Here is a 57,671-nt window from a genome sequence, read left to right as displayed (position 1 = left end):
TAGAAGTGCCATTTTTATTTGAGCCTTTAACGCGGTATCAGGATTTGATGGCGCTTGTGGAGATGTGGGGTGAGCATGAATAATATACTCACCAATAACAAACTTATCCTCGTCTGTGGCAGTGGCGGTGTGGGCAAAACCACCTTATCGGCAGCTTTAGCGGTAAAAGCGGCACATTCAGGATTAAAAACAGCCGTTATTACTATTGACCCTGCACGGCGCTTGGCCACAGCCATGGGGCTTAAAGAACTTTCTAGCGAGGCTAAAAAGATCGACCTCGGTAAAAACGTAGAAGGCAGCCTTCATGCCATGATGCTTGATACCAAAAAGACGTTTGATAAATTGGTAGAAACTTACGCCCCTAACGAAGAGTATAAACAGAAAATTTTAAACAATAGAATTTACATCAAGCTCTCCAGTATCATCGCAGGCTCGCAGGAATATATGGCCATGGAGCGGCTTTATGAGATTGTGAATGAGAACAAGTATGATCTCATCATTGTAGATACGCCTCCCACTACCCATGCTATCGACTTTTTAGAAGCGCCAGATAAGATGATTAACGCTATTTCCAACAGCATGATTCATCTGCTGATTAAACCGGCGCAAGCCGTGGGGAAAGGAGTTTTCAAGTTTTTTGCCAAGGGCACCGATTTTGTGCTGAAGGTTTTTGATCGTATTATTGGTTTTGCTTTTTTGCAGGAAATCTCTGAAATGCTGATGTCGTTTCAGGTTTTACTTGATGGATTCAAAAACAGAGCAGGAGAGGTGCGGGAGATTTTGGAGAAAAAGGATTCTACGTTTGTGATTGTTTGTACCACCGATAAGAACTCTCAAGAAGAAGCGCGGGTTTTTAGGGGTAAATTGGATGAATTAAAGCTTAGTTTAAGTGCTGTGCTGGTGAATCGCATCTATCCGCAGTTTAAAATAGCCGATCCCGAAGCCGCTTTGGGGGAATTAGAAGAAGAAGTGGGCAAAACCACGGCCGAGAAGATGAATAAGGTTTTTAACGATTATCTTAAGCTTGCTAAACGCGATAAAACCATCCTTAAAAAGCTGAAAGAAGATATGGGAGAGGGTTTGGAAGTTTCCGCTGTGCCCCTTTTTGAAGGGGATATTCACGATATTGAGGGATTATCGAGGCTTGCAGAGCTTCTTTAACTATTCTATGCGAAGGGTATATGGTGCGTGTGCCCTTATCGCAGATCCCCACTTTGGAAGGCCTTTTGGCTTATGCCGAAACTCACCCTTATTCTCTTTTTTTAGATAGCGCCGACACGCGCTCCGCCCGTTTTTCGTATTTTCTTTTTAATCCCCGTGAGCTTTTTGAAGGAGTGAATCCTTTTGAAGTGATCGAAAAATTTGAAAAAGATTTTCCACGGGAATCGACAGAATACTTCTGTGGGGGCTTGGCCGGATTTATCGGTTTTGAAGCCGCCCGGTATTTGCCTGATTTTGCCCATATTCCTTTTAAAAAGAATGCAAATCCTGACGTTGTGCTTGGTTTTTATCCTTTTGCCTTGGTGATTGATCATGCACAGAACCAAAGTTTTTTGGCTTCCAATTTTTTGACTCAACAAGAATTGGAAGAAGTCAAAAATCAATTCGAAGAGTCCAAAGGAGATTTTAGTTTTGGGCCTTTTAAGGCTCCGGATAAAAAAAGTTACGAAAAGAAAATTGCAACCATTCAGGCGTATTTAAAAGCCGGGGATGTTTACCAGATTAATTATACAGAGCGTTTTGAAACCTCGTTTAAAGGGCAGGCGAGAAGTATTTACCAGGCTATCCGCAAGAGTAATCCTGTGCCCTATGGGGCTTTTTACAATACCGGAAAAGGCCACATTCTTTCGTTTTCTCCGGAATGTTTTATGGAAACTAAAGGGCGGGAGATTGCTACCTATCCTATTAAAGGCACGGTTGGGCGATCTCACGAGAAAAATGAAGATGCTCTTTTGCAGGATAGGCTTAAAACCTCACAAAAAGATAAAGCGGAGCATGTGATGATTGTGGATTTGGAGCGCAACGATCTGGGGCGGATTTGCAAAGCCGGTAGTGTGAACGTATCGCCTCTGTTTGGAATTGAGAGTTTTTCGCATGTTCATCATCTGGTGTCACGCGTGAGCGGTATTTTAAAAGAAGGGATTGGGTTTAAAGAAATTTTGGAAGCGCTTTTCCCTGGCGGATCCATCACCGGTGCCCCTAAAAGACGGGCTGTAGAAATTATTGCCGAACTTGAAGAAAACCCCCGTTTTGTTTACACCGGAGCCCTTGGGTTTTGGGGGACGGGCGGGTTGTCGGTTCTCAACATCCCCATCCGTACCTTGTATGTGGAAGGGGAGATTGTTGCCGGTTATGCGGGAGGTGGAATTGTTGTGGATTCTACAGCCCAAAAAGAATATGAAGAAATGATTCTTAAAATAGAAAGTGTATTATGCATATCTCCATCAACGGAAAAATTGTAGATCCTAAAGATGCCACCATCTCGGTTTTGAACCGCGGTTTTTTATTTGGCGAAGGGCTTTTTGAAACCTTGCGTTCGTATAAAGGAAAAATTCCTTTTTTAGAAAAACATCTTAATCGTATGGAATGGGGTACAACGTTTATCGGGATTCCGTTTCCGCATGCCGCCGGTATTAGAAAATCCGTCGAAGATCTATTAAAGAAATCAGAACTCCAAGATGCCCGTATTAAAATTATTCTCTCGTCTGTGGGTGAAACTTTTACGGCTAGCCTTCCAACGGATGAATTAGAATCCAATCTCGTTATTTTTGTGGATGCTGTAAAACCACTTTCGCCCAGTGAATATAAAGATGGTGTGGAGCTTGTGTTTATTCATTCCGTGTTTAATGATTTACCCCCCGTTTCCAGCATGAAGAGTTTAAGTTGGGTATCTAAAATGGCTGCACGCCGTGAACTGCTTGAGCGCGATGCGTACGACGGCATCATGATGAATGAAAAAGGCCAAGTGTGCGAAACCACTATTGGGAATATTTTTTGGGTGAAGAAGGGTGTTTTGTTTACACCGCCCCAAGCCGTGGGATTATTGGGAGGCATCACGCGTCATGAAGTGATGGATATCGCCAAAAAAGAGGGGATTGAAGTGCGTGAAGGTATCATCACCGAGGCCGAACTTAAAACTGTAGACGAAGTTTTTATGACTAATTCCCTCATCGAGGTGTTGCCTGTTACTAAAATAGATGAAGAACCTATTGCTAGCGGTAAACCGGGAAAAATTACGAAAGAATTGATGGAAGGGTATAAGAAAAGGGTGGAAGCGGAGAGTTAAAAATCCCGCCCCATTACTGTTTTACGTCCGCTCGCTTTAGCTGTTTCAATAGCCTTTAAACATTCCTTTTTTACAATTTCAGTGAGTGCATCCACGGCACAGGCACTTGTATTATAATCACTCACATCTTTAATCAGTTTTTTAACTTTAGAAACAACCACTAAAACGTCCGTTTCAATATTATCGCCCGATACCGGAGTAGATGGCGCATCACGCACAATAATTTTTTTGGGTGTTTCGCTTGTCATAGTTTTTTCCTGTTCTCGCAAAAATTGTTCTTTAGTGGGTGCACGTTCTTCATCGGCCGACGATTCGCGGTGGTTTTCTACACCCAAATGCGCATCCCAACAGGCTACACTACAAAAGGCATAATCGGTTTTGCGGGCATTGCACGTGCTTACCGAGCAGCGTTGGTATTTAGCCCCAAAAGGAATTTCCTTTTTGCAGCTGCTGCATTTGCGCCAGTACGTTTGTTCGAGATTGAGTGTCATTTAAATCGCCTTTGCAATTTCCTCCAAGGCATCCAGATTATCAATGGAGGAGGTGTCGCCCAAATCTGTTCCTAAAAACTTCTTTTTAATGGTGCCGCGTACAATCTTGGCCGATCTTGTTTTAGGAAGTGCCTTGGCAAATTTAATCACGTCTGGCGTGAGTGTTTTTCCAAGTTTGGCTGAAACAGCATTTCTTAATTCGGCACGTAATTTGTCATCCGGAGTAAACCCATCTTTTAAAACTGCAAAGCAAACAATCGATTCCCCTTTTACTTCGTGCGGTACGCCAATGGCGGCGCATTCGGCAACAGAGGGGTGTGTCATCAACGCCGATTCAATTTCGGCGGGGCCGGTGCGGTGGCCCGATACTTTAATTACATCGTCCGCACGGCCGCGTAAGAACCAATAGCCGTCTTCGTCCACAATGGCCCAGTCGCCATGGTTCCAGGTTCTGGGCCATTTACTAAAGTAAGTATCGAGATAGCGTTGCTTGTCATTTAAAAAACCTTTGGTCATGCTGGGTGCCGGTTTCTTGCACACGAGGTAACCCACTTCATTTTTAAGTGAGTTGCCATTCTCATCCCATACGTCCACATCCATGCCCAGCCCGGGGCCACCCAGCGTACAAGGCTTTAGGGGGATGATAGGGAGAGGTGAAAGATGACAACCAATAATCTCTGTCCCTCCCGAAATATTAATAATGGGGCAACGTTTGCCTCCCACGTATTTAAAATACCAATCGTATGATTCCGGATCCCACGCTTCGCCGGTAGATCCTAAAATTCGCAAAGTAGAAAGATTATGCTGCGTGATATTTTCGAGTGGTGTCTTTTTAAGTAAACGAATAGCCGTGGGCGAAATTCCTAAAATCGTCACCTTATGCTTCTCAATAACCTCCCACAAACGATTGGGCTTGGGGTAATCCGGGGCGCCTTCAAAAATCACGAAAGTCGAAGCATTAAAGGTGCAACCAATCATTTCCCAAGGGCCCATCATCCAGCCGATGTCGGTTACCCAAAAGAAGGTGTCGTCTTTTTTACAGTCCATGTAATAAGAAACTTCTTTCGCAATCTGTAAGAGTGCGCCGGCGTGGGTGTGGACCGTGCCTTTGGGTTTACCGGTGGTGCCACTGGTGTAAATGATGAGGCTTGTGTCTTCGGCTTGCAGCACTTCGGTTTTGCAAGGGGAGTTGTCCTTTAACAAATCATCAAACCAGATATCGCGTTTGTTATTCCAGGGGATTTTTTCGTCAAACAGCCGTTTAGCCACAATTACTTTTTCAATACTGGGTGCCCCGGCCACAGCTAGGTCCGCCTGTTCTTTAATCTTGATGCTTTTCCCACGACGCAAACCACCATCGGCTGTAATCAAAATCTTTACTTTGGCATCACTCATGCGAATAGCCAATGGCTCCGGTCCAAAACCCGAAAAAACAGGGACAACAATAGCGCCCAGTTTTAACGTAGCAAAAAAGGCCACCATCATTTCAGAAATCATGGGCATGTAAATGCCGATGGCATCGCCTTTTTTAACACCTAAACTTTTTAATCCGTTGGCAAATGCATTGACCTGTTTATAAAGCTCCGCGTACGTTACTTTTTTTACAGCGCCGCAATCTCCCTCCCAGATAAAGGCTATCTTATTTGCTGTCGCAGGGTCTTTTTGATGACGGTCTAAACAATTATGAACGATATTGATTTCGCCACCTTTAAACCAGCTGGCAAAAGGCAGAAAACCATCTAAAAGCTCGTCGTACTTTTTGTACCATTCCACACCCAAATCATCGCCGGCTCTTTCCCAAAACCATTCGATATCGGTTTTGCAGGTTTCGATTAATTCGTTATACGAGCCAAGATCATTTTTCTTCATAAAGCGCGTGATATTGGCTTTATCAATAATTTCTTGGGTTGGTTTCCAAATATACATAGTGCATGGTGGATGGTGGATAGTGGATAGTAAGAGAAAGAAAAATCCTTCCATTCACTATCAACCATCTACTATCCACTTCTTCAGCTAACTTTTTTACCGTGCATTTTACTTTTAAGATTACGTAAAATTTCTACCGATACTTCCTCGCGGAATTTTTTGAAACGGTCAAGCGGTTCTTCTTTCATGAGAAATTGTGCAAAAATATCTAGCTTAGAGTTCCAATGTTGCGGCGGGAGGGCGTAAATACGGTCTAAAATTTGATATGCTAAATTTGTTTTAACGGCCATAGAATCTAAATTACGCTCCACCCAATCAAGTTTATCTTGAGTGAAGCGAAGCGTGCCTTGTAAATCGAGCAAATAACGATGTTTTAAGTTTTCATTAATATGCAGGCAATCGGCTAAGTGTTTATCTATACGATGATGGATGTGTTCCAATAATTCCAAATAACGTTCTTCCGATTGATTTTGCGGCTTGCCGTCCGGTTTTTGAATTTGTTCTCCTACAGAGGCATCAAAGGTGATGGGTTTTCCTACTTCATATTCTATATCTACTTCGGTTTGTAGTTTTAACGATTGTTTGGCCATCACAGTGGCCGTGCCCCTAATGCCAATAAAAACCAGATGCAATTTTTCATCGCGATTTCTTTTGGCTAATTCAATAAGAGTGTCGCAAGCTAAATAAGCCGTGCCTTTTTTTAGATGGCCATCATCGGCATGCATGGATGATCGTGAAAAGGTTGTGTAGTAGCCTGCATCACGGCGTTTGCCCGACCGGTCCACATTCCCTTCGGGGCGTGTTCCTTGTGGGTAAATTGCAATTTCAATATCCTTTTCGGCTAAAAACTGGGCTGCTTGTTGTAAATTTTTAATACTCTCTTTTTGTTTTTTCCGTTCGATAAATACCATGTCTACCGATTCAATGAGTCTCCCCACGCCAAGTGTATTGTAAACAAAGGGATTATCTACAAATTGATCTTTGGCTGTAATAAAACGGGGTCTAAAGTTACGTCCCGATAAACGCCGTACATGACTTAAACAAAAAAAAGTGAGAACAAAATCGAGTTGGCTTTTGTGATTAAAGATTAAAAGAATTTTACCGGGCAGGTCGGCCAATTGTTCGGCCCCCGTAGTGGTAAGGCTTGCAGAAAAAAGATCAAGAATGCGTTTGCCCCACATAGAAGCCATGCAGTCAAATACATCACGGGCAAAATCGCGGCCTACATGTTTAAGCGCTCTTAAACTGGTGTGAGCCAAAAAGCCAGTGTCTATGATAGTAGGAATAAGGAGGGTGTAGCTTTGTTGAGAGCGATCGTGCTTTTTAAAAGAAACGGAAGCCGGATTCACAAGCTCAATCTCGTTGGAGGAGGGCATGGGTAATTCAAACGGCCCTAGCTGTAAATGAGTCGTTTTAAAAAAAACAGAAGGATGAACATGTGGGTTTGTTCTTAAAAACTCTGCCATTTTAAGGCTTACCCCAATATGGCGGTTTTTAGAGTAGGCATTAAGCATTAAAAAGAAAATGCTGGCTAAAATGCAAAGAGGGCTTAGGGGTTTATGAAAAATGGCATTGTAACATTCAAGCGTAAGCAGAAAAAAAAAGAAAAGGCCAAAAAGAGGATTGCGCAGTGAAATAAGGTAATACTCAAAGCTGCCCAGTGTTTGGTTAGCCTTTAAAAAGATTAAAGAGGGGTTTTTTGAATCTTTTTTACGGATAATAACGTTGGCAATATTCTTAATAACGCGTGCACATTGGATTAAAAATGCAAAAAGAGGGGGAAGGTAAAAAAAGGCGCTTAACGCCAGGAAGACTTTCATAATATTTTTGAAAACGTAGTAAAAAATTTGCTTTGGGTCAACTATACTCTTTTAAATATTCATATTAAAAAGTATAAGTATTGACGCTTGGCTAAAGAACCATTTAGAATGAGCTCCTTCATGCAAAAAATTGTATTTATTTTGTTTTTGGTATTCTTAATAAACGGCACAACAGCTTGTAGTGTTTCGTCGCTTACGTATCAAAAAATTAAAGATAAAGCATTAAGCCTTGTGGGTTTGGGTGAAACAAAGCCCTCTAAAAAAACTACTGGCAAAAAGAAAGAGCCTTCTCCCAATAAAGAAGAGGTAGAACCCAACTTTCCTGAGGTTCCCCAGGAGGTCGGTGATTCGGAGCCTTCCCCAACGGATGATCCTGCACTTTCGATACCCAAGGTACCGGTACCTGATAAGATAGAGGCTAATTCAGAAAATCTGGAAGTCCCTATCAATCCTTCTAATGATGAACCCACTCCCCCCGTTCCAGATGGTGTGCCTACACCTAACCCAGCTAATCCTGCTTTATCGCCATCATTTATGCCTATTGCTCGTTTAGGAGGTACGCCCGATGGTATTTTTGCCCAAAAAGATTTTGTCTATGTTACCTATGGGGCATCCCTTAAGGTATTTGATAAAGATTTAAATTATAAAGCTCAGGCTATATTGGACGCGCCCGCTTTGCAGGTGGTAAGTTTTTCCGGAAAAATACCGCTTATTTTTGTGTTTGAACAAAATAATACCTTTGAGGTTTTTTCGTTTGCAGCTGGTACAACATTAGAGTCAGTAAAAAGTTTTGAAGTGGCTGGACCTGCTAAAATACAAATGGCAGGTACAAATCCCCGTTTAGTTGTGTTTTTTCCCGATCGTATTCAGGTGTTAGATTTGTCTGATCCCGCAACAAACATCCCTGTAGTGTTGGAGTGGCCCGAAAAAGTAGACGATGCCTATTTAGCCGGAGATTTGTTGTATTTGGCTGTTGGCCCCGATCTGAAAATAGTGCGTCTGTCCGATTTGTCGGTAGTGTCAAAATATACGGTAGGTACTTCTTTTAAAATAGCGGGGACTTCATTATCACGTCTTGTTGTTTTGCCGCAAGATCCAAGCCAATTGGCGGTTCAGCTGTTTGCGCTCAATCCTGATGGTACCTTAAATAAAGCCGGGGGTTTGTTGCATATGGCTTCCCCTATTAAAAAAGTAACGTCCCTTACTGATACAGGCTTATATTATGTAGACGATGTTTTGAAAGGGCATGTTTATAATTTTGAAACCAATTCCATGGAAGATGAAGGCTTACCTCTAGGTTTGCTAGCTGTTGACCAAACCGTGCTCTATGCGGCATCTCCTGGCGAATTGGCCGTGTATAAAACAGAGATGCCCGTAACCAATATCTCGCAAGGTTTGGTAAAGCCCAAGGGAAAAAGTTATGTGAAAGGTAAAACTCTTGTTTCTCCTTCTTCTATTGATGCTGTTGTACTTGGGGCCGCTCCTAAATTAAGTTTAATTTCATCTCAATTTTACTTGGCCGATCGTGGATTGGATGGAACTCCATTATATGCCCCATTGTCAACAACGGTATATAAACCGTCCCTTTTGCATCTTACCTCTCATGGCTATGTGTTTTTTGATGAGGCTAGCGGTAAATTGGCTACGCTTAAAATAGATTTATCGGGGCTTCAAACTTTTGAGATGGCCTCTCAAAATATAAAAGGCTTTGATACAATTAAAACGGCTACTTTAGATCGTGTTGTATATGCAGTAGCGAGTAAAGATGGTAAAGGAGAAGAGTCCTTAAATATTGCTCAAATGGTAGGTGGCAAGAGTTTAAAGGTAGAAACCAAAACCAAAATTACTCAGGCCGGAGGATTGCGCTTCTATGCCGGAGGGACCAAAGTTCTGATGGCGGGTGGTGCGGATGGTATTGTGAGCTATGATATTGCCGAAAAACCAAAAGCCATTACAAAAACAAAGGTTATTGTAAGCCGAATCCCGGGTGCTCGTGCGTTGGATGTGACTGTTGATTTTAACGAAAAATGGGCGTTAGTGTACCATGAGTCGGGAAACGGCAATTTTATTTCGGTTATTATGCTGGATTCACTTACCGAAGCATCCATCATTGGCGATCTTACTTTATCGGCTCGTCAATTTGCGGGTTTAAGTTTTACTGATGGTGGTAAAACTGTTATTTTCCCTCACGAAAAGGGTGTTACGTTTTACGATTTATCCAATCCCTCCAAACCTTCAAAAATTACCACCTGGGATACGGGTAACGCCTTGTTTGTGGATGTAACCAATAAAGGTAAAACCGTGTGTGCCGCTTTGGGGCCTCAGGGCTTAGTGTGTGGTAACCGTTAAACAAGAATTCCTGCTTTTTAATCAAGTGGAATAGTTATGCTTTCGGGCGGTACTTGAGGTTGATTGAGTGGTTCGTTTTCTCGAGGCGGAGCTTTGTCGGGGCCCTCGTATTTTTCCATAGCTTGTCTAAAACTTTCGGTATCGGGGTTTTTATCGCGCGGATCATCTATTTCTAAATTGTTTTCAACCGACATTAAAATAGAAAAAGTTTTTTTAATGCTAAACGATTTAAAGGAGAGTGCTTTAAAATTATTGAGACTCGTGTTTATTGGAAAAAATAGCGTGATTTTGGCCGATTTGTTGGGTTTTACAACTTGAGGGTATTCAAAGTTTTTTTGAAGGCCTTCTGGAAGCGAAACCCACAGTTTTTCAGAAGCAAGGCGTAAGTGATTAATGGCCGTTGATTTTTTACCCAAACTATCTTCCAGTTCCCATTTATCTTTTAATGGATCGAGCAAAATATTATTTTGATTATTGTTGGTAACCACCACATTTAAAATTTTATAACCTTTAACAAGATTATCTAAGCGGTCGTCATAGAGGGCATCAATAGCAATGCCCCAGCCTTGTATAATGAGGCCTGCTTCCGATTCAATAACTTTGGGCTCTTTAGTGCGTTTGGACGTTTTTTTTTCGAGCGCGTGTGCAAAAGGGTTTAAAAAAGTGGCAATTAGAAGGGTAAGCAACGCTAAGGGGATTTTTTTCATAAACTTAACTCCTTATAAAGCGAATTTCTATTAAGCAAAAGTGATTTTTCCGTAACGAATCCAAATCTATAATGGTTTTTACAAAAGTGATGATGGGGAAGGCGTGGTAGAGAATTACTGGTTTCCTACTGAAGCTTTTGGACTAGGCCGTAAAAACTTAGTAAATACCCTTGCTTTTTTTTAAACGAGTGTGTATTCAGGACCGCTTTTAAAATTTTAAGCCGTTCTGCCTTGCAGCAAAATAAGAATATCATGCGTGATATCCGCAACTTGGAAGGTGTTACGGAAAGTGTACGTTTAGTACTATTTAAGGAGAATTATGACGGAAGTTTCGATTAAAGAAATGATTGATGCCGGGAGCCACTTTGGCCACCAAACCAAACGTTGGAATCCCAAAATGAAGCCCTACCTTTACGGTGTTCGTTCGGGTATCCATATTATTGATTTGCAACAAACCTTAAGCATGGCCAAAAATGCTTTTAAAACGGTGGAAGATGTTGTGGCCTCCGGTAAAGGCGTTTTGTTTGTGGGCACTAAAGCTCAGGCGCAACCGGTTATTGAAGAACAGGCTAAACGTGCCGGTATGCCCTATATCACCCGCCGCTGGTTGGGTGGACTTCTCACCAACTTCTCCACAATTCGTAAAAGCGTAGACCGTTTAATTGAAATGGAAACCCGTCGCGAAAATAACGATTTTGCCGGTTACACCAAAAAAGAAATCTTAGATATCGACCGCGATATTACCAAAATGTTGGAATCTTTGGGCGGTATTAAAGGCATGAAGGGTTTGCCCGGAGCTATTTTTGTGGTTGATCCGCATATCGAAAAAATAGCCGTTCATGAAGCTAATTTGTTGGGTATCCCTGTCATGGCCATTGCCGACTCTAACTGCGATCCCGATCCCATCGATTACTTAATCCCTGCCAATGACGATGCTTTAAAGTCTATCGAAGTATTTGCTAAGCGCATTGCCGATGCTTGTTTGGCTGGTATTGAAAGACGTCAGGCCGAAATTAAAAAGGATGAAGAAGCCGATGCCGATCGTCCTAAAAAGCGCCCCTCGCGTAAGGCTCAAGCTGTAGAAGGCAAGGGCCGTGCTTATGTGGGTAAATTAAATGAGGTTGTTTCTGAAGACGTGACTGCTTTTGCCAAAGCTACTGTTCAGGCAGCCCCTAAAGAAGCCGCTATCACCACCGATGGTGGAGATGAAGAATAAAAGGAAATAAAAATGTCGATTACAGCTCAGATGGTAAAAGACCTGCGCGAAAAAACCGGTGCGGGTATGATGGAATGTAAAAAGGCCCTTAACGAAACGGGTGGTGACATGGAAGGCGCTATTGAATTTTTGCGTAAAGCAGGTCTTCAAGCTCTTTCTAAAAAAGCCTCGCGTGTTGCGGCCGATGGTATTGTGGTAACCGCCTTGTCGGCCGATAAGTTGGAAGCTGTTATTTTAGAACTGAACTGCGAAACAGATTTTGTGGCCAAAAACGACGATTTTGTAGCCTTTGCTAATCAAGCTGCAAGTCTTGCTTTAAGCCAAAAACCTGGTTCGGTGGATGAGCTCTTAACCTTAAAAGGTAAAGCTGGCTCTCAATTATCCGAAGAATTGAATACACTCGTTGCTAAAATTGGTGAAAAAATTTCCTTACGTCGCTTTATTGTGAAAAAAGCAGGTGCTAATGAAACCCTGGGTTCTTATATCCACATGGGTGCAAAAATTGGTGTTGTGGTGGTTTTAGGCGGCGTTAAAGCGGATGATGGTATTATTCGCGATGTGGCCATGCATGCGGCCGCTGCTTTCCCTCAGTATTTAAAGCGCGACGAAATACCCGCTGCTGTTATTGATAAAGAGCGTGAAATTTATAAAGAACAAATGAAGGATAGTGGCAAGCCAGCAGAGATGATGGATAAAATTTTGGATGGTAAAATTGCCAAGTTTGCCAAAGACGTGTGTTTGGTAGATCAAATTTTTATTAAAGATCCTACTGGAAAGAAAAGCGTTGCTCAGGTATTAAAAGAAGTGAATCCGGCGCTTTTTGTTTCTTCTTTTACCCGCTTTCAGGTGGGTGAAGGGATTGAAAAGAAGGAAGATAATTTTGCCGACGAAGTAGCCAAGATGGCTAAATAAAAGCAAAACAGCATGACATGCAGTTTTGAACTATGAGCAAACCCAAATATAAGCGCATTCTCTTAAAGCTAAGTGGGGAAACCCTATCGGGCCCCGAGGGTTACGGTATTTCTCTTGATCAAGCCCAAATTATTTCCAAAGAAATTAAAGACATTGTAGCCTTAGGCGTTGAAGTGGCTGTTGTTATTGGCGGCGGCAATATTTATCGCGGCTTATCCGGCTCCGAAAAAGGCATTGAACGTGCTACCGGCGATTATATGGGCATGCTGGCAACAGTTATTAATGCTATGGCCCTGCAAAGTTCGCTTGAACGTGAAGGTGTTTTTACCCGTGTACTTTCCGCTATTGAAATGCATCAATTGGTAGAGCCCTATATCCGTCGGCGCGCCATGCGTCACTTAGAAAAAGGCCGTGTAGTTATTTTTGCAGCTGGCACTGGAAATCCATTTTTTACCACCGATACCGCAGCCTCCTTGCGTGCTGTAGAAATTCATGCTGATGTTATTTTAAAAGCTACTAAAGTAGATGGTGTGTACGATAAAGATCCTAAAAAACATAAAGATGCAGTTCGTTTTGAAAAGCTTAACTTTATGGATGTATTAAACCGCGGGATCACCGTTATGGATTCTACTTCCATCACCATGTGCATGGATAACAAACTTCCGATTGTGGTTTTTGATTTCTTTTCGTCGGGTAATATTAAAAAAGTAGTGTTGGGCGAAAATATTGGTACTGTTGTTAGTTAACCACTCCTTCTTATCTAGAAAGGCTTTTTATGGATGCCATCACCCGTGACGCCACCCAAAAAATGGAAAAATCGCTTGAGGCGTTAAAAAACCAGTTTGGTAAACTTCGTACTGGTCGTGCCAGTCTAAATTTACTAGATGACATCCGTGTTGATTATTATGGCCAAATGGTTCCCCTTAATCAGGTAGCTACTTTAGGCATTCCCGAGCCACGTCTTATTACCATTGCTCCGTGGGAAGCGAGCATTATTCCGGCTATTGAAAAAGCGATAGATAAAGCCAATATTGGGCTTAATCCGGTAAGTGACGGCAAGCTCATCCGCTTACCAATACCGGCTTTATCCGAAGAGCGCCGTAAAGATTTGGTAAAATCGCTTAAAGGTCATGGCGAAGATGCTCGCGTTTCGGTACGTCACGCTAGGCGCGATGCTATGGATTTGGTAAAAAAGCAGGAGAAAGATTCGGCCTTGACCGAAGATGATGCTAAAAAAGCTGGAACCATTATTCAAAAACTTACCGATGATTTCATCGCTAAAATCGATGCCATGGTGCAAACCAAGGAAAAAGAAATCATGCAGGTATGAGCCTTGATTCATTCATTCAAAAAATTGATACAGCACGCCTGCCTCGCCATGTAGCTATTATTATGGATGGTAATGGGCGCTGGGCTACGTCTCAGGGGTTAAACCGTCTTGCTGGTCATCAAAAAGGAGTGGATCGCTCCGAAGAAATTATCGATATTGCCCAAGATATAGGTATTGGCCATTTAACACTGTACGCTTTTTCCAAGGAAAATTGGAATCGCCCACCAGAAGAAGTAAAAGCGCTCATGGAGTTATTAGCGGCCTTTTTGCAAAATAAAGAATCCAAAATGGTGAAAAATGGAATTCGCTTTCATACCATTGGGGACATGTTGCAATTGCCGGACAGCGTTCAAAAAATAATTGAACAGGTTAAACAAAATACCTCCGCCGGAAAAAAGATGGTACTGACCTTGGCTTTAAGCTATGGAGGACGTGACGAGTTATTAAGAGCTTTGCCCGGGTTAATAGATAAATTTCGTCAAAAAGGAAGTATATTAACCGAAGAAGATGTATCGGCAGCTTTAGATACAGCAGGCATGCCTGATCCCGATTTAATTATTCGCACCAGTGGAGAGCATAGAATTAGTAATTTTTTATTGTGGCAGGGTGCTTACGCCGAATATTTTTTTGATAACACCCTCTGGCCCGATTTTACGTCAGAACATTTTGTAAAAACTATACTCGATTATCAAAAACGTGAGCGGCGTTTTGGGAAAACTGGGGAACAGGTAAAAAACTAGTTTTATAAAAAAACATGCGTCAAAAAACTAAAAAATTAAAAGATGTTAAAAAGCCCGTTAAAAAAATAGCGTTGGTTGTAGCCCGTTATAACCAAGATATTTGTGATGCCATGCTTCATGGAGCTGTAAAATCATTAAAAGAAGCAGGAGTGCCTGAACAAAAAATAGATATTATTCGTGTGCCCGGTGCTTTTGAGTTGCCCTATGCCGTGCAGAAATTGGCGCTTACTAAAAAATACGGTGGTGTTGTGGCTTTGGGTGTGGTGATTCGTGGCGATACCCCGCATTTTGATTTTGTATGTCAGGGGGCTACCCAGGGACTTATGCAGGTCATGCTTGCTTGTAAAATTCCCGTTGGTTTTGGAGTGATTACCACCAATAATTTGGAACAGGCTCTTGCTCGCTCGCGCGATGATGAATATAATAAGGGCCGCGAGGCGGCTCTCACTGTTTTAGAAATGATGAGTTTATCCTAGGTTAGTAATTTATGGGTCACAGACGTCAATCACGAGAAATTGCACTTCAACTGTTGTATCAGTTGGAATTTGAATCTAAAAAGCCTAAAGAAGCTTTGGATGGTTATTGGACGCAACATGCCGAAACACCACATGATGTGCGTGAGTTTGCTGATATCTTGCTGGAAGGCACAACACGTAACTTAAAAGAGATTGATGGCTTTATTGAGGGAACTTCTACCAATTGGAAACTCTCGCGCATGGCCTCTGTTGACCGTAATATTTTAAGAATTGCCTCTTACGAACTTTTATTTCTTGAAGATATTCCCGCATCAGTTACTATCAATGAGGCCGTTGAGATTGCAAAAAAATTTGGGACCGAAGAAAGCTCTGGTTTTATCAACGGCATTTTAGATAAAATTGCCAAACATGCTCCACATTAAATTTACTTCTAAACCTTTTGATAAACTAACCTCGTCGAGTGCGGTGTTGACGCTTTTTTCCGATAAAAAGCCCCTGCCGGGTTGCGCGGCCCTTGTAGATTGGCGTTTAAATGGGCGTTTATCTAAAATGATTGTTAAAAACCGGTTTGTGGCCGAGCCAGGGGAAATCTTATTATTACCCACTGAAGGAAGGCTTAAGGCTAAAGAAATTATGGTTTTTGGCATGGGGCCGTCTTACGAGTTTAACGAATCACATATTTCACATTTTACACAGTTTTTACTGGGCACTTTGTCGCGTAAAAAAGTAAGCGATTTTATGGTGTCGTACTCCGATATGATTGTAGACCGTTTTGAATGGCGTAATAGCGTGCGCTTGCTGGTGTCTAAACTGCACGATTTTCCAGGTTTTGAAAGTGTGAATTTGTGTGAAAGTGAAGATTGTGTGCGCGATGCAAAAAAGCGTCATATGGATTTTGGAATGAACGTAGACGTTTCTTTTGACGCTGTTGTTTTGTAATAATGGAGTATCAAGTGAATCATGAACTATATTACCGCCAGCGACGAAGACTTGATGCTTGCCTACAAAAACGGCGAGGAAGCTGCTTTTAACTATTTGTTGGAGCGCCACAAAAAGGGTGTTTATAATTTTTTATACCGTTTTTTAGGTCAAAATGAAAATGTGGAAGAAGCTTTTCAGGATGTTTTTTTCCGCGTGATCCGTTCCTCCCAAGCCTACGAACCCCAGGCAAAATTTACCACTTTCCTTTATACCATTGCCCGTAACTATTGCATCGATATGTCACGTAAAAAAAAGACGCGTCCGGTGAGTGCATTGGAAGATAAAAAAGGAGCAGAAGACGAAGAAAGTCGTTGGGAAGAAAAGGTGGAGGGCAGCAATTTTACCCCCGAACAAGAGGTGTTGGCCCAAAATTTACACCAAAAACTTGAATGGATTTTATCGCAAATTAACCCCGACCAGCGTGAAGTGTTTTTATTACGTGAAAAGCAGGGCTTACCCTTTGAGGAAATTGCCACCATTGTTGGGGCTTCGGTTAATACAGTTAAAAGTCGGATGCGCTATGCGGTGGCTTCTTTGCAGGATTTTTTTAAAAAATTAGGAATTACAGATCTTTAGGGGCAGTTCTTCGTTTATACGGGAGCTTGTACAGCTCATCTGGCTGAGGAAACTATAAATATATGAAATGTAACGATTTTTCTGAAAGTATTTTAGATATTCATTACCATATTGCTAGTCCGGAAGTAGTTCAGGCCTTCCATCATCATTCTAAAGAATGTCCATCGTGCCAGGCCGAATTAAGCCGTTTACAAGAAATAAGCCTTGTTTTTAGTACTTTGCCTCAAAAAGAGCCTACTCAAGCTACCCTCAATGCTATTTTAGAAAAAAGCAAAAAAACTTCAGTTTGGTCTCTTATTTTATCTCCTTTTGAAAATGCCGGTCGTTTGCTGAATGCGGGTTTAAAAATGGCTCCTATAATGATGGGATTGTTTGTAGGTTTTGCTGCTTTACATGTTATCACTAACCGTTCATCTAATAACCCTGTGGTCGCTTCTAATATAGAACAATCGCAGGCTTTAAAAGATCGTTTGCTGAATGATCAATTTAATCTTTCTCAAAATTATCCAAATAACAGCTTTCAATTGCCCCAAGCTCCTATTACTAAAACTGCGTTTGATGACCAACCGGGGCTTTTTAATGATGATGTGAATCCTTTTGGTGTAGCGCAAGATCAGTTAAAGCAGCGTTTTGAGGAGCGTAAACAGCAGTTATTAGAAGCTGATGCCGATTCTCTCATGATGCGGGGGCGTCGTTTAAAGGCTATGGGCCGTATCGATTTGGCTCTGGCCGATTTCGAAACCATCTATCAATTTCATCCTACCTATACTTATATGAGTGATGTGCTCATGTATCGGGCTCAGTGCTATGCCATTCAGGGTCACTTAAAAGATGCTATCGATAGCTTAAATGAGATTATTGCTCGTTATCCTGATAAAAAAGATATGGTACTCCCTATGATAGATCAGTTGAAGAGTAGTCAGTAAGTTATTGTAATTAATAAGTTTTTATTGTTGTTTGTTTCTCCAAAAAAAGGCATCCCCTCTGGGATGCCTTTTTATTTAGGCTAATAAAACTCTTGATTCTCGCGTGAAGAACATATACAAGAAGCCTTCGTTATTTTTGTACTCACTTTTTATTGATTAATTTTTATGGCTTTATACGGACAACGCAAACAGGCAGTTATATCTAAATTTAAAACCCACGAAGGTGACACCGGCTCGCCGGAAGTGCAAATTGCACTTCTATCGGAACGTATTACCGATTTATCCAAACATTTTGAAGGACATGCCAAAGACCATTCCAGTCGTCGCGGCCTTTTAAAAATGGTGGGTCAACGTCGTCGTTTGCTTTCGTATTTGAAGGAAACCGATAAAAATAGGTACGCTAAAATCATCGGCGAATTGGGAATTAGAAAATAATTTTTTGTTTTAAGCGATACGGCACTGATAATTGAATTGGCACTTTGATTTCTCAAAGCCCCAGTTAGATTATCAGCGCACTTCATATCCCCGCATTTTCACTTTTCAATCCGCATTTACATTGGAGTAATATTTATGATGCAACCCACACGTGTATCCCAAAAATTGGGAAATACTGATGTTATTATTGAAACAGGCAAATTAGCCAAACAAGCCGGAGGTTCTGTAGTAGTACGTGCCGGTGATACCATGGTACTGGTTACCGCAGGTGTAGCTGCCGAGCCCAAAGCCGGTATCGATTTCTTACCTTTAACAGTCGATTTTATCGAAAAAACATTTGCCGCCGGAAAAATTCCCGGTGGTTTCTTTAAGCGCGAAGGACGTCCTACCGAAGTTGCCACTTTAACCAGCCGCTTTATCGATCGTCCCATCCGCCCGATGTTTCCCGAAGGTTATTATTGCGAAACTCAAGTAGTGGCTACCGTTCTCTCGGTCGATCAGGTGAACGATCCCGATACTTTATCCATCATCGGTGCTTCTGCTGCTTTGATGATTTCGGATGCGCCTTTCACCAAACCGGTTGCCGGTTGTCGTGTAGGCCGTATTGATGGACAGTTTGTGATTAATGCTTCTGCTGTAGATATGGAATCTAGCGATATCGAACTTATCGTAGCTGCAACCGAAGATGCTGTGGTGATGGTTGAAGGTGGTGGCGATGAAGTAAGTGAAAAGGACATGACCGATGCCATTTTGTTTGCCCACAATGCCTTAAAGCCTATTTGCAAAATTCAAAATGAATTGCGTGAAAAAGCAGGTAAGCAAAAACGTGAAGTGGTGATTCCCGAAAAGAATGCCGCTATTCATAGCGCAGTGAATGCTGTTGAAGCTCCTGTTCGCGATGCCATGCTTATTAAAGATAAACTCGCTCGCTACAAAGCGTTGGGCGATATTAAAACCGGTGTCAAAGCCAAAGCCTTCCCCGAAGGAACCGAAGTAACTCCTGCGCTCTCTATCGAATTAGGCGGCGCTTTTGAAGAATTAAAAAGCCGTGTGATGCGCAAGATGATTTTAAAAGACAAGGCCCGTATTGATGGCCGCGACTTTGTAACGATCCGTCCTATTACCTGCGAAACAACCTTGCTCCCTCGGGCGCACGGTTCGGCTTTGTTCACCCGTGGTGAAACTCAGGCTTTAGTGGTCGCCACTTTAGGTAGCTCGGATGATGAACAAATCATTGATTCGATCACCGGTGAATATACCAAAAAATTTATGCTGCATTATAACTTCCCCCCGTTCTCGGTAGGTGAAGTAAAGCCCTTGCGCTCTCCTGGTCGCCGTGAAATCGGCCATGGTGCTTTGGCCGAACGTGCCTTGGTGAGAATGATTCCTCACCACGAAGATTTCCCCTACACCATCCGTGTGGTATCCGAAATTCTCGAATCGAACGGTTCGTCGTCGATGGCGTCGGTGTGCGGCGGTTCATTATCGCTCATGGATGCCGGTGTTCCTTTAAAACGTCCTGTGGCTGGTATTGCTATGGGCTTAATTAAAGAAGGAAACGACATCGCAATTTTGTCCGATATCTTGGGTGATGAAGATCACTTGGGTGATATGGACTTTAAAGTGTGTGGAACCGAAAAAGGGATCACCGCTTTGCAGATGGATATTAAAATTGACGGTGTTACCGAACAGATTTTAAGTACCGCTTTAAGTCAGGCCAGAGAAGGCCGTATGCACATTTTGGGTAAAATGAGCGAAGCGATGACCACACCTCGTGAAAATCTCTCAGCCCATGCTCCTAAAATTGTAACCCATTCCGTTCCTGTGAATAAAATCAAGGACGTGATTGGTTCGGGTGGTAAAAACATTAAAGGCATTGTGGAAGCTACCGGTGCCAAGATCGATATCGAAGAAACAGGTCTTATTAAGATCTTCTCTTCTGATCAAGATGCCATCAATTTAGCTATCACCATGATTAAAGAACTTACCGCCGAAGTTGAAGAAGGTGCAATTTACGAAGGTAAAGTTAAAAAGATCATGGAATTTGGTGCTTTCGTGGAAGTTTTGCCTAAAACCGATGGTTTGGTACATATTTCTCAACTGGCCGACCGCCATGTGAAGAATGTAACCGACGTGGTTAAAGAAGGCGACATGGTTCGCGTTAAATGTATTGGTTTCGATAACAGAGGCAAAATCAAATTGTCGATGAAAGAATCGGAATTAAACCGTGCCGACGGCGAGCCGGCAGCTGAATAAATCTGCTGATTAGTTTTTTAAAAGGGGCCTTGATGGCCCCTTTTTTTATTTCTAATCTCCCACATTTATGAGAAAAACTGTTTCTTATGACACTTCTTCACTCCGTTATCTTAGGTATTGTACAAGGCTTAGGCGAGTTTTTGCCCATTTCCAGCTCGGGGCATCTTGTTGTAACTCCCTGGTTGCTCAATTTTGATGACCCTGGGCTTTCGTTTGATGTGGCACTTCATTTTGGAACGCTCATCGCCATTGTTGCCTATTTTTGGAAAGATTGGGTGGAGCTTTTTCGTGGTTTTTTTATTAGTTTTACAGCTAATGGCAAAACAGAGCGTAATATTCTTACGCGCAATTTATTTTTATATTTAGTAGCTGCGTCTGTTCCCGGTGCTTTGGTGGGGCTTGCTTTAGATGATATTATTGAAGCTAATTTTAGAGCACCTCTTTTAGTGGCCGGAGCCATGGCTATTATGGGTGTTATTCTCTGGGCGGTAGATGCCAAAAGTTCTTCCAATAAAAATTTGGGTGATATACGACTTAAAGAAGCGCTTTTGATTGGTATCAGTCAAGCTCTAGCTCTTTTTCCAGGCGTTTCCCGTTCGGGCATTACCATGACAACCGCCCGTTTGTTAAAAGTAGATCGTGTTTCGGCGGCGCGCTTTTCTTTTTTGCTTGCTACCCCCATAACCTTTGGCGCCTGTGTGTTGAAATTTGATGATTTTATAAAGGGCGGGGTAGGGGTTAATGAAATTGTGGGAATTTTAGTATCGGGTATTATTGGCTTTTTAAGTATTAAATATTTACTTCAGTTTGTACGCACGTATACATTCCAAATTTTTGCGTACTATCGTTTTGTTTTTGCGCTGCTTGTACTGGTGGTTTATTTATTACGGGCCTAGTTTATTTTTTAAGAGCCATGGCCGATACAATATCGAGCCTGTATGCTTCATTTTTATTTTCGCCCAGTTTTCCAAAATACAAATTACCAAAAACAAGAGCCTTTTTACCCATCAAATTATTAATTTCTGCCGAATTAATAAATCCACCTAACGGTATTATTTTCCCATCATCCAATTTAATTTGCCAACCCCATGATCCTTGAAGGTCGGGTGTGGCCGTAAAGTTTTCGATGGTGCCTACCAAATAAACATTTTTATTTTGGTTATCTTCTAAAAGCTTGGCGTCGTGAATTTCGGCAGGGTTTTCAATTTGGGTATTTTTTAAAATCTTTTCAATTTCCTTTTCTGAGGTGGCAAAGTTTTCGGCTTTAGAAATAGCGTCTATATAAATAAAACAGCACTCTGTTTCTAAAGTAGAAACATTATGGGCCAATTCCACTGGCCCATTTTTAATGGAGTAAGCGTATTTGATAGTTTTATTTTTTCCCAATGAGCCCTCGCTAATGGGTTTTAAAACCGTAGCATTTAATTTTTCCTGTTTTCCTTTTAAATCTTCAGCAGCAGTATCATTTAAACCTTTAAAGTCGGGACTAGTTTGCTTGTTGTATGAAAACACCCATACTAAATCGAAGGGTGATTTGCTCATGCCCAGTACAATATCGGGATATTTTGAGGGGATATCCTGTTTCCATTCATACGGAAAATACATTTTAATGCGGCCATCAAGGCTTGTAACTGGAACGGTGTTGGGAGGTGTTTTGTTATTGTTGCAAGAAGTTATGCCTAACCCTAAGGCAAGAATTACAAAAAGAAATGAAGAGATAGTTTTTTTCATATTATTTAAGCTCCACAGCATTTTTTAAATTTTTTACCGCTCCCGCACGAGCAAGGGTCGTTACGGCCAATTTTTGGTGTTTCTCGTTTTACGGTGGGGGCACCCAATACCTTGCCATCGGCATAAAACCATACCCCATTCCGTTTTAAAAATTGCGCTTTTTCATGATGGACTAAGTCGTTACCCTCGGCTTTAAATTTGGCCTTAAATTCTACCATGCCGGTGTTGTCGTGGGAGGCTCCCTTATCGGTGGAAACTATTTCTAGCCCTTTCCATTCCGAATTGGTGGCCCAGGCCTCTATGGAGGCACGGTCATAGTCTTTAGGACCTTGGGGATCAATGGTTTCTAAAATATAATCGGTATTGTGCGAGGCAAAAGCCGAATAACGTGAACGCATAAGAGCTTCGGCTGTTTTTGGCTTTTCGGCACCGGTTAAAAAAGGTTCGCAGCATTCCTTAAATTTTTTTCCACTGTCACAAGGGCAGGAAGTAAAAGTTTTTTTTGACATAGTTTAAGTTGGAGTATTCCAGTTATAGATTTGTTTTAATCCTTCAAGTGTTAAATAGTCGTCTACTTCATCAATACGTTTAGCATCGGCGGCAATCACTTTAGCCAAGCCACCTGTTGCAATCACTTTGGTTTTACGGCCAATTTCGGCTTCCATTTTTTCTACTACACTGTCCACCATTCCTACATAGCCGTAGTAAATGCCCGATTTCATGCATTCGATGGTGTTTTTACCTACCACATGCTTAGGTTTTTCAATTTCTACACGAGGTAATTGCGAGGCGTTTTTAAAAAGGGCTTCGGCCGAAATACCAATGCCGGGCACAATTAATCCTCCCATATATTCACCCTCAGCAGAGATGTAATCAAACGTTGTGGCGGTACCAAAATCAACAATAATGAGATCGGTTTTATAGCGGTGGAAAGCCGCTACGGCATTAACAATACGGTCTGCGCCTACTTCACTGGGGTTATCGGTAGCAATCGGCATGTCGATATTAATTTCGGCTCCTACCATAACAGGCGTTTTTTTAAGGTAACGGGCGCACATTTCTTTCATGGAACGATTGAGAACAGGCACCACGTTGGAAATGACAACGCCGCTTAAATCTTCCAGCTTAATTTTTTCAAATTGAAAGAGTTCTTTTAAAAAAATACCCCACTCATCACCGGTTCGCTCTTTTTTTGTTTCAAGCCTCCAGTTATGGATGAGTTTTTCGCCTTTATAGAGGCCTAAAACCGTATTGGTGTTACCGATGTCTATAGCCAGTAGCATGACAGTTCCTTAAACCAAAAATAAATCTCCTGCAATCACTTGTTTAAGCTCGTTTTGGGTTTTTACCAGCAAAAAACCTTGGTCATCTAGCCCCATAGCTGTACCGGTGTATTCATTATCTACCTCTATAATGCGCACGGTTTTTCCCATAATACCGTTTCTTTTATTCCATTCAGCCTTTAAAAATGAAATTCCTTGTATGTCGTATTGTGATCTAAAAAATTCGTAGGCATTAAGGATATGGGTAATAATAGTTTCGCGTTTTTCTTCTTTTCCACTTTCGTCAAACAGACTGGTTGATATGGCCTGGACGGCCGGGGAAAAATCTGTTTTGGTGCTATTTACATTAAGGCCAATACCCACCACAATTTTGTTTTCTTTTTGTTCGCACAAAATCCCCCCCGCTTTTTTACTGTTTATCAGTAAATCGTTAGGCCATTTAAGCGTAGCATGTGTGTTTCCAGTTTGTAAAACCGCTTCATGTAATGCAATGCCAGCTAACAAGGTTAAATGGTGGGCCTGTTCCGGATTTTGTGGGGGAATATCAATAAATGAGAGCAGAATATTTTTACCTGCTGGGGCTTCCCATGCCCTGTTTTTTAGGCCCCGGCCGTTTGTTTGGTGATTGGCTATAAAAACAGCACCCCGTTTTTCGTTTTTAATATTATCCTTGGCCCAGGTGTTAGTGGAATTGATTTCATTTTTTAAATAAATACTTTTCCCTAACCAGCTGTTTTTTAAATTTTGACTAATAAATTCAACATTCATAGCGTTTGACAAGAGGTGAATATCAAATTAATACGCCTTGTGCAGCAAAAATTCTACCAAACCGAATTTTCCATTAAAACCAGGTCTGTGGCCATGGAGCGCCTTAAAACCGAGGAGTTTGACCTCCTTATTATTGGGGGGGGTATTACTGGGGCTGCCACCGCACGTGATGCAGTTAGTCGTGGTCTTAAAGTGGCTTTAGTTGAAAAACACGATTTTGCCTGGGGTACATCCTCTCGTTCGTCCAAGCTCATTCATGGTGGGCTTCGTTATTTACAAAATATGGAATTTAAACTGGTGTTTGAAGCGCTTTCTGAGCGTAAACATCTTTTAAAAAGTTCGCCCAATTTGGTAAAACCGCTTAAATTTTACATGCCTGTATACAAGCGCGATTCTCATGGCAAAGGTCTTTTGATGATGGGTATGTGGCTCTACGATATGCTGGCACTTTTTCGTGCGCCGGGCATGCATAAAACCTTATCAAAAAGAAAAATGGTTTTGGAGATTCCTGGTCTAAATGAAAATGGACTGAAGGGCGGTTTTTCATATTATGATGCCAGCATGTGGGATGATGCCTTGGCCATTGAAACCTTGCGCGCTGCAAGTGTTTCTGGTGCCGCTTGTATTAATTATGCCGAAGCCACCGAACCGGTATGGTCTGGTAATAAGGTGATGGGTTTTGTGGTAAAAGATTTAGAAGGCGGATCTACTTTTCAGATTAAAGCTAAAAAAGTGGTGATTTGTGCCGGACCATGGACCGATATGTTTGGAGAAAAAATGTTTCCGGGCTGGAAAAAACACCTTATGCCCAGTAAGGGGGCGCATTTACTTTTTAACATGAAGCGTTTGCCTGTTCCGGGGGCTGTGGTCATGGCGCATCCCGAAGATGGTCGCATTTCCTTTATTATTCCTCGTCCCGATTTTGGCGAAGGTATGGCCTTGGTGGGTACCACCGATGGCCCAAGCCCCAACAACCCTGAAGAAACGGTAGTGGGCGATGATGATGTTGAGTATTTGCTTAATTTGCTCAATATTTATTTCCCTAAATTAAAGCTAACTCTTGATGATATTGTGAGTGCTTATGTTGGTGTTCGACCGCTTATGGGCCCACAGGTTGGGCTTCCCGATCATGATACTCCGGAAGTTTCTATTGTCTCCAAATTGCAAAAGGTAAGCCGCGAGCATCATATTGGCACAGGCCCTGGTGATACGGTTGTTGTTTGTGGCGGTAAATACACCACTCACCGTACGATGGCGGCCGAAATTGTAGATTATGCGGCTCCTCAAAGTGCAAAAAGTAACACTAAAGAACCTGTAAACCCGCTTACAACAAAAGAGTCGCTTTCTACTCTTGCGTCGCTGACGCAAATTGTACCGCAAGTATTGATAGATCGTTATGGTTTAGGGGCCATCGATATTATGAATTTGGCCAAATTACATCCTTCAAGCCAGGCCGATCCGGCTGGTTTTCCGCTTCTAGAAGCTGAATTAAGATATCAAATTCGTACCGGTATGGTTATTCATGTGGAAGATTTTATTTTACGTCGTATTCCGTTATATTTGTCGCGTGCCGATCATGGCCAGCCGTGGTATAAAACCTTATGCCAGGTGTGGGCCAATGAGTTAGGCAAAACAGTGGCAGAAGCCGATGCCGAGTATGAACGTACGGTAACCGAAATCCAAAAACGCAGCGGCTGGAAAAAAGATCTTCAGCGCAAGGCATCGTAGTCCGTCGTCACCCCGGTCTGTCTCAGTTGGACCGTATGACAAATGAATCAAATATGAACGAATTATTGTTAAAATTTGTGACTCATGTTGAATCGAGTCAGAATCTTTCTGCTTCGCAAATGGAAGAAGCGATGAGTTTTTTATTGTCCGGAACCGAAGATGCCGAACTTATCAAGCGGTTTTTAAAAGCACTTTCCGCTAAAAAAGAAACGGCCGATGAAATTTTAGGAGCTGCCCGTTTTTTACGAAGTAAGAGCCAAAAAATTACGCTTCAAAACCCGGATGTGCTGGATACTTGCGGTACGGGTGGTGATGGAAAAAATACGTTTAATATTTCGACGGCCACAGCTTTTGTGCTAGCCGGTGGCGGAGTACGAGTGGCTAAACATGGCAACCGTGCTGTTAGTTCTAATTCCGGTAGCAGCGATGTATTAAAAGAATTGGGTGTCAATATTGATGCTTCTCCCGTAATTGTGGCGCGCTGCATTGATAATATTGGCATCGGTTTTTTATTTGCCCCTCAGTATCATCAAACTCTAAAAAATGTAGCCCCCATCCGTAAAGAGTTAGCGCAAAAAACAATTTTTAATATTTTGGGTCCACTCTTAAATCCTGCAAATGCCAAAAAGCAGGTTATGGGTGTTTATGATGCACGTCTTTTAGATATAATCTCTAAAGTACTAGCTCAATTAGGTGTTACCCAGGGCGCGGTGGTACATGGCAGTGATGGGTTGGATGAGGTGACACTTACAGGTACCACACAAATTGCATTTATTAAAAACGGGATCATTACAAAAGAAACATTTGATCCACAAAGTGTGGGGTATGCGCCGTGTCAGCTAGATAATTTAAAAGGTGGTGGGCCTGCAGAAAATGCCAAAAGGTTACGCCATGTTTTAAAAGGACATTCGGAGGCAATTGATCATTGTGTGCATCTTAACGCCGCTTTGGGTTTTATGGTGGCCGGACTTGCCAATAATTTTAAAGACGGATTACTTTTGGCACAGGGCTCTATTAGCAGCGGTAAAGCGTATCAAAAATTAGAAGCTTTGATAGAAATGACGCATTAAATGCAAAACACCCTAGATAAAATTTTAGAGTATAAACGCGACGAAGTGGCTTCGCAAAAACGACGTGTGCCTCTTGCCGATGTTAAAAAGAAGGCGCACGATGCCGAGCCGGCGCGTGACTTTTTGGGAAATTTTCAAAAAGGCTCTATCAACATTATTGCCGAAGTAAAAAAGGCATCGCCGTCTAAGGGAATTATTCGCCAAGATTTTAACGCACTGGATACGGCCCATATTTATCAAGATAATGGTGCCAAGGCCTTATCTATTTTAACCGACGAGCATTTTTTTATGGGCTCGCTTAACTATCTTGTGCAAATTAAAAAACAGGTCAGTCTACCGTGCTTGCGTAAAGATTTTATGATTGAGGAGTATCAATTCCATGAAGCACGAGCTCATGGAGCTGATGCGGTGCTCCTTATTGTTGCGGCGCTGGATGATCATCAGCTAAAAGATTTTCAGCAATTAGCGCGTGAATTAGGGATGAGCGTTTTGGTAGAAATTCATAACCAGGCCGAATGGAAGAGAGCGGCCAAGTTGCCACCGCATATTTTGGGCGTAAACAACCGTGATTTAAAAAACTTTAAAACAAGTCTTCAAACGTCTTACGATTTGGTAAAAGAGTTTCCTCAAAGCTTTAAGCGTATAACCGAATCGGGGCTTAATACACATGATGATTGTGTAAAGCTGATGGAAGCGGGCTACGATGGTTTTTTGATTGGTGAATCACTCATGCGCGAAAAAGATATCGGTAAAAAATTACGGGAAATGATAGGATAAGTTATGTCGGTTTTAGTTAAAATTTGCGGAATAACGAATTTAGATGACGCGCTCGATGCCGTGGAATTAGGGGCCGATTTTTTGGGTTTTAATTTTTATCCCGATTCTAAACGTTATATAGAACCTGAGGCAGCCGATGATATTATTCAAGACATCCCTTCGTCTGTTAAAAAAGTGGGTGTTTTTGTAAATGAGCAAGTTGAAAAAGTAATTGATTTGGCGGTAGCGCTTGAGCTCGATTTTGTACAGTTTCATGGCGATGAAACAGCCGACTACTGTAATGCCGTGGGGCGTCCGTGGTTAAAGGCTTTTAGGTTAAAAGAAGAAAAAGATTTGGAAGAAATTTCCAAGTATGAAAGCCCATGGTTATTGGTTGATTCCTACGTTGAAAAAGCTTTTGGTGGTACCGGTATTGTATCTAACTGGGATTTAGCGCGCGAAGCCAAAAAATACGGGGAGCTTTTTTTATCGGGAGGGCTTAATCCCGATAATATTGCAACGGCCATTCAATCTGTACAACCCTATGCTGTAGATGTGGCAAGCGGGGTGGAGAGTGCGCCCGGCATTAAAGACCGTACCAAACTGGAAAAGTTTATTGCTATTGCCAAAGCTCAAACCTTACGTCCCAAAATAGTGAGTTAGTTTGCTTTTTCTGCATCACTGAAACCCTTGCCATAAGCTTTTTTCTTTGTTACGCAACAGCTCTATGGCTACTTTACCCGATAAACACGGTCATTTTGGTATTTTTGGTGGTCGTTATGTGGCCGAAACCCTTATGCCCGCTCTTTTAGAGCTGGAAGAGGCTTATAAAAAAATAGGAAAATCCAAAGATTTTAAAAAGGAATTTGCTTACTACGCCAAGCATTACATTGGCCGTCCAACTCCCCTCTATTTTGCCGAAAAACTCACCAAAAAACTGGGTGGTGGAAAAATTTATTTTAAACGTGAAGATTTGTGCCATACCGGTGCTCATAAAGTGAATAACACTTTGGGCCAATGCCTCATGGCTAAAAAAATGGGGAAACCCCGCGTGATTGCCGAAACGGGTGCCGGCCAGCATGGTGTGGCCACGGCAACACTGTGTGCTCTACTTGATCTTCAATGTGAAGTGTATATGGGTGAAGAAGATGTGCATCGTCAGTCGCTCAATGTATTTCGAATGAAACTTTTAGGGGCCAAAGTGCATGCGGTAACAAGCGGAACCAAAACCTTAAAAGATGCCATGAACGAAGCACTGCGTGATTGGGTAACCAATGTGCGCAATACATTTTATTGTATTGGTACGGTAGCGGGCCCACATCCTTATCCTACCATGGTGCGTGATTTTCAATCCATCATTGGTACCGAAGTGAAAAAGCAATTAAAGGAAATTGGAGAAAAAGAAGCCGACTATGTGGTGGCCTGTATAGGTGGTGGTTCTAATGCTATGGGGCTTTTTTATCCGTATTATAAAAACACGAATACCAAAATGATTGGGCTTGAGGCTGCGGGACTTGGTGTTAACACCAAGCAAACAGCGGCTTCCATGTGTGCCGGTACGGTGGGGGTTTTGCACGGCAACAAAACATATCTCATGAGTGATAAAGATGGCCAGGTGTTGCCCACACATTCTATTTCGGCGGGTCTCGATTATCCCGGTGTTGGTCCGGAGCATGCTTATTTTAAACGATCGGGCCGTGCCGAGTATGTGCCCATTACCGATGACCAGGCCATGGAAGGTTTTAGAATGCTCACGCAAGTGGAAGGGATTATCCCGGCGTTAGAAAGTGCCCATGCCGTGGCGTATCTTCCGGAGTTAGCTAAAAAAACAAAATCACACGAAGTGATTGTGGTTAATTTATCTGGTCGTGGCGATAAAGATATGGGAACCGTGGCCCAGGTGATGAAGGTGAAATTGTAAAATATGTCGCGTATTGATCAAAAATTTAAGGAATTAAAAAAAGCCGGCAAAAAAGCGCTGGTTACGTTTATTACGGCTGGCGATCCCAATTTGGCCGAAACAGAAAAGCTTGTTTATACGCTCGAAAAAGCCGGGGCGGATATTATTGAGCTTGGCATTCCTTTTTCGGACCCCATGGCCGATGGCCCGGTAATTCAGTTATCGTATGAACGCGCCCTTAAAAAAGGATCGTCTATCGATAAAATTTTTGCGCTTGTCACCAGAATCCGTAAAAAATCCCAAGTGCCGCTACTCCTCATGGGTTATTACAATCCCATTTTTGTGATGGGGCATGAGGTGTTTGCTAAAAAAGCTAAAGATGCCGGTGTGGATGCAGTGCTAATTGTCGATTTACCACCGGATGAGGCGGATGATTTGAATAAAATTCTCAAAGCTCACGGTATTAATCTTGTTTTCTTGCTGGCTCCTACCTCCACCGATGAGCGCATTAAAAAAGCTGCGCATAAAGGTTCGGGTTTTATTTATTATGTATCGATGACGGGTATAACAGGCGCCAAGCTCTCTATTAATGATGAGCTTTCCTCTCAGGTGTTGCGTATCAAGGGTGTTACAAGTCGCCCGGTAGTCGTGGGATTTGGAATTTCCAAACCGGAACAAGTGCGAGAAATTGCGCATCATGCCGATGGCGTGGTGATTGGTTCGGCGCTCATTAAGCTGATTGAGAAAAATGCCAAAAACACGAGTACCCTTCATAAAAGTTTATCACGATTTGTAGCGTCTCTTAAAAAAGCTATTTAATTTCATATAGTTAAATATTTATCCCCATATCCGTAAATGCCTGTATAAAAATACCCATATTTAGCTTCTTCTTTTAAACACGCCTGTGTTAAAATGACACAACGTGAAAAGTCCCTATAAAAACCCAATTTTACTGGTGGAAGACCATCCTTTTGCAGGGGCGCTTGCTATGGAAGTGCTCGATCATGCGGGCTACAAAGGTGTGGATTGGTGCAAAAATTTTGAAGAGGTTCAAAAGATTTTTTCGCTTAATACCTACAGTGCTGTGGTGCTGGATCATGCTATTGGACATCATACCGGGCTTAATGTGCTTGATTACATGCGTGCGCAGCACCCTGAAGTTCCCATCATTTTTTTAACCGATACGGGCAATGTAGATGAAGCTGTAGAAGCCATGCGGCATGGTGCTTTTGATGTGTTGCAAAAACCCATCCATCCCGAAAAACTACCGCTTCTTGTTCAAAAAGCGCTCGATTATGGTTATTTGCGTACCGAAATTATTCGTCTTAAAAAAGAAAAGCCCGCCGAAGAATATTATCATGGTTTAGTAGGTAAATCGCCCGCCATGAAAAAGATTTACGATCTTATTGAACGCATTCGTGGCAGTTCGGTTAACATTCTTATCACGGGGCCTAGCGGGGCGGGTAAAGAAATGATTGCCCGTGCCATTCACCGTAGCTCGCCGCGCGCCAATCAAAAATTTGTGGCTATTAATTGCTCGGCTATCCCCGAGGCCCTGCTAGAAGGTGAATTGTTTGGTTATAGAAAAGGTGCTTTTACCGACGCGCGTATGGCTAAACCTGGCCTTTTTAGCGAAGCACATCAAGGAACCATTATGCTGGATGAAATTGGTGATATGCCCATTACCATTCAGCCCAAAATTTTACGTGCCCTGCAAGAAAAAGAAATTAGGCCGCTAGGTGCAACACAAGTAGAAAAAGTAGATGTGCGTATTATTGCGGCTACTAACCACGATTTAAAAATGAGAATGGAGCAAAAACTTTTTAGAGAAGATTTATACTACCGGCTTAATGCCATGCAAATTGAGTTGCCGGCCTTAAAAGACCGTAAAGAGGATATCCCGCTTTTTGTAGATTACTTTTTAGAAAATTTTCAAAAAATGCACAATAATCAGGTAAAAGGTATTTCGCAAAGTGCGCTTAAAATGTTTATTGATTATTCCTGGCCTGGCAATGTGCGTGAGCTTGAAAATACCATGGAACGTGCCATGTTACTGGCCAAAACCGATTTAATTTTACCTGAAGATATTATTTTTTCGGCCGATACCGCAGGAGAAGTTGAAGAAAATTCTGCCATTTTTCATGACGCAACACGCCCCTTGGATGATATTGAAAAAGAATACATCATCCGGGTATTAAAAGCGGTGGATGGTAACCGTAGTGAAGCGGCACAGGTTCTTAAAATTGGCCGCAAAACGCTGTATAACAAGCTTGCCAAATATGGTATTGAGTAAGTCTGCATGGAATACCTCATCTTCATTGTATCTGCCGATGTAAGCCAAGCCCAAAGCATAAAAGATCATATTAAGTCGCAAAAAAGAACGCAAAAAAAAGGAGATTTATTAAAATACCAACTTTTTTACACCTTGGAAGAATGGAAAGACTATGTGGAAAAAAATAAAAAGGAACTTGCGCGTAAAAAAGTGATGATTGTAGGTGATGTTCTTTTTAACGAAGATGCTTTTTTTACAGTATTCGACGATACACTAGAATCTTATCCTGATATCAAGGCCACCATCTGTCTGTTTTCGGCCGTGAGCTACGGAGAATATTTAGAATATTGTGAAGCTTACGCGCTAGAACCCCATTTATTTATAGAAAAATCGGATTCTCTTGAAAAACTAAACGAGCCTTTGGAAGAGTTTTTGAAAGAGGATGATAAACCAAAGTTAGAATTTAAAATTTCCCCTATTTTTATAAAAAAACATATAGCGCATGCAAAGCCCATCTTAGAAAACTTACTCGATATTTATTACGGCCAGGGCTTACGTGACGATACGGCTGGTCTTTTTTTGGACGGACTAAATAAAATGGCGGAGGATGTAAAAGCAATGGAGCTTGCGGATGCTTCTAAAAAAATTTCTCTCTTAACCGAAGTCCTTTCCCGCAAACGAGCCGCGGGCAATTTAAAAGTAAAAAAAGTGCTGCGCGATTTTTTGGTGGGGTTGGAAGAAACGCTCAAAAAGTTGGAACGGGAGATCTAGAGTTTTTAAACAAAATAATGAGAAGCGCCCATAATAGCTAAAGTAAAAAAACGTACATGATCCTCATTAATTTTAGCGGCAACATCCGCATCAAATTGCGGGTGTTTTGTTAAATCGTCCCAAATATGGGCTAATTGATAAGCGGCTTTTTGAAGTGCATAGCCCATAGGGTCAAAATATTGCTCGGCATAGGGTTTTTTAAATTGAGGGGAATCTATAGCGGATGCTGTTACCCATTCAATTTGATCGTTGTTATTCCATTCATCGCCGTAACGCAGAGATTCTCCTACAAGATTAAACCATTCACTCAATCCTTCATTGGTTAAGGTGTCCGTTTTTGGGTTGGTTTTTTAAAATAAACATAAGCTATTATTTTATATTGACTTTTTTATTAAAAGTATATTATATAATTATACTATGCAGCCCAAAGAGACATTAAAAGAGTTTGATCGGTTTCTTAATCAAAAAGGATGTTCTTTTTCGGGAGTCATTATTGGAGGTGGGGCGTTGTCGCTTTTGGGGGTGATTGCCCGTGAAACCCAAGATATAGATGTTCTTGATCCTATTTTGCCAAAACAAATTATTTTGCTGGCCCAGGAATTTGCCGAAACAAAAAATAAGTCTGGAAATGAACGCCTTAAAAAAGACTGGTTCAATAATGGGCCGGAATCACTGCGCAAAAATCTTCCTCAGGGTTGGCTCAAAAGAACAGAGCTTGTTTTTTTGGGGCAATCCATCACCCTTTATTCTTTAGGAAGGTCTGACCTGCTAAAGTCAAAGTTGTTTGCTTTTTGTGATAGGGAACAAGATAGAAGCGATTGTAAAATGCTTAAACCCACGCTTGCCGAATTGATTGAATCGATGAAGTGGGTAGAAGAACAAGATCAAAATCCTGGGTGGCCTGTTCATGTTAAAGCGTCTTTCAAAAGTCTGGCTAGGGAGTTGGGGTATGAGTTTTAAAAGATCCATTCTGCCTCATACTTTAGCTAGTGGAGAAGAGTTGACTTCGCATCTTATAGGAATTGGATTTTTGCTTGGTGGGACTCCTTACAAAAATGCCAATATCGAAAACACTTTGATAGCAGCCTCTATCGAAGGACTTGCCGGGGACGGACGAATTTTATCGCTTTTGGTTGATTGGATAGAAATCCATTCTTTGCGCATCAATGCCGATCGCCTAGTGCAAATTATTTTACAATTAGCACCACAACAAACCTTTTTATTTTCTGTTTTCTGGGCTGCTATTGGCGAGTGGTTTAAAAGTGATATCCGTTTTACTAAGCTGAAAAAGCTTTCTCCTAAAAAACGGTTTGATTTTTTAGGGGATAGAACCGATTTTTTAATTAAAAAAAATGGGGAGGACGAGCGGTTTAAAAAAACATGTTTAAGAATTCCTCAAAAAGTTTTGCGTCATCGCCCTGGTGATATTTTGCCTCCGGAAGAGTTGGCCAAAATACATTTGCCTTACAAATTCCGGATTTTGATGGGGCCCACCTATCGCTCCGATATGTGGGCCCTTTTTTGTCAAAAACCTCAACTAAGTGCCGCACAAGTGGCCAAGGATTGTTATGGGTCTTATCCCACGGCCTTTATGGTGAAACGTGATTTTAAGGTTTTGGGTAAGATAAACTCAAAAATAAATCTGATGGTTTCTCCTGCTTAAAAGGAAGAATTTATTTTTTCTTTTCCTCAATCTTCTCCAAATAAGCCTTAATATGCTTTTCGTAGCCGTTTTCGGTGGGGTTATAATATTTTTTGTGGGTTAGTTTATCGGGCAAATGTTGTTGGGTAGAAAAATTATCCACTTGATCGTGTGCGTACTCGTAGCCTTTGCCGTAACCTAATTCTTTCATCAATTTGGTGGGAGCATTTCTAATATTCATGGGTACAGCCAAAGCCCCATGTTCCAGCACATCGCCTTTGGCTTTTTTATAAGCCATGTAACTGGCATTGCTTTTGGGGCTGCCGGCTAAATACGTGGCACATTGCGAGAGCGGAATCCAGCCTTCGGCGAACCCTACAAAATCGTAACTCTGCATGCAGCTCATGGCCAGCGTTACGGCATTGGGGTTGGCGTTTCCAATATCTTCGCTGGCAAAAATTACCAAGCGTCTTGCAATAAACAAAGGATCTTCACCGGCTTCCATCATCCTTGCTAAATAATAAACCGCCGCATCGGGATCAGAATCCCTCATGCTTTTAATAAAAGCACTGATCACATTGTAATGCTCTTCACCTTTTTTATCGTAGGCTAGTGCCTTTTTTTGCAGCGCTTCTTCCACTAGCTTTACATCTACCGCTTCATTTTGTTTTTTAATTTCAGAAACAATTTCTAAAGTATTAAGCAGCTTGCGCGCATCGCCTTCGGAGGAATCAATTAAAAATTGTTTGGCTTCGGGTAAAAGTTCTATTTTTTTATTACTCAATCCGCGCGAAGCGTTTAAAGCCTCGTCTATAATTTCGCCCAGGCTTTGCGGTGTTAATGGCTCTAGCACAATCACCTTGCAGCGCGAGAGGAGGGCGCGGTTTAATTCAAACGACGGGTTTTCGGTTGTGGCACCTACCAAGATAAACGTTCCGTTTTCTACATGAGGCAATAGAGCATCTTGTTGAGTTTTATTAAAACGGTGAATTTCGTCTATAAAGAGAATTGTTTTTTTACCCATGGCCAAATGGGATTTGGCCTGGTCTGTGGCGTCTTTTAAATCTTTAATCCCGCTGGTTACAGCCGACAATGCAATAAAAGCGCACTGTTTTTTTGTGGCCAGTAAACGCGCCAGTGTTGTTTTGCCGCTACCCGGTGGTCCCCAAAAAATAAGTGATGGTGTAAAGTCGCTCTCAAAAACTTGTTTAAGCAGTTTATTGGATCCTAGCAAATGTTCCTGCCCTTTAAACTCGGACAGACTTTGAGGTCTGAGGCGTTCTGCCAGTGGGGGTGGTGGGTTAAAGAGAGACATTCTTTTTTGCTAGCACCGCTGTTGTTCACTTTTCAAGAGGATAAATCGTTAAGTGACAAATGACTTTATTTCTATTACTGTAAAACTTTCCTATGAAGATTCACACCATTCCGCATGAGGATGTAACCACCGAAATTTTAGCTTTAGGCCAATTATGCCATGGAGAAGACGATATTGGACGGGTTTTGGAATTATTGGTTGAAAAAATTGCCAATATTTTAAAAACCGACGTGTGCTCGTTGTACATGCTTAATCACATGACCCAAGAATTGGTTCTATCGGCCACCAAAGGTTTAAACCGCGATGCTATTGGCACCGTGCGCATGAAGGTGGGCGAGGGTTTGGTGGGGATGACCATGGAATGGCTTAAGCCTATATCCATGGCTACGGGCCGACGGAGTAAAAAGTTTAAATATTTCCCCGGCACAGGCGAAGAAAGATACGCCTCATTTCTTTCGGTTCCCCTTATTTACAATCGCAAGCCCATTGGCGTGTTGGTGGTTCAAAATATTAAACCCGTAAAATTTTCGTCGCAAACTGTGCATTTGATGATGACCTTGGCCATTCCGGCCGTCAATGTGATTGAAAAAGCAAAGTTATTAGGAACTTTTGGAACCCTTTCTCAAAAAGACGATACTAAAAAAATTGGCCCCGAGCTGCTCAAACGTTCTAAAGGGGCTATGCATGTAGGGATTGGGTCTTCGCCGGGTATTGCCATGGCCGGGGTTAAAACATTGCATCGTCCTGTGCAGCACATGGCGATAACCGAGCAAAATAATCTTTCGCCCGATGTAGAAAAAATGAGGCTGATGGAAGCTTTTAGATGGGTAGAAGAAGAAGTGCGTGAAACTATTGCCAAGGCCAAAAAGAAATTTGGTTTGGAAGAAATGTCCATTTTTGATGCCTACCAAATGGTGCTTGAGAGTGCGGCTTTTAAAGACGAAATTTTAAATGAGATAGATAAAGGGCATTCGGCTCTTAAGGCCGTAGAAATTATTATCCGTAAATATACCGAAACCATGGCGATGGCTGAAGACGAGTATATCCGTGAACGCGCTTACGATATTCATGATGTAGGGCGTAAAATTACCGATCGCCTGATTTACGGCAGCCATATGCCCAGTGAAGCCTTTGCTCCCAACGAGCCCTGCATTTTGATGGCCGATTTTTGGAGTATTTCCGATTTTGTGGAAATGGACCCGCAAATTACCAAGGCCATTATTTCTCCTTCTGGCGGGGCGTCTTCTCACGTGGCTATTTTGGCCAAATCCATTGGCATTCCGGCCGTTATGGGCCTTTCTACTTTTATCGAAAATATTCGCGAAGGAGATAAATTAATAGTGGATGGTACTTCGGGCGTGGTGATTGTAAACCCCGAGCCCGAAACGCAGCGCCTTTACCAAAAGGAAATGCTGTCTAGCCAAAAGGCACAGCAACTCTATCTTAAAACGGCTCGTAAACCTTCCAAATCTATGGGTGGTAAGCGTATTATGGTAGGGGCCAATATGGGCATGATATCACATATTGAAGAAGCGCAAAAAAGCGGGGCTGAAGAAATTGGCTTATATCGTACAGAACTTCCATTTTTAATCCGTAAAACGCTGCCCACCGAAGATGAACAGTATTTACTTTATTCCAAGGTTCTTAAGGCTATGGATGGCAGGCCGGTTACGTTTAGAACACTAGACATTGGTGGCGATAAATATGTGCCTTATTTGCAGTTGCCGCACGAGGCTAATCCCTTTTTAGGATGGCGTTCTATACGTATTTCACTTGATCGAGAAGATCTTTTTCGCATCCAATTGCGTGCCTTGCTGCGTGCTTCAGTACATGGCCCTACACGGCTCATGTTTCCTATGATTTCGTCGGTAGATGAAATTAGAAAAGTGAAAGATATTTTACGCGATGTTAAAAAGGAACTTTTGTCACAAAAAAAGAAGATAGATCGCAATGTCCCCATTGGAATTATGGTGGAAGTCCCGGCCGCTGTGGTGATTGCCGAAAGTTTGATTCGTGAGGTGAACTTTTTTTCCATTGGTACCAATGATTTGGTGCAATATGTGCTGGCAGTAGACCGTAACAATGCAAAAGTGGCAAAACTGTATAATTCGTTACATCCGGCAGTGCTTAACATGATTGCTCAAACTGTTAAAATTGCGTCCAAGCATGGCAAGTCGGTTACTATATGTGGTGAAATGGCATCTCATCCGTTGTCGGTAGCGTTTCTTACGGGTATTGGGATTCCAGGTTTAAGTATGAGTGTGCCTCTTATTGCTAAAATAAAGTATCTTGTAAACCGTTTGGATGCCAAAAAACTTAAAAAGCTCTCCAAAAAAGCACTTCATGCAGCTACTGCGAGTGAGGTAACTCAAATTTTTGTTACCTATTTCAAAAATGAGGGACTGGAAGAGTTCTTGCCTCAGTCAAAAATGCCTGAAATTACGTCTTTTTAATTGCTCATCACACCTTTTTTTGCTAATTTAAAAAAAGTTTGAATCTTTATCGTCCCCATCATGCGTTAATTTTAAAATGTGTTGTGGTGCGCCCGCTTTTTAACGTGCAAGTTGAGTGTCATGCAAGGCGACTGAGTCGAGGGGGAGATGTCCATCCCGTATACGGCATGGAGGGGGCCAGTGGCTCCTAAAAAATGAGTTTTTATCTCAAAAAGTATATGTGGTTGATCAGCCTTGTGGCGGTCATCGTATCGTCCTACTTTTTGGCCCGCATTGTGGCCAATTTTGTAGGTCTTAAGTTTGAAGGCGGTCTATCGCAGCCGTCGTTAAAAGTGTCTTTGCCAAAGGTGCCCGTGCAAGAGGAGCCGGTTCCTCCTAAAGACAATTTTAAATCGATCCTTGAAAGAAATGTTTTTGACTCCAAAGCTATCTATTCTCCTCCGGGTGCTGGAGATACAACTGAAACAGCTTCCAATGATGAAGATGTGCCGGTAACAGGAGATGCTGTAAAAACAACTTTGTCTATCAAGCTTATTTCAACCTTCTCAGTGGGAAGTGGCGAAGATGAGCGTTCTAGTTGTATAGTTTCTACCGGTAAGGGAAAAGATGGCCAAGATGTTTACCAAATAGGTGGCGATAAAAGCTTTGCTCCCGATACCAAAATTGTGCGTATTTTGTTTAATCGGGTGGAATTTTTACATAAAAAGCGTTTGGAATTTGTAGAGCTAGAAGATTTTGCAAAAAAGTTTTCGCTTAACACTCCTCCCGAACGGGATGAGAAGATAGTTCCAGAGCCTAAAGCTCCTGAATCTAAAAGCGATATTAGTGTTGAGAAAAAAACTGAAACCAGTTTTGTGTTAAGCAGGGCCGAGTTAGAAGCTCAGTTGGCAAACTTGGATAAAATTTATACTCAGGCTCGTGTGGTTCCCTACATGAAAGATGGAAAAGCTAGCGGTTTAAGGTTGTTGTCGGTAAGGCCTGGAAGTATTTTTTCAAATCTGGGCTTAAATCGTGGAGATGTGCTTCTTAAAATAAACGGGGAAGAAATGGATATGAAAAAAGGTTTGGAGCTCTTTAACAAACTTAAAAATGAATCTAAAATCACCATTGATATAGAACGTAAAAATAGTCCACTGACGTTGGAATATGAAATTAAGTAAAGTGATTACAATTTGCAGGCTAACAGTTTTGTGCGCAGGTTTTGCTGCGTGCGGTTGGCTTGTGTCGGCTTATGCTGAAGATGTTTCTCCTAAAATATCAGCGCTTGATCCTGCTCTTATAGAAAAATTTGGAAGCCCCGATCAAACTGTTGTTGTTCCGCCCGTAAATGTTCCTTCCTCTCCTATAACAAGTTTGGACGCTCCTGGTGATGAAGATGCAGAAGAAGCTCCCACTCCTGTTTCTAATGAAAATCAAGAAATAAACCAGCAGCAAGCTCAGGCCGGTGAAGAACTTATTTATCTTAATGCCACCAATGTTGATATTGGTGACATGGTGAAACAAATTTCAAAGGCAACCGGAACCAATTTTTTATTGGACGACAAGCTCAAGGGAAAAATTACCATTATTTCTGAAAAGCCCATGACCAAAGACATGGCCTACCAGGCTTTTTTGTCGGCTCTTCAGGTTTTGGGTTATACCACGGTCATGACGCCGGGGGGCTTATTAAAAATTATTCAAACCAAAGAAGCAATTAATCAACCTGTTGAAATTTTTCGTGATGGCAGTCCGTCTACCGATAGATACATCACGCGCATTATTCAGGTAAAAAATATTTCGGCTAACGAACTAGCTACAGTGGTAAAAAGCCTGGTTTCTAAAGATGGTAATTTATTTGCTTATCCCACCACTAACTCACTTATTTTAACAGATGCTGGTTCTAACATTGAGCGCATACTTAAAATTATTAAAGAACTCGATCAGGAAGGTCCTCAAGAAGTAATTGAAATTATTCCTATTTTAAATGCCGATGCATCCGATATTACTGATAAGGTTTTGCAATTGTTTGAAGCGGCTACCACTAAAACAAGCAGTAACTCGCGTTCTCGTGCTCCACGCGGAAAAACAGAACCAGAGCTTGAAGATTCTCCTTCCATATCTAAAGTGATTGCCGATGAACGTACCAACTCGGTGATTGTTCTTGGTTCCAAACGTTCTATTATAAAAGTTAAGGAACTGATTGCCCGTTTGGATTCTCCTTCGGGTGGAGTAGAGGGTACTATTCACGTTTATTATTTGAAGCATGCAAATTCTAAGGAGCTTGCCGATGTTTTATCTAATCTTGTAGCTGATGCGCAATCTAAAACATCTACTAAAGGTGGTGGTAAAGAGGGGGCTGCCGAAAAGAAAACTGGGGCTGTTCAGTTAGAGGGCGGTGTAAAGGTAACCGCCGATGAAGGAACCAATGCTCTGGTGATTACGGCTTCCCCCAAAGATTTTGAAACGCTCATCAACATGGTGGTTGCTAAGCTCGATATTCCCCGCCGTCAGGTTTATTTGGAAGCCATTGTGATGGAATTGGCTGTGAATAAAAATAATACTTTTGGTGTTAATGGTAATTTGGGCAATGTGTTTAGTGCTTTTGGTGGTAATAATTTAACGGCATTTGGAGCTGTTTTGCCTAATGCCTTAAGTACTTTATCTACTATTGCAGGCGCTTCTGGGGGGGTGGGTGGCGGTATTTTTTCGGAACGTCAGGTTTCTATTCCCACGCCTGATGGTAAATCGATCCAGGTTCCGGCAGTTTCGGCTATTATCCAGGCCTTGTCCACTTCAAGCGATGTGAATGTGTTGTCTACGCCCAGTATTTTAACTTTAGATAACGAAGAAGCTTTAATTCAGGTGGGTGAAGAAGTTCCTGTGGTAAACGGTCAAACTACCACAACTGCCGGCTTGTCTACTTCTAACGTAACCCGCGAAGATACCGGTATTATTTTAAAGGTAACACCTCAAGTGTCGGAAAGTAATACAGTTCGGCTTAAAATTGAGCAGGAAATTAGTAATGCTTTACCCGTTACATCCGATACCAAAGATTTAGGCCCAACCTTTACCAAGCGTACAGTCAACACAACAGTGGTGGCGAGCGACAAACAAACTATTGTTATTGGTGGTTTGATAGATGAAAGTAATACTATTTCAACGGGTAAAGTGCCGCTTTTGGGGGATGTACCGGTACTGGGAAATTTGTTTAAAACTAAGGCTCAGAGCAAATCGAAAAAGAATATTATTGTTTTTATAACGGCCTATATTATTCGTGATCGTTCCGATTATTTGGCAATTTTGGAAAAGAAAATTAACGAGCGCAATGCTTTCATTGATATGAATTTTGGCAAGTCGCAAAGAAATCAAATTCGCGAATCTATTAAAAATCATGCCAATAATTTGTTAGAGTTTAAAGATGTGCTTAATCAAAACTATGGTGGCAGTAGTGCTCCCACGGTTATTGAATCAAGCGCTCCGTCATCATCATCGGTATCGGTTTCTCCGGCCACCGGTAATAGTGCAGTTTCCAGTAATACAAGTCCAGCTCAGGCAGCACCTTCTCAAACAACAAGTTCTGAAACCAAATCGGCCGAAAAGTCAACTAACAAGTAAAAATGGAATACAAAAGCCTTGGACAAATTCTTTTAGAAAATACGCCGCTTACTCCCCAACAACTGGACGAGGCCTTGGTAGTGCAGCGTGACAAGGGGATGAAATTGGGAGAGGCGTTGGTGCATCTTCGGTTTTTAAGAACAGAGGATATTTTAAAGGCACTCTCTATTCAGGTGGGAATGCCTTATACTAACGAAATTACAGCTGAGCAAATCCCATCCGATTTAGTAAGTACCATTCCTATTAATTTTGCCAAAAAAAATGAAATTATTCCTATAAAAAAGGAAGACGGACAAATTGTGGTAGCCATGGCCGATCCTATGAATCATTGGGCTTTAGACGATCTCAATTTAATTTTTGATGCGCCGGTGCGTCCTATGATTGCAAGTAGTCAGCAAATTATGGAAGCCATCAACGGTTTGTATAATCGCACCAACGAAAACAATAGCCCTATCATGAACGATTTGGACGAAGAGAATTTGGACATGATGGCGCAAGAACTGGAAGAAGTGCAAGATTTACTCGAGTCCGACGATGAGGCCCCAATTATTCGTTTGGTGAATCAGCTTTTATTTAAAGCGGTAAAACAAAACGCATCTGATATTCATTTGGAACCGTTTGAAAAAGAACTGGTTGTTCGTTTTCGTATTGATGGTGTTCTTTACGATGTGATGCACCCACCTAAAAAAGCACAAAATAGTATTTTGTCGCGTGTTAAAATTATGGCCAATCTTAACATTGCCGAAAAGCGTTTGCCACAGGATGGCCGTATCCGTATTAAACTTGCGGGTAAAGATATTGATATCCGTGTGTCTACACTACCCACATCGTTTGGTGAAAGCGTGGTGATGCGTCTTTTAGATCGTAGCAAAGTTCTTTTATCGCTTGATTCTATTGGTTTAGAGGGAAAAAATTTGGAAGATATCCGCACGCTTATTCATAAAAGCCATGGTATTGTGCTGGTTACAGGTCCTACCGGTTCGGGTAAAACCACCACATTGTATGCGGCACTTTCCGAAATTAACTCTCCCGATGTTAAAATTATTACCGTAGAAGATCCTGTAGAATATCAGTTGCCGGGTATTAATCAAACGCAGGTAAATGCCAAAATTGACATGACCTTTGCGATGGGGCTACGCGCTATTTTGCGTCAGGATCCCGATATTGTGATGATAGGCGAAATTCGTGATAAGGAAACCGCCGAAATTGCCATTCAGGCTTCTTTAACGGGTCATTTGGTTTTGTCTACTCTTCATACTAACGATTCGGCTTCTTCAATTACTCGTCTTATCGACATGGGAGTAGAGCCTTTTTTGGTGGCCAGCTCCGTTATTGGTATTGTGGCTCAACGTCTGTTGCGTACTTTGTGTAAACAATGCAAAGAAATGCATGATTTAACCGATTTTGAATTAACGCAATTGGGGCTTACGCGCGATATGGTGAAATCGCAGGTTTATAAAACGGGGGGATGTTCCTTTTGTTTTGATACAGGTTATGCTGGGCGCACGGGTATTCATGAAATTATGATGGTGGATGATGAATTAAGAGGTCTTATCAATCGCTCGGCCGATGCCATTAGTATTAAAAAAATGGCTATGAAAAAAAGTATGATTACCCTTCGCGAACGAGCTACCCAGCTGGTGCTGATGGGGCAAACTACCGTAGAAGAGGTATTAGCTATAACGCAGGAAGATACTCAAAGAGAGTGAATAGTGGATAGTGAATAGTGAATGGTAAAGAATTGATTTGATTCTTATACTATTCACTATTCACCATTCACCATCCACTGTAGTCCATTGCCCGTATACGCATATAAAGGAATAGACGGTGCCGGTAAAAAAATACGCGGCATTGTAGATGCCGAAAATGAAAAAGCGGCTAGAGCTAAGCTGCGTAAAAGTCAAATTTTTACAACCGATATTTCTCTCGAGGCAGCTGGCAGTAAATCGCTTTTTGCTAAAAGTTCAAATGTTTCTTTTTTTAATAATGTTAAAACCAAAGAATTGGCCCATATGACGCGTCAGTTGGCAACTCTTATGGGTGCTAATATTCAGTTGGTAGATGCTCTTGCGGCGTTGCAGGAACAGGTTGAAAATCCTATTTTAAAAAAGGCTGTTTCGCAGGTAAAAGATAAAGTGGTTGAAGGGGCACGTCTTGCCGATGCTTTAAAAGCCCATCCCAAAATTTTTGATGATTTATACGTGCATATGGTGCGTGCTGGTGAAGCTTCTGGCGCGCTTGAAGAGGTGCTTAAACGTTTGGCCGATTTTACCGAGTATCAGGCCGCTTTAAAAAGCAAAGTAAATAGCGCCATGATGTACCCTCTCATTATGGGTTCAGTGGGCTCAGCTCTTACGTTATATTTGCTAGTCAGTGTGGTTCCTAAAATTGTTTCTATTTTTGAAGATGCTCGCGCGGCTTTGCCTTTGCCTACACGCTTTTTAATGGTCATTTCTTCATTTGCTCAAAGTTATTGGTATCTCATTATTTTGGGAGCGGCAGGCTTTTTTTGGTTTTTTAGACGCTACTCTCAAACCGAAAAGGGCCGCTATAGATTAGATAGAATATCGCTAAAATTACCTATTTTTGGTGAATTGTTTAAAAAAATAGCCATTTCTCGCTTTTCTCGTACCTTATCTACCCTTTTACGCAGTGGTGTGCAGCTATTACAGGCGCTTGATATTGTAAAATACGTGGTAAACAATAAAATTTTAACCGATGCTGTGGAAAACACCAAATTAAGCGTAAAAGAGGGTGAGTCGCTAGCTGAACCTTTGCGCCGTAGCGGGCAGTTTCCTCCTATTGTTATTCATATGATAGCCGTAGGCGAAAAAACGGGGGCGCTTGAAACTATGTTGGAGAAAATTGCGTTAAATTATGACGCCGAAGTGGATACAACGGTGGGTAGTTTAACTACTTTAATGGAGCCCTTAATGATATTAATTATGGGTGGGATTGTTGGATTTATTGTGTTGTCAATTCTTCTGCCAATCCTTAAAATGTCAGATCTATAACCCCCCATCCTTTTGGGGATAAGAGCTTGTAATGCGGTTGAACAGATTGTGATCGACCGCTATAAACTCTAAGGAGAACTTATGAAGCAATTGAAATCTCAAGCTGGTATGACCTTAATTGAAATTATGGTGGTGGTGGCCATCATTGCCGGTATCACGGGGCTTATTGCCGTAAACGTGTTGGGCCAAAGAGAAAAGGCCAATCTAGAGCTTACCAGCACTCAAATATCCAACATTATGAGTGCGTTAGATCAGTATAAATTAGATAATCATAAGTATCCCTCCAGTGAGCAGGGTTTGGAAGCTTTAGTAAAAAAACCTTCCAGTGGTACTGTTCCTAAATATTACCCAGAAGGAGGTTATCTTAAAAAAATGCCCAAAGATGCTTGGGGAAACGATTTTAGCTATGCCAGCCCGGGCACCCATGGGGAAGCTGTTGAAATTTGGTCATCGGGCCCTGATAGTGAACCCGATACCGAAGATGATGTAAAAAGCTGGGACATGGAAGCTAAAGAGGAGTGAGAGAAAAGCGTATCAGTTCTTCCGGTTTTAGTCTTATAGAAGTGCTGGTGGTAATTGGTATTTTGGCGCTTATGATGGGGCTTGCCACCAGTTTTTTTTCTTCACGATCCGATGGTGAAATAAGGCAAACCGTAACATCTATTATTGGCACTGCACGTTATGCCTATAACGAAGCGGCTCGCAAAAATCTATCCTATCGATTGGTATTTGATATGGATACTGGCAGTTTTTGGCTTGAATCGTCATCCGAAGACATATCGGTAAAAGATGAAACCCTCCAAAAATCAAAAAAAGAAATCAAAGTGAAAGAAGCCCCTCAAGGCGAAGATGAGGAAAAACCCGAGGAGTTTACGGCCGAATCGGAGCGTTTGGTAAAAAAGAAAAAACTCCCAGAGGGCTATCGTTTTAAGGATATTTACATTAGTCATCAGGAAAGACCTATTGAATCAGGACAAGGTTATCTCCATTTTTTTCCAACCGGACTTACCGAGGAAGCCGTTATCAATATTTGCGATGAGGATGAAAAAAACTTTTTTGCTTTAGTGGTAAATCCGGTTACTGCCGGTGTTAAGGTATATCAGGAGTATGCGGCATACGATAAATTAGACCAATTGCAGGATGAATAATGTTTAAACGTCTCCTTAAAAAACAAAGAGGGTTTAGCTTGCTTGAAATTATGGTGGCGGTTGCCATATTGGCTACGTCTTTTGTGGTTTTACTGTCGTCCCAGGGAGGATCGTTTAATAAAAGCGAACGAGCTCAAGATTTAAGCGAAGCAACATTATTGGCCCGTATGAAAATGGCTGAAATTCAAATAGAGCTAGAAAAAGATTTGGCCAAAAATAAATTCCCCGAAACAGATAAAAAGGAATCTGGAATTTTTGAAGACCCCTTCGAAAATTACCGTTGGGATTACAGTATTAAAAAAGTGGAAATTCCTGTTGCCGAGCCTACAGGTGAAGAGTCACAAAATGCCATGATAGCAAACGAGTTGAAAACCATGATGGAGGAAATTGGCAAAAGAGTGCGTGAAGTAAGACTTCATATAGTGTGGGGTGATAAGAACGATCCTCCCGAAAAACAGCCTAGCATGGAAATTGTGACACATATTGTGAAATTAAATTAAGAAGTGGATGGTGGATGGTGGATAGTGGATGGCTAAATAAAAAGTCTGTTCTCCAAAGCGCTGCTAAGTGGCGTGAAGGAGGATTTACACTTGTTGAAGTGATGGTGGCTGTGGCTCTTATTACAGCCATGAGTCTTACCAGTTATTCGGTTCTTAACGGATCCCTTAACGCCAAAAAAAGGCTTGAAAAAAAGGAAGAGAGACTTCACGGCGTTAGGGTTTCACTTAACAAATTAGCCGAAGATTTAACACAGGCCTTTGTAGCCGATCCCTCTTTTGCAGGAACTGAAAATTACTACAAAACATATTTTCAGGGAAAAAGAGACGAGCTTAAATTTTCTGGTTTTGTGCATTATCATTTTATGGAAAATGCGAAAGATAGTGATCAGGCCTTGGTGCGTTACTTTACAAAGACATCATCCGATCGTGATTTGGGTTTGGTTTTGCGTCGTTCCGAAACGGCTATGCTAGTACCCGATACCGAAAAGGATCCGCGTGATTTTGAAGTAATGTCTAATATAAAAAAAATCACCTTTACCTATTACGATGCCGAAAAAGAAGATTGGGTTTCCGACTGGGATAGTGAAAAAGCAAGTAACTTGGGTAAGCTACCTAGGGCTGTAAAAATTGAAATAACGGTAGCGGAGGCAGATGGTAATGATAGCAAAGAATTTGATTATAAAACAATTGCTCTTATCAATAATTTTAACGCGGCTATATCTTTTTAATGAAACGTTTAAAAAAAATCTTAAAACATCACAATCAGCGTGGGGTAGCCCTACTGCTTGTTTTGTCTAGTATTGCGGTGCTGGCCACAGCCGTAGTTGAGCTCGCCTACAAAACAGATATTGATTACCAATTGGCAGTAAACGGTAAAGAAAGATTACAAGCCTACTACATGGCTCAATCGGCTTTTCAGTTTTCTAAAATTGTTTTACTCATGCAACGAGAAGGTGAAAAAAAAGCTGAGAAATATAAGGAGTATTTAAAAGGCCAAAACATACAGCCATTTTACAAACAATACCCTATTTCTACCGAGGCTTTAAGGGCCATTTTTTTAAATGGTGGTACAGGTGAGGGAAGTGAAGCTACTAAAGAAGGTGGAGATTCTGAAGAGGAAAAAGCTTTGCCTGTTACCGAAAAGCCCGATGAAGATGCAGATAAAAGTATGCTTGAAAAAGGCATGGATAATTCCTTAATGGATCAAAATATGGCAAACGGTTTTGATAAGGAAAAGGCCGGTGAATTTTTAGATTTTGATGGCGATTTTTCTATTGAAATTTCGGAGGAATCTACAAAATTTGACTTAAACCGCTTTTCAGGGCTTGAAACAGCAAGTAAAAATTATGATTTTAAAAAGAAACTGTTACTTAACATTTTAAAGCAGGAAACTTTTAAGGACGATTTTAAGGACGATGAAGAACGTATCGATTTAGTAAATGCCCTGGCCGATTGGGTGGATGTGAATAATGCTATAAACGAATTTGATAATGTTCAACGCGGTAACGAAGATAATTTGTATCGTGGAGTATCTTACCCGGTTAAAAATGCAAAATATTTGAGTTTATCCGAAATTCGCTTAGTAGCCGGCATGACCGATAGTATTTACAAAAAGCTGGCGCCACTTCTTACCATATACTCCGGGTCCGATAAAATGAATGTGTGTATATCAGACACCAAGGAAGACGATATGAAAGCGCTAATTACCTATTTTACCTCTAATGCCGGCTGCACTCAGCCTATGGAGGCTGATGATGTGCGTATGGAGGCCCTTGTAACCAAAATATTAGCGGAATGTCCCGATACCGCGGCTATGGCAACAGCCTTAAATCAGGATTTGGGATTATCGGATACATCAACGGATACGGGCGAGGTGATTGAGCCTCCTTCCGAAACTGAAACTCCTGGTGAGGAACAAAAGCCTAAAAAATCTACATCTGCTGCGGGTAATATTCCCGGTTGTGATTTGCAGTTCAAAAACCTGATTACAACCGACAACAAGGTTTTTACGGTAAAGGCGCACGGTCGTGTAGGGGATACGGAAGTAACCATTGAAAGTGTTATAAAAAACGACGGGGCTAACCCGTATAAATGGCCTATGTTGTATTATCGGCTGAGGTGATTTTTTAAAGAAATAGAACGCCTATTATCTATTTCTTAGCTATCCAATAGCTGTTATTTTTTGTATATATAGGATTATTCATGGCTCAAAACATTGTTGGCATCGATATTGGTTCCCATTCAATAAAAGTTTGTGAGGTTACGCGCCAAAAGGGTGAGTTTGAAGTGGTGCGTTTTGTGGAGCATGTGATCAATCAGCAAAATAACCGCCTAACGTATGAAGAAGCAGTTAGTGCCGGTCTACGTCATATTTTTGAAAAAAACGAATTTACCACCGATGTAATTTCGGCCAGTCTTCCAGCTCATCTGGTTTCTACGCGCATTATTGAACTTCCTTTTACAAATGCCAAAAAAATTGAACAAACCCTAGAGTTTGAGTTGGAAAGCTATGTGCCTTTACCCATGGAAGATTTAATGGTGGATTACCATATGTTATCGTCCCAAAACGGGCGCTCCACTGTATTGTGTACTTATGTGCCTCGTGTTCGTTTTGTAAAATTTTTAGACATGTTTCAAATTGCAGGGCTCGACCCCAAATATGTAGGGGTTGATATGGTTGATTTGTCGTTTATTGCCAATGCCGCCATGGTTCCCGATAATACCCTGTATGCCATGGTGGATATTGGCCATAAAAAAACGAATATATGCATTATGGATGGTAATAAACTGGCCTATGCGCGCACTATTACCATTGGCGGGTTAAACTTTACACGGGCTATTCAAAAAGCGTTTCGTCTGAATCAGGATAAAGCCGAGAGTTTAAAAATGGATCGCGGCAAGGTATCTAATAGAGAAGATGAACTCGATCAGATATCGCTGTTGTGCCAAAAAGTAGCCGAAGAGCTTATAGTTGCCATTCGTCAAACCTATTTGGGTTTTGGCCAGGTATACCCCAAACGAGAATGGGGTGGTTTGTATTTATGCGGTGGTGGGTCTAAATTGCCGGGTTTGGTGGATGTGCTTTCATCGGCCTTGCGCATGAATGTTACTACGCTCGATTCTCTTGAGTATGTTTCACACAAGCTATCGCATGCAGACGAAGTGAAAGATATTATCCCGTTATCGTTAGCCCAAAGTTTACGTGTTATTTATCCAATTCGCGGTGCAACCATTAATTATCGCACCGGTGAATTTTCTTATAAAAAGGATATTAAAGCATTAGGTGGCGAAATTAAGCAATTGGGCGTGTGGGTTTTTGTTTTGTTTCTGTTGGGCGCTTTTTATTTTGGTTTTTCGTATTACACCTGGCAATCGCGTACTCAAACTATGAATGCATCTCTTGTGAAGGCTGCTATCAAACTTTTACCCAAAGAATTAAAAGGACAGGAAAAAAGTGATGTTGCTAAACTTCTTACTATTGTGAATGGCCGTGTAAACGAGTTAAAACCTCAGCTTGAAGCCATACGTGCTCTTAAAGAAGGACCTTCACCGTTAGAAATTTTACTTGAAGTGTCCTCTAAATTTCCTCCCAAGGAAGATGTGGCCATTGATGTTGATAAATTCAATATTATCGATAATCAGGTGCGGCTTGAAGGGCGTACAGTATCGTTTGAAGCTGTAGATAAAATGAAAGAACTGTTAGCAACGTCTTCATTATTTGCCAATATATCAACTATCCGGGTTGAAAAGGGTTTGCGCGATGAAATACGTTTTTCTCTTTCTATGGATATTAAGGTGGGAGAAGAACCCCCAACTCCTAAAACTGAACCTGAAGGCAAAAAGACGGCCCAAAAAGGAGACGAAGAATAATGGCCAAATATTCGCTGTTAGAGCGCTTTAAAACCGATGATCTGTACAATAGCTTTTTAAATTTAGAAGAGCGTGAGCAGATTTTTGTTATTATTGGGATTGCCTTTTTATGCCTTATTTTACTGGTTTTGCCGGTAACTTGTGCCTCATCAAAAATTTCTAAACTTGAAACCAAATATAATAAAGATAAAAAAAATCAGGTTGGTTTGATGGAAAAAATGAATGAGTACCAGCATGTAAAGGAAGAGCTGGCAGTCCTTAAAGATGAAATTTCAAAGTCAAAAAGAGGTGGTTCTCTGGTTACTATTGTAGAGTCGATGGCTAACGAGGCTGGGCTTAAGGACAATATGCAAAAATTGACGCCTCTTCCTATTGATACCGGTGATTATTTTGATGAGGAGGGAGTTGAAGGGGTATTGTCAAAAGTTAGTTTAGATCAGCTTGTTTCATTTTTGTATGCGTTAGAGTCTAATTCTAAGTCGGCTGTATTAGTTAAAAAAATGGAAATCTCCACCGATTATCGTAAGCGCGACGAAATTATGGCGCGTTTTCAAATTACCTCTATTGTTCCCAAAGAAGGAGAAACCGGTGAATAAGCTTGTTGTGTGGACACTCAACATTGTTGCCGGTATTTTTTTCTTTTTTTTATTTTTATTTTTATACTTTCCCTTTGAACCTATTATTCAAAACCTGCTCACCCGTGTAGAACAACAGTCGGGCGGTAAATACCGTATTACAGTTGAAAAAATTGCCCCGGGTATAATTTTTAAAACAAAATTTACTAATTTTCAGGTGCACACCGAAGAAAAAGGTGCCGATGTAGTGATAGTAGGTTTTGATGAATTAAAAGTGGGGATTCATTATTTTCCGCTTTTGACTGGCAGGCTAGAGGCTTCTTTTGTAGGGGGATCAAAAAAGGGCTCTCTTGAAGGCGATATTACGGCTTCTAAAACGGAAAGTGAACTGGATGTAAAAATTTCAAATTTTCCTTTGGGTGAAATGCTCATTCTTAAAAAGTATTTGGGTACTGGTGTAGAAGGTACGTTAAACGGCAGTATTGATCTCGATTTGTATGCCGATCAAATTAATAAAAATGAAGGTAAAATTGATTTAAAAATTAAAAAGCTTACAGCTACTCCCTTTAAAATTACTCCTATGCCTGGTTTTGATTTAGATTTTCCCGATTTGTCTTTAGCGGATGCTCAAGACGTTGTTTTAAAAATGAATATGGCTAAAGGGAAATTAGAAATTGAATCGTTTAAAATTCCCGGACCCGATGTGATGCTCGATTTAAAAGGGCGACTTATGCTTAATAAAAAACCAACGCTTATGAGAGCTAATGTATCGGGTAATTTTAATTTTTCTGAAAAGGTAAAGTCGGCTTTTCCTATAGCAGTTTTGATAGATAAACAAAAATTGGAAGATGGTTCTTATCCTCTTAATATTTCGGGAAGTTTGTCGCGACCACGCGTTTTGATTGGTACATTCGATTTAACAGGTATGGCTGGCGGTAATTCGGGACCGGTTGAAGAAGAAGAGCCTTTGCCACCACCTACGGTTCCTACCAAAACGGCACCACCACCGCCGCCGGAAGAGACTGTTGAAAAACCTGCTATGCCAGCTCCATCGTTTAGGGTACGCAACAAGCCTTCCAATACTAACGGAGAAATCCCGCCTCCGGTGGTGCATGAAGAACCTCTAGAACCACCCCCAACCGAAGATGTGCCCAGCGATGCCGATGCTGAAGAATAACTTATTTTTTACTTTTTCTAAATTCGCATGGGAGAGGGCCTTTTACGCTCCAAAAATTTAGTTTATTGGCGCGCGCCTTTTTTTCGGCCTCTACATAGGGCCTGGGGTCGTAATCGTAATTTTTATCGTTTGCCGGATAATCCTCACACTTGGGGCGGTAGTAGGTGGCATAGCCTTCTTCAATTAAATTTAAAGCCACTTCCTTTCCATTTACATACACTTTTGCTAAAACACGGCCATACATGTCGCGCCCACTGGCTACGGGTTCTATTTGAATTTCCTTATTATCTAACAGTTCCCTCATTTTCATGGAAGCCACTTTGCCATATTGCTGGGCTTTTTCCGGGGCGTCCATGCCTGCAATACGCACATTAAAGCGTACATTGCCATCGGTGGCGGTAATGGTGTCGCCGTCGCTTACGCGGTAAACGGTATATTTAAAATTTTTCCAGTCGGCTGCTTGCACATTAAAACTCACAAGTAATAAACAGATAAAAATAAAACGCATAAGTCCTTTCATGGTATTAATCATTCTCGCGGGTGGCGGTCACTTCGCTCCCATTTTCGGAATAACGAATAGTGATCACAATGGGGTTGCAGCATACATGGCAATCTTCCACATACTCCACAACGCCATCCACTGCTTCGGGTTCAACAGCAAAAGATTCCCAACAATAAGGGCATTGGACGAATAGTTCTTCGTTCATGGTTTCAGAAACAACGATACCTACTAAAAATCAACAAAAATCCACAGGTTACGAATCCGGGTGAGTAACCCCCTCCCGTCCTCCCCCTTAATCTAAGGGGGAGGGGCTAAGTAAGTTCCCCTCCCTCCTCGAAGTGGCCCCTTTGGGGTAGGTTAAGGGAGGGGAAAGGGGTGGGTTACTCTTTACAAACCCCTCATATATTGGCTATGGTGCCCGTCTTGTGGAAAAAACTAATTTAACAAGCCCCAAAGGGGCGTTGAAGGGGAGGCTCCAGTCGGCTTTGCCGGTGGAGGGGGCGACGCGAGCCCCTATAAAGATAAACATAAAGGCCTTAAGCCTTCCGGAGCTGACAGAGAAATTTAAAGAGCTTGGGCTTGAAGGATATCGGGCGCTCCAAGTAAAAAAATGGCTTTATCAAAAGCAGGTGGCTTCTTTTGATGAGATGACCAACATTAAAAAAGAAGTACGTGATCTTTTAAAAGAAAACTTTGAGATCCCACGCATACCGGTAATGACTTATCAGCAATCATCCGATGGAACCCGCAAATATTTGCTGGAAATGACCGATGGTTCTACCGTGGAATCGGTTTTTATCCCCTCCGAAGGACGCAATACGCTGTGTGTGTCGTCTCAAGTGGGATGCGCCATGGATTGTAAATTTTGTTTAACCGCCCAGATGGGTTTAAAGCGCAACTTAAGTATTTTTGAAATTGTTGATCAGGTGGGTGCTGTGGCGCGTGATGTGGGTGCCGATAAACGTATTACCAATTTGGTTTTTATGGGCATGGGCGAGCCGCTGGCTAATACTAAAAATCTTTATGCTTCTCTCGAGATTCTTCTCGACCAAGATTGCTATAATTTTTCACGTCAGCATATTACGGTTTCTACCTCGGGAATCGCGCCTCAGATTGAAAAATTTGGTGATGCCACACCGGTAAAACTGGCTATTTCGCTTAATGCGACGACTGATGAAGTGAGAGATGCCATCATGCCCATCAATAAAAAGTTTCCCATTAAAGATCTCTTGGGTGCTTGTAAGCGCATGACGTTACCCAAACGTAACCGTATTACTTTTGAATATGTGATGTTGCATGGAGTGAACGATTCGCTGGATGATGCAAAGAGGCTTGTTAAACTTTTGGGCGAAATGAAGGCCAAAATTAACCTTATCCCTTTTAACGAATCGCCCGATTCACCCTTTAAACGCCCGCCCGATGCCTGGATTTTTAAATTTCAGAAAATTCTGCTTGATAAAGGATTTGTGGCTAATATACGTCGCTCGCGTGGTCGTGATATTTTGGGGGCTTGCGGGCAGCTCGCCACCAATAAAGCCGAATTCATTAAACCCGATAGTGGGTATCAGCCTGCTCCCTCCGAACTGGTTTAGAGTTTTGCTAGACCGCCCTCCGGTGTTTCTTTTTAAATTTTTTAAAAATGTGGAGACTATCTATGAGATGACGGGCTTACCGTTTCTGAAAGAAAGTCCTTTGGGTGGTGGGGGGTAAGCCCTTTTAAGGCAGGTCGCACATTTTTAAAAAATTTAAAAAGAAACACCATAGGCCTGGTGCTTTTGCTGGCTTATTTTTGAGATTGGATGTTTTAGCCTTTCATTTTGAAGAGAATCTTTTTTCCCCTAGGACAATTCTTTGACGTCATTCTTTACCATCTCCGTGTGAACCTTACGCGCTGCGTTTAAAAAAATCATTAAAAATCAAATATTTAAATAATAAACCCTCGAATGAGGGTGTGGCACGTAACTTGTAATAGAGAGGGAGGAAGGCTTTAAAAAGGGAAGGGGATTGCATGAATGAAACTGTTGAAAATTGGATCGAAACCATCCGCGTGATCCGTAACTTTGTAAAAACCCAACGTACCGAAGACCAGATTGTAGAATTTTTTAACAGCCTCATGGGCCAAAACCAGCGCACCTTAACCAACGATATTGCCATCATGGTGCAGCATACCAAGGCCGCTAACGACGGGTAAAATCTTTACCCGTAAAATTTTTGTTGTATCTCCTTAAGAGAAGAAGGGCGTTCCAAAAGAACGCCCTTTTTCATTTTATTCGCGTTTGACATTCCGTCTAAATCAGATAAAAAAATCAAAACTTAAATAGGAGAGTTGCATGTCTGTCTTAAACGTTACCAAAGAAGGAAAAGTTACTGTTGTTACCATGAACGATGGCAAAACCGCCAATACCTTTACCGATGCCGTGTTGCGCGAGCACATTGCTGTTTTGGAAGAAATTGAAAAAAGTAGCGATGATACCTGTGTGGTGCTTACAAGTTCCGATCCCAAATTTTGGTGTAATGGTATTAATCTAGAATGGCTCATGACGCAGCCTGGGGATTATATCAACACGTTTAAACCGCTCATCGATAAAATGCTGTATAAATGGGCTACTCTCCGTGTGCCCACCATTGCCAATATCAGCGGCCATGCTTTTGGTGGCGGGGCTATACTCTCGTGTGGATTCGATTTTAAATTCATGCGTTCCGATAAAGGATTTTTTTGTTTCCCCGAAGTGGATATTAATATTCCGTTTACCGATGTGATGCAGGGTATCATTCAGCTTTTGCCCAACAAACAAGCGCTTAACGATTTAGCCTACACCGGGCGGCGCATTGGTGGTGGTGAAGCGGCCGCAAAACAAATTGTGGACGGTGCTTTTCCTGAAGCGGAACTGTGGGGAAAAACCATGGAGATGGCCACTGTGTTGGCCGGTAAAAATAGAGCCACGTATTGGGCTATTAAACAGGGGTTAAAAAGGGATTTGATAGCGCGTGCAGGTCTGTAGCCTGTTAAGCGTTGACGACCCGCAGGTAATTTACCTGCCTATTGAATGTCATCAGCCATCACAAAAACCTGATTCCTATCAAGGTAAAATGTGTAGTACTTTTTGTTGCCTATTGTTGTCACTGTTGCATTTTCAGGAGCTTCTTGGCTTTCAATTAATTGACCTACCAATATTATTTGTTGTTCGCTTTGAATTCCAAGTATTACCCACCCGCTTTGTAATGTATTCTGTGCAGGATCGAGCTTAATTGATACAACCTTACCTGGTTTATAGAACTCGATGAATTCGTTTATTTGAGTTGTCTCTTCATTTTGCCAACTTTGGTAGGTGTAATAGCCCGCTGCACTGCCTGCTACTGCTGCTGCCCCCATGGCGGAGCCAACTGCGGTAGTCACTATTATTTCGCTTGGTGTAAAACCTGTGTTGACTGAGTTTGCAGTATCGGATTCACGGCTAGGTCTTGCAACTCTAGCTCCTGCAGCAGTATCTGGAGCTATTCCTTCTTCAGCCCATCTCCTGAGATCATCTATTCGCCAAATGCCAGCATGATCCGAAGTATTACCAGCAGGTAAAGTGTCTTCGGTGTCCGAGGATGCAGCAGCGGCTCTCGCAGCATCTAATTGTTCTTTAGAAAATATCCGCGTAGGTGTTGGATCTGTTATAGCATCTTTTTCTGACAAGGCTCTAAGCTCATCTTGAGTCCATATCCTTTTTTTGTTTAAGTCTACGGATGTGGTAGGAGGTGCTGCTGTATTTGTTGCGCTACTTGAGATTTCTGATGAGGGCGTTCTTACTCTTATTCTTGTTGGTCTTTTATCTGCTAGTGCAGCGGGAACAACAGGCTCTGGTGCTGCTGCGTGAGGTATCGCTACCCAACGCTCTCTAGGCTTTGGCGGTGTTATTGCCGGGGGAGGTGCACTTAATGCGCCTGCTGGTGCATTCCTTGGTGGGGGTACAGCAAAAATTTCTGGATCACCTTTTTGCCATGAACTAAAAATATTTTCCGGTACTGTAAGATCTTTCCCGCTCACTGCATCATCGTTTGTAGGTCTTAATAAAACAGTTTGTGCATCTCTATTATGTCCCATGATGTGCATGGTTTCCCATTTATCATTTAAAAATACTTTAACGTCTTGACCCTTTCTATAAGTGCCACCACTAACTCTCAATATGCCGATAATTCTATTTGGTCGCGCGCTTGAGCCTTGTGGTGTTGCATCATCCGGAAGAGTAGGTTCTAAATTGCGGCCAGTCCCGTTTTCAGGGTTATCGGGAGAGGCAGCCATACGACCTGCATCATTTGGTACTACCTCATTCAGCGCTTGTTCAAAAGAATTATTAAGTACACTGTTGCCGTAGTTATTTAATTCTACATTACCATTTTGATTTGCTGTGATGGTAAATTTTTGACTAGTCCATTGGCCTTGGTTGTTGCGTGATAACACTGTGTGCGTAAAACTTTGACTTTCATTTTTACGCTCTGCTTCATTTAAGGCACGGGCGATAAAAATTTTAAAATCTATAACCGATGGCATACTTTGGCCAGGTTGCACATGGCCTATAAATTCGGTTCCAAAAAACTCGTCGATGCCACCGGCATCTTCATTGTCACCAAATGTGGTAGAAGAAGTTTCGTCTTTTTTTCCTGGTCTTAATTCATATGTGATGCTGCCATCATGATGAGTTGTTTTTAGAATAGAAATTTCTGTATGAGGATTTGCCTGGGCTAATTCTTCCAATTCAATCAGTTTACTGGCGGGCAGGCCGGGAAGATGATTTTCTAAAGCGGGAACACGTGCCACGCGAGCTGTTGCACTTGTTTCTATGGCGCGTCTTAAACTACGGCCCAATAGTGCACCCCCGGCACCCATGGCAGCCGCCAGCGCTGCACGTTCTGCAATATTTCGTTCCGGATTTTCTGTTGCCCACACGCGGGGATCGGCAACGGCCGTTATACCGCCTTCAATACCCGATTGAGTGGCTTCTTTAATGGCGGGTATTATCAAACCAGGATCTTTATAAACAATTCCAGCTCCTACCATGCCGGCTGCTGTGGATGTAAGGCCTGCTATGTGAGTACCGGTTTCATAACCACGCCTGCTTTCCACGCTCTCTAACGATGTTAAGCCGTTTGCTTCGCCACCAGAATAATATAGCGCTTCTTGCATTTGGC

At 41.8% G+C, this 57,671-nt stretch carries 57 protein-coding genes (2 of these 57 cut by a window edge); 44 read left to right on the top strand and 13 right to left on the bottom strand.

Annotated features, from left to right (window positions below; all coding sequences use genetic code 11):
- The 4 genes in view from K1X76_02265 to K1X76_02250 are tightly spaced (at most 20 nt apart) and all read left to right on the top strand, a layout consistent with a single transcriptional unit that may run on beyond the window.
- Window positions 1-83, top strand: partial view of an AAA family ATPase gene (locus K1X76_02265; GenBank protein ID MBX7147885.1) — the end only. The gene continues 859 nt to the left of window position 1, outside the view; 83 of the gene's 942 nt are visible here — the last part of the coding sequence; its start codon lies off the left edge, out of view; the stop codon is at window positions 81-83.
- Window positions 76-1,161, top strand: coding sequence for an ArsA family ATPase (locus K1X76_02260; GenBank protein MBX7147884.1), 1,086 nt, complete (start codon window positions 76-78; stop codon window positions 1,159-1,161). Before K1X76_02265 ends, K1X76_02260 begins: the two co-directional genes overlap by 8 nt.
- Window positions 1,162-1,181: 20 nt before the next feature.
- Window positions 1,182-2,462, top strand: coding sequence for an anthranilate synthase component I family protein (locus K1X76_02255; protein MBX7147883.1), 1,281 nt, complete (start codon window positions 1,182-1,184; stop codon window positions 2,460-2,462).
- Window positions 2,432-3,286, top strand: a complete 855-nt coding sequence (locus K1X76_02250) for an aminotransferase class IV (protein ID MBX7147882.1) — start codon at window positions 2,432-2,434, stop codon at window positions 3,284-3,286. Before K1X76_02255 ends, K1X76_02250 begins: the two co-directional genes overlap by 31 nt.
- On the opposite strand, the gene K1X76_02245 is transcribed toward K1X76_02250, so the two are convergent.
- The 3 genes from K1X76_02245 to K1X76_02235 form a co-directional block, all read right to left on the bottom strand.
- A complete protein-coding gene (locus tag K1X76_02245; GenBank protein MBX7147881.1) occupies window positions 3,283-3,465 on the bottom strand; it encodes a hypothetical protein in 183 nt (60 codons plus the stop codon). The genes K1X76_02250 and K1X76_02245 overlap by 4 nt on opposite strands.
- A 312-nt stretch (window positions 3,466-3,777) precedes the next feature.
- Window positions 3,778-5,703: an AMP-binding protein gene (locus tag K1X76_02240; GenBank protein MBX7147880.1), complete on the bottom strand. Its 1,926-nt coding sequence runs from the start codon at window positions 5,701-5,703 to the stop codon at window positions 3,778-3,780.
- An 83-nt stretch (window positions 5,704-5,786) separates the two neighbouring features.
- Window positions 5,787-7,523: a 1-acyl-sn-glycerol-3-phosphate acyltransferase gene (locus K1X76_02235; GenBank protein MBX7147879.1), complete on the bottom strand. Its 1,737-nt coding sequence runs from the start codon at window positions 7,521-7,523 to the stop codon at window positions 5,787-5,789.
- A gap of 120 nt (window positions 7,524-7,643) precedes the next feature.
- On the opposite strand from K1X76_02235, the gene K1X76_02230 reads away from it, so the two are divergent.
- The gene (locus K1X76_02230) at window positions 7,644-9,872 is read left to right on the top strand and encodes a hypothetical protein (protein MBX7147878.1); all 2,229 of its coding nucleotides are present in this window, start codon (window positions 7,644-7,646) and stop codon (window positions 9,870-9,872) included.
- Window positions 9,873-9,889: 17 nt separating this feature from the next.
- Here K1X76_02230 and K1X76_02225 read toward each other — a convergent pair whose 3' ends face one another.
- Entirely contained in the window at window positions 9,890-10,579 is a 690-nt protein-coding gene (locus K1X76_02225) for a hypothetical protein (protein ID MBX7147877.1), read from the bottom strand.
- A gap of 319 nt (window positions 10,580-10,898) precedes the next feature.
- Here K1X76_02225 and rpsB point away from each other — a divergent pair, with 319 nt between their 5' ends.
- The 13 genes from rpsB to K1X76_02160 all read left to right on the top strand — a co-directional run bounded on the left by rpsB (window position 10,899) and on the right by K1X76_02160 (window position 21,323).
- The gene (rpsB, locus tag K1X76_02220; protein MBX7147876.1) at window positions 10,899-11,795 is read left to right on the top strand and encodes a 30S ribosomal protein S2; all 897 of its coding nucleotides are present in this window, start codon (window positions 10,899-10,901) and stop codon (window positions 11,793-11,795) included.
- 12 nt (window positions 11,796-11,807) lie between these two features.
- Complete coding sequence (gene tsf, locus K1X76_02215; GenBank protein ID MBX7147875.1) at window positions 11,808-12,707, top strand: translation elongation factor Ts; 900 nt, start codon at window positions 11,808-11,810, stop codon at window positions 12,705-12,707.
- 32 nt (window positions 12,708-12,739) lie between these two features.
- Window positions 12,740-13,453, top strand: a complete 714-nt coding sequence (pyrH, locus tag K1X76_02210) for a UMP kinase (GenBank protein ID MBX7147874.1) — start codon at window positions 12,740-12,742, stop codon at window positions 13,451-13,453.
- Window positions 13,454-13,482: 29 nt separating this feature from the next.
- On the top strand, window positions 13,483-14,037 hold the full coding sequence (frr, locus tag K1X76_02205; protein ID MBX7147873.1) for a ribosome recycling factor: 555 nt from the start codon (window positions 13,483-13,485) through the stop codon (window positions 14,035-14,037).
- Window positions 14,034-14,777, top strand: coding sequence for a di-trans,poly-cis-decaprenylcistransferase (gene uppS / locus K1X76_02200; GenBank protein MBX7147872.1), 744 nt, complete (start codon window positions 14,034-14,036; stop codon window positions 14,775-14,777). Before frr ends, uppS begins: the two co-directional genes overlap by 4 nt.
- A 14-nt stretch (window positions 14,778-14,791) precedes the next feature.
- The gene (gene ribH, locus K1X76_02195; protein MBX7147871.1) at window positions 14,792-15,253 is read left to right on the top strand and encodes a 6,7-dimethyl-8-ribityllumazine synthase; all 462 of its coding nucleotides are present in this window, start codon (window positions 14,792-14,794) and stop codon (window positions 15,251-15,253) included.
- 11 nt (window positions 15,254-15,264) lie between these two features.
- Complete coding sequence (nusB, locus tag K1X76_02190; protein MBX7147870.1) at window positions 15,265-15,675, top strand: transcription antitermination factor NusB; 411 nt, start codon at window positions 15,265-15,267, stop codon at window positions 15,673-15,675.
- On the top strand, window positions 15,662-16,192 hold the full coding sequence (locus tag K1X76_02185; GenBank protein ID MBX7147869.1) for a hypothetical protein: 531 nt from the start codon (window positions 15,662-15,664) through the stop codon (window positions 16,190-16,192). Before nusB ends, K1X76_02185 begins: the two co-directional genes overlap by 14 nt.
- A gap of 21 nt (window positions 16,193-16,213) precedes the next feature.
- Window positions 16,214-16,810, top strand: coding sequence for an RNA polymerase sigma factor (locus K1X76_02180; GenBank protein ID MBX7147868.1), 597 nt, complete (start codon window positions 16,214-16,216; stop codon window positions 16,808-16,810).
- A gap of 62 nt (window positions 16,811-16,872) precedes the next feature.
- A complete protein-coding gene (locus K1X76_02175) occupies window positions 16,873-17,736 on the top strand; it encodes a tetratricopeptide repeat protein (protein MBX7147867.1) in 864 nt (287 codons plus the stop codon).
- A 165-nt stretch (window positions 17,737-17,901) separates the two neighbouring features.
- On the top strand, window positions 17,902-18,171 hold the full coding sequence (gene rpsO, locus K1X76_02170) for a 30S ribosomal protein S15 (protein ID MBX7147866.1): 270 nt from the start codon (window positions 17,902-17,904) through the stop codon (window positions 18,169-18,171).
- A gap of 138 nt (window positions 18,172-18,309) precedes the next feature.
- A complete protein-coding gene (pnp, locus tag K1X76_02165; protein ID MBX7147865.1) occupies window positions 18,310-20,427 on the top strand; it encodes a polyribonucleotide nucleotidyltransferase in 2,118 nt (705 codons plus the stop codon).
- A gap of 86 nt (window positions 20,428-20,513) precedes the next feature.
- Window positions 20,514-21,323, top strand: coding sequence for an undecaprenyl-diphosphate phosphatase (locus tag K1X76_02160; protein MBX7147864.1), 810 nt, complete (start codon window positions 20,514-20,516; stop codon window positions 21,321-21,323).
- 1 nt (window position 21,324) lies between these two features.
- On the opposite strand, the gene K1X76_02155 is transcribed toward K1X76_02160, so the two are convergent.
- Genes K1X76_02155 through K1X76_02140 form a run of 4 tightly spaced genes read right to left on the bottom strand, consistent with a single transcriptional unit; the run spans window position 21,325 to window position 24,209 of the window.
- A complete protein-coding gene (locus K1X76_02155) occupies window positions 21,325-22,158 on the bottom strand; it encodes a hypothetical protein (protein ID MBX7147863.1) in 834 nt (277 codons plus the stop codon).
- Window positions 22,159-22,163: 5 nt separating this feature from the next.
- On the bottom strand, window positions 22,164-22,667 hold the full coding sequence (locus K1X76_02150; GenBank protein MBX7147862.1) for a YchJ family protein: 504 nt from the start codon (window positions 22,665-22,667) through the stop codon (window positions 22,164-22,166).
- A gap of 3 nt (window positions 22,668-22,670) precedes the next feature.
- A complete protein-coding gene (locus K1X76_02145) occupies window positions 22,671-23,441 on the bottom strand; it encodes a type III pantothenate kinase (GenBank protein ID MBX7147861.1) in 771 nt (256 codons plus the stop codon).
- A 9-nt stretch (window positions 23,442-23,450) separates the two neighbouring features.
- Window positions 23,451-24,209 (bottom strand): biotin--[acetyl-CoA-carboxylase] ligase, encoded by a 759-nt coding sequence (locus tag K1X76_02140; protein ID MBX7147860.1) that lies wholly within the window; start codon window positions 24,207-24,209, stop codon window positions 23,451-23,453.
- 15 nt (window positions 24,210-24,224) lie between these two features.
- On the opposite strand from K1X76_02140, the gene K1X76_02135 reads away from it, so the two are divergent.
- The 8 genes from K1X76_02135 (at window position 24,225) to K1X76_02100 (ending at window position 32,706) form a co-directional block, all read left to right on the top strand.
- Complete coding sequence (locus tag K1X76_02135) at window positions 24,225-25,937, top strand: glycerol-3-phosphate dehydrogenase/oxidase (protein MBX7147859.1); 1,713 nt, start codon at window positions 24,225-24,227, stop codon at window positions 25,935-25,937.
- A gap of 53 nt (window positions 25,938-25,990) precedes the next feature.
- Window positions 25,991-27,007, top strand: a complete 1,017-nt coding sequence (gene trpD, locus K1X76_02130) for an anthranilate phosphoribosyltransferase (GenBank protein MBX7147858.1) — start codon at window positions 25,991-25,993, stop codon at window positions 27,005-27,007.
- Window positions 27,008-27,784, top strand: coding sequence for an indole-3-glycerol phosphate synthase TrpC (gene trpC, locus K1X76_02125; protein MBX7147857.1), 777 nt, complete (start codon window positions 27,008-27,010; stop codon window positions 27,782-27,784).
- A gap of 3 nt (window positions 27,785-27,787) precedes the next feature.
- Window positions 27,788-28,426: a phosphoribosylanthranilate isomerase gene (locus tag K1X76_02120; protein MBX7147856.1), complete on the top strand. Its 639-nt coding sequence runs from the start codon at window positions 27,788-27,790 to the stop codon at window positions 28,424-28,426.
- Between the two features lie 64 nt (window positions 28,427-28,490).
- Entirely contained in the window at window positions 28,491-29,684 is a 1,194-nt protein-coding gene (gene trpB / locus K1X76_02115; protein MBX7147855.1) for a tryptophan synthase subunit beta, read from the top strand.
- Window positions 29,685-29,687: 3 nt separating this feature from the next.
- Window positions 29,688-30,482 carry a tryptophan synthase subunit alpha gene (gene trpA / locus K1X76_02110; protein MBX7147854.1) on the top strand — a complete coding sequence of 265 codons (795 nt, stop codon included), beginning with the start codon at window positions 29,688-29,690 and terminating at the stop codon, window positions 30,480-30,482.
- Window positions 30,483-30,585: 103 nt separating this feature from the next.
- Window positions 30,586-31,956, top strand: a complete 1,371-nt coding sequence (locus K1X76_02105) for a sigma-54 dependent transcriptional regulator (GenBank protein ID MBX7147853.1) — start codon at window positions 30,586-30,588, stop codon at window positions 31,954-31,956.
- A 6-nt stretch (window positions 31,957-31,962) separates the two neighbouring features.
- Window positions 31,963-32,706 carry a hypothetical protein gene (locus tag K1X76_02100; GenBank protein ID MBX7147852.1) on the top strand — a complete coding sequence of 248 codons (744 nt, stop codon included), beginning with the start codon at window positions 31,963-31,965 and terminating at the stop codon, window positions 32,704-32,706.
- A 5-nt stretch (window positions 32,707-32,711) separates the two neighbouring features.
- On the opposite strand, the gene K1X76_02095 is transcribed toward K1X76_02100, so the two are convergent.
- Window positions 32,712-33,017 (bottom strand): hypothetical protein, encoded by a 306-nt coding sequence (locus tag K1X76_02095; GenBank protein ID MBX7147851.1) that lies wholly within the window; start codon window positions 33,015-33,017, stop codon window positions 32,712-32,714.
- Between the two features lie 106 nt (window positions 33,018-33,123).
- Between K1X76_02095 and K1X76_02090 the strand changes: the two genes are divergently transcribed.
- Together K1X76_02090 and K1X76_02085 are read left to right on the top strand one after the other, a co-directional pair.
- The gene (locus K1X76_02090) at window positions 33,124-33,666 is read left to right on the top strand and encodes a hypothetical protein (protein ID MBX7147850.1); all 543 of its coding nucleotides are present in this window, start codon (window positions 33,124-33,126) and stop codon (window positions 33,664-33,666) included.
- A complete protein-coding gene (locus K1X76_02085) occupies window positions 33,656-34,369 on the top strand; it encodes a hypothetical protein (protein ID MBX7147849.1) in 714 nt (237 codons plus the stop codon). Before K1X76_02090 ends, K1X76_02085 begins: the two co-directional genes overlap by 11 nt.
- A 10-nt stretch (window positions 34,370-34,379) precedes the next feature.
- Here K1X76_02085 and K1X76_02080 read toward each other — a convergent pair whose 3' ends face one another.
- Entirely contained in the window at window positions 34,380-35,663 is a 1,284-nt protein-coding gene (locus K1X76_02080) for a replication-associated recombination protein A (protein ID MBX7147848.1), read from the bottom strand.
- Window positions 35,664-35,755: 92 nt separating this feature from the next.
- On the opposite strand from K1X76_02080, the gene ptsP reads away from it, so the two are divergent.
- From ptsP to gspN, 13 genes are all read left to right on the top strand, one after another.
- On the top strand, window positions 35,756-38,116 hold the full coding sequence (ptsP, locus tag K1X76_02075; GenBank protein ID MBX7147847.1) for a phosphoenolpyruvate--protein phosphotransferase: 2,361 nt from the start codon (window positions 35,756-35,758) through the stop codon (window positions 38,114-38,116).
- A gap of 218 nt (window positions 38,117-38,334) precedes the next feature.
- Window positions 38,335-39,276, top strand: coding sequence for a hypothetical protein (locus K1X76_02070; GenBank protein MBX7147846.1), 942 nt, complete (start codon window positions 38,335-38,337; stop codon window positions 39,274-39,276).
- Window positions 39,263-41,710, top strand: coding sequence for a type II secretion system secretin GspD (gene gspD, locus K1X76_02065; protein MBX7147845.1), 2,448 nt, complete (start codon window positions 39,263-39,265; stop codon window positions 41,708-41,710). Before K1X76_02070 ends, gspD begins: the two co-directional genes overlap by 14 nt.
- 2 nt (window positions 41,711-41,712) lie before the next feature.
- Complete coding sequence (gspE, locus tag K1X76_02060; protein MBX7147844.1) at window positions 41,713-43,419, top strand: type II secretion system ATPase GspE; 1,707 nt, start codon at window positions 41,713-41,715, stop codon at window positions 43,417-43,419.
- A gap of 87 nt (window positions 43,420-43,506) precedes the next feature.
- Window positions 43,507-44,724: a type II secretion system inner membrane protein GspF gene (gene gspF, locus K1X76_02055; GenBank protein MBX7147843.1), complete on the top strand. Its 1,218-nt coding sequence runs from the start codon at window positions 43,507-43,509 to the stop codon at window positions 44,722-44,724.
- 81 nt (window positions 44,725-44,805) lie between these two features.
- Window positions 44,806-45,246 (top strand): type II secretion system major pseudopilin GspG, encoded by a 441-nt coding sequence (gene gspG / locus K1X76_02050; GenBank protein ID MBX7147842.1) that lies wholly within the window; start codon window positions 44,806-44,808, stop codon window positions 45,244-45,246.
- The gene (locus tag K1X76_02045) at window positions 45,243-45,872 is read left to right on the top strand and encodes a type II secretion system GspH family protein (protein ID MBX7147841.1); all 630 of its coding nucleotides are present in this window, start codon (window positions 45,243-45,245) and stop codon (window positions 45,870-45,872) included. The genes gspG and K1X76_02045 overlap by 4 nt, the downstream gene beginning before the upstream one ends.
- On the top strand, window positions 45,872-46,372 hold the full coding sequence (locus K1X76_02040) for a type II secretion system GspH family protein (GenBank protein ID MBX7147840.1): 501 nt from the start codon (window positions 45,872-45,874) through the stop codon (window positions 46,370-46,372). The genes K1X76_02045 and K1X76_02040 overlap by 1 nt, the downstream gene beginning before the upstream one ends.
- 14 nt (window positions 46,373-46,386) lie before the next feature.
- On the top strand, window positions 46,387-47,100 hold the full coding sequence (locus K1X76_02035) for a prepilin-type N-terminal cleavage/methylation domain-containing protein (GenBank protein ID MBX7147839.1): 714 nt from the start codon (window positions 46,387-46,389) through the stop codon (window positions 47,098-47,100).
- On the top strand, window positions 47,100-48,494 hold the full coding sequence (locus K1X76_02030; protein ID MBX7147838.1) for a general secretion pathway protein GspK: 1,395 nt from the start codon (window positions 47,100-47,102) through the stop codon (window positions 48,492-48,494). Before K1X76_02035 ends, K1X76_02030 begins: the two co-directional genes overlap by 1 nt.
- A gap of 80 nt (window positions 48,495-48,574) precedes the next feature.
- The gene (pilM, locus tag K1X76_02025) at window positions 48,575-50,242 is read left to right on the top strand and encodes a pilus assembly protein PilM (GenBank protein MBX7147837.1); all 1,668 of its coding nucleotides are present in this window, start codon (window positions 48,575-48,577) and stop codon (window positions 50,240-50,242) included.
- Entirely contained in the window at window positions 50,242-50,838 is a 597-nt protein-coding gene (locus K1X76_02020; GenBank protein MBX7147836.1) for a type II secretion system protein M, read from the top strand. The genes pilM and K1X76_02020 overlap by 1 nt, the downstream gene beginning before the upstream one ends.
- Window positions 50,831-51,994, top strand: a complete 1,164-nt coding sequence (gspN, locus tag K1X76_02015) for a type II secretion system protein GspN (protein MBX7147835.1) — start codon at window positions 50,831-50,833, stop codon at window positions 51,992-51,994. The genes K1X76_02020 and gspN overlap by 8 nt, the downstream gene beginning before the upstream one ends.
- Window position 51,995: 1 nt before the next feature.
- On the opposite strand, the gene K1X76_02010 is transcribed toward gspN, so the two are convergent.
- On the bottom strand, window positions 51,996-52,502 hold the full coding sequence (locus tag K1X76_02010; GenBank protein ID MBX7147834.1) for a thermonuclease family protein: 507 nt from the start codon (window positions 52,500-52,502) through the stop codon (window positions 51,996-51,998).
- Between the two features lie 16 nt (window positions 52,503-52,518).
- Window positions 52,519-52,701, bottom strand: a complete 183-nt coding sequence (locus K1X76_02005) for a CPXCG motif-containing cysteine-rich protein (protein ID MBX7147833.1) — start codon at window positions 52,699-52,701, stop codon at window positions 52,519-52,521.
- 310 nt (window positions 52,702-53,011) lie between these two features.
- Here K1X76_02005 and rlmN point away from each other — a divergent pair, with 310 nt between their 5' ends.
- The 3 genes from rlmN (at window position 53,012) to K1X76_01990 (ending at window position 55,498) form a co-directional block, all read left to right on the top strand.
- The gene (rlmN, locus tag K1X76_02000; GenBank protein ID MBX7147832.1) at window positions 53,012-54,088 is read left to right on the top strand and encodes a 23S rRNA (adenine(2503)-C(2))-methyltransferase RlmN; all 1,077 of its coding nucleotides are present in this window, start codon (window positions 53,012-53,014) and stop codon (window positions 54,086-54,088) included.
- A gap of 416 nt (window positions 54,089-54,504) precedes the next feature.
- Window positions 54,505-54,687, top strand: a complete 183-nt coding sequence (locus tag K1X76_01995; GenBank protein ID MBX7147831.1) for a hypothetical protein — start codon at window positions 54,505-54,507, stop codon at window positions 54,685-54,687.
- A gap of 139 nt (window positions 54,688-54,826) precedes the next feature.
- Window positions 54,827-55,498 (top strand): enoyl-CoA hydratase/isomerase family protein, encoded by a 672-nt coding sequence (locus K1X76_01990; GenBank protein MBX7147830.1) that lies wholly within the window; start codon window positions 54,827-54,829, stop codon window positions 55,496-55,498.
- Between the two features lie 38 nt (window positions 55,499-55,536).
- Here the strand turns inward: K1X76_01990 and K1X76_01985 are convergent, their stop codons facing one another.
- Window positions 55,537-57,671: the 3' portion of a hypothetical protein gene (locus tag K1X76_01985; GenBank protein ID MBX7147829.1), read on the bottom strand. 1,258 nt of this gene lie beyond the right edge of the window; the window shows 2,135 of its 3,393 coding nt (coding positions 1,259-3,393); its start codon lies beyond the right edge, outside the window — the gene reads right to left on this strand; it ends in the stop codon at window positions 55,537-55,539.

This window comes from bacterium (assembly GCA_019695305.1).
Lineage (GTDB): Bacteria > UBA10199 > UBA10199 > UBA10199 > JAIBAG01 > JAIBAG01.
The sequence above is the reverse complement of the archived record's forward strand: the minus strand, read 5'-3'. Positions and strand labels throughout refer to the sequence as shown.

What these genes read in the sequence shown, in the direction of transcription:
- gspG (MBX7147842.1), top strand. Translation starts at nt 44,806, where the DNA reads ATGAAGCAATTGAAATCTCAAGCTGGTATGACCTTAATTGAAATTATG.
- trpC (MBX7147857.1), top strand. Translation starts at nt 27,008, where the DNA reads ATGCAAAACACCCTAGATAAAATTTTAGAGTATAAACGCGACGAAGTG.
- K1X76_02030 (MBX7147838.1), top strand. Translation starts at nt 47,100, where the DNA reads ATGAAACGTTTAAAAAAAATCTTAAAACATCACAATCAGCGTGGGGTA.
- K1X76_02085 (MBX7147849.1), top strand. Translation starts at nt 33,656, where the DNA reads ATGAGTTTTAAAAGATCCATTCTGCCTCATACTTTAGCTAGTGGAGAA.
- gspD (MBX7147845.1), top strand. Translation starts at nt 39,263, where the DNA reads ATGAAATTAAGTAAAGTGATTACAATTTGCAGGCTAACAGTTTTGTGC.
- K1X76_01995 (MBX7147831.1), top strand. Translation starts at nt 54,505, where the DNA reads ATGAATGAAACTGTTGAAAATTGGATCGAAACCATCCGCGTGATCCGT.
- K1X76_01990 (MBX7147830.1), top strand. Translation starts at nt 54,827, where the DNA reads ATGTCTGTCTTAAACGTTACCAAAGAAGGAAAAGTTACTGTTGTTACC.
- K1X76_02010 (MBX7147834.1), bottom strand. Translation starts at nt 52,502, where the DNA reads ATGCGTTTTATTTTTATCTGTTTATTACTTGTGAGTTTTAATGTGCAA.
- K1X76_02150 (MBX7147862.1), bottom strand. Translation starts at nt 22,667, where the DNA reads ATGTCAAAAAAAACTTTTACTTCCTGCCCTTGTGACAGTGGAAAAAAA.
- K1X76_02090 (MBX7147850.1), top strand. Translation starts at nt 33,124, where the DNA reads ATGCAGCCCAAAGAGACATTAAAAGAGTTTGATCGGTTTCTTAATCAA.
- frr (MBX7147873.1), top strand. Translation starts at nt 13,483, where the DNA reads ATGGATGCCATCACCCGTGACGCCACCCAAAAAATGGAAAAATCGCTT.
- ribH (MBX7147871.1), top strand. Translation starts at nt 14,792, where the DNA reads ATGCGTCAAAAAACTAAAAAATTAAAAGATGTTAAAAAGCCCGTTAAA.
- K1X76_02250 (MBX7147882.1), top strand. Translation starts at nt 2,432, where the DNA reads ATGCATATCTCCATCAACGGAAAAATTGTAGATCCTAAAGATGCCACC.
- rpsB (MBX7147876.1), top strand. Translation starts at nt 10,899, where the DNA reads ATGACGGAAGTTTCGATTAAAGAAATGATTGATGCCGGGAGCCACTTT.
- nusB (MBX7147870.1), top strand. Translation starts at nt 15,265, where the DNA reads ATGGGTCACAGACGTCAATCACGAGAAATTGCACTTCAACTGTTGTAT.
- K1X76_02100 (MBX7147852.1), top strand. Translation starts at nt 31,963, where the DNA reads ATGGAATACCTCATCTTCATTGTATCTGCCGATGTAAGCCAAGCCCAA.
- K1X76_02180 (MBX7147868.1), top strand. Translation starts at nt 16,214, where the DNA reads ATGAACTATATTACCGCCAGCGACGAAGACTTGATGCTTGCCTACAAA.
- K1X76_02140 (MBX7147860.1), bottom strand. Translation starts at nt 24,209, where the DNA reads ATGAATGTTGAATTTATTAGTCAAAATTTAAAAAACAGCTGGTTAGGG.
- ptsP (MBX7147847.1), top strand. Translation starts at nt 35,756, where the DNA reads ATGAAGATTCACACCATTCCGCATGAGGATGTAACCACCGAAATTTTA.
- K1X76_02240 (MBX7147880.1), bottom strand. Translation starts at nt 5,703, where the DNA reads ATGTATATTTGGAAACCAACCCAAGAAATTATTGATAAAGCCAATATC.
- K1X76_02005 (MBX7147833.1), bottom strand. Translation starts at nt 52,701, where the DNA reads ATGAACGAAGAACTATTCGTCCAATGCCCTTATTGTTGGGAATCTTTT.
- gspE (MBX7147844.1), top strand. Translation starts at nt 41,713, where the DNA reads ATGGAATACAAAAGCCTTGGACAAATTCTTTTAGAAAATACGCCGCTT.
- pnp (MBX7147865.1), top strand. Translation starts at nt 18,310, where the DNA reads ATGCAACCCACACGTGTATCCCAAAAATTGGGAAATACTGATGTTATT.
- K1X76_02185 (MBX7147869.1), top strand. Translation starts at nt 15,662, where the DNA reads ATGCTCCACATTAAATTTACTTCTAAACCTTTTGATAAACTAACCTCG.
- K1X76_02255 (MBX7147883.1), top strand. Translation starts at nt 1,182, where the DNA reads ATGGTGCGTGTGCCCTTATCGCAGATCCCCACTTTGGAAGGCCTTTTG.
- K1X76_02260 (MBX7147884.1), top strand. Translation starts at nt 76, where the DNA reads ATGAATAATATACTCACCAATAACAAACTTATCCTCGTCTGTGGCAGT.
- K1X76_02155 (MBX7147863.1), bottom strand. Translation starts at nt 22,158, where the DNA reads ATGAAAAAAACTATCTCTTCATTTCTTTTTGTAATTCTTGCCTTAGGG.
- trpB (MBX7147855.1), top strand. Translation starts at nt 28,491, where the DNA reads ATGGCTACTTTACCCGATAAACACGGTCATTTTGGTATTTTTGGTGGT.
- tsf (MBX7147875.1), top strand. Translation starts at nt 11,808, where the DNA reads ATGTCGATTACAGCTCAGATGGTAAAAGACCTGCGCGAAAAAACCGGT.
- uppS (MBX7147872.1), top strand. Translation starts at nt 14,034, where the DNA reads ATGAGCCTTGATTCATTCATTCAAAAAATTGATACAGCACGCCTGCCT.
- K1X76_02120 (MBX7147856.1), top strand. Translation starts at nt 27,788, where the DNA reads ATGTCGGTTTTAGTTAAAATTTGCGGAATAACGAATTTAGATGACGCG.
- K1X76_02225 (MBX7147877.1), bottom strand. Translation starts at nt 10,579, where the DNA reads ATGAAAAAAATCCCCTTAGCGTTGCTTACCCTTCTAATTGCCACTTTT.
- K1X76_02175 (MBX7147867.1), top strand. Translation starts at nt 16,873, where the DNA reads ATGAAATGTAACGATTTTTCTGAAAGTATTTTAGATATTCATTACCAT.
- K1X76_02230 (MBX7147878.1), top strand. Translation starts at nt 7,644, where the DNA reads ATGCAAAAAATTGTATTTATTTTGTTTTTGGTATTCTTAATAAACGGC.
- pilM (MBX7147837.1), top strand. Translation starts at nt 48,575, where the DNA reads ATGGCTCAAAACATTGTTGGCATCGATATTGGTTCCCATTCAATAAAA.
- trpA (MBX7147854.1), top strand. Translation starts at nt 29,688, where the DNA reads ATGTCGCGTATTGATCAAAAATTTAAGGAATTAAAAAAAGCCGGCAAA.
- rpsO (MBX7147866.1), top strand. Translation starts at nt 17,902, where the DNA reads ATGGCTTTATACGGACAACGCAAACAGGCAGTTATATCTAAATTTAAA.
- K1X76_02145 (MBX7147861.1), bottom strand. Translation starts at nt 23,441, where the DNA reads ATGCTACTGGCTATAGACATCGGTAACACCAATACGGTTTTAGGCCTC.
- pyrH (MBX7147874.1), top strand. Translation starts at nt 12,740, where the DNA reads ATGAGCAAACCCAAATATAAGCGCATTCTCTTAAAGCTAAGTGGGGAA.
- K1X76_02235 (MBX7147879.1), bottom strand. Translation starts at nt 7,523, where the DNA reads ATGAAAGTCTTCCTGGCGTTAAGCGCCTTTTTTTACCTTCCCCCTCTT.
- K1X76_02040 (MBX7147840.1), top strand. Translation starts at nt 45,872, where the DNA reads ATGTTTAAACGTCTCCTTAAAAAACAAAGAGGGTTTAGCTTGCTTGAA.
- K1X76_02035 (MBX7147839.1), top strand. Translation starts at nt 46,387, where the DNA reads ATGGTGGATAGTGGATGGCTAAATAAAAAGTCTGTTCTCCAAAGCGCT.
- K1X76_02080 (MBX7147848.1), bottom strand. Translation starts at nt 35,663, where the DNA reads ATGTCTCTCTTTAACCCACCACCCCCACTGGCAGAACGCCTCAGACCT.
- trpD (MBX7147858.1), top strand. Translation starts at nt 25,991, where the DNA reads ATGAACGAATTATTGTTAAAATTTGTGACTCATGTTGAATCGAGTCAG.
- K1X76_02160 (MBX7147864.1), top strand. Translation starts at nt 20,514, where the DNA reads ATGACACTTCTTCACTCCGTTATCTTAGGTATTGTACAAGGCTTAGGC.
- K1X76_02070 (MBX7147846.1), top strand. Translation starts at nt 38,335, where the DNA reads ATGTGGTTGATCAGCCTTGTGGCGGTCATCGTATCGTCCTACTTTTTG.
- K1X76_02020 (MBX7147836.1), top strand. Translation starts at nt 50,242, where the DNA reads ATGGCCAAATATTCGCTGTTAGAGCGCTTTAAAACCGATGATCTGTAC.